Annotated in this window: 49 protein-coding genes and 1 pseudogene (1 of these 50 running past the window's edge); 40 read left to right on the plus strand and 10 right to left on the minus strand. The window is 43.5% G+C overall.

The window, feature by feature from the left end; genetic code table 11:
* Positions 1–185: hypothetical protein (locus tag MUG84_RS23720; protein ID WP_244729816.1), on the minus strand; the 185-nt coding region annotated here is incomplete at its 3' end.
* A 97-nt stretch (positions 186–282) separates the two neighbouring features.
* Here MUG84_RS23720 and MUG84_RS23725 point away from each other — a divergent pair.
* From MUG84_RS23725 to MUG84_RS23750, 6 genes are all read left to right on the plus strand, one after another.
* Positions 283–990, plus strand: a complete 708-nt coding sequence (locus MUG84_RS23725; RefSeq protein ID WP_244729827.1) for an HAD family hydrolase — start codon at positions 283–285, stop codon at positions 988–990.
* On the plus strand, positions 956–1,438 hold the full coding sequence (locus tag MUG84_RS23730) for an NUDIX hydrolase (protein WP_244729831.1): 483 nt from the start codon (positions 956–958) through the stop codon (positions 1,436–1,438). The genes MUG84_RS23725 and MUG84_RS23730 overlap by 35 nt, the downstream gene beginning before the upstream one ends.
* 314 nt (positions 1,439–1,752) lie before the next feature.
* On the plus strand, positions 1,753–2,223 hold the full coding sequence (locus MUG84_RS23735; RefSeq protein WP_244729833.1) for a DinB family protein: 471 nt from the start codon (positions 1,753–1,755) through the stop codon (positions 2,221–2,223).
* Positions 2,224–2,508: 285 nt separating this feature from the next.
* On the plus strand, positions 2,509–2,715 hold the full coding sequence (locus MUG84_RS23740; RefSeq protein ID WP_244729835.1) for an HAD family hydrolase: 207 nt from the start codon (positions 2,509–2,511) through the stop codon (positions 2,713–2,715).
* Between the two features lie 208 nt (positions 2,716–2,923).
* Entirely contained in the window at positions 2,924–5,317 is a 2,394-nt protein-coding gene (locus MUG84_RS23745) for an excinuclease ABC subunit UvrA (RefSeq protein WP_244729837.1), read from the plus strand.
* Positions 5,314–6,276 carry a serine hydrolase domain-containing protein gene (locus tag MUG84_RS23750; protein WP_244729840.1) on the plus strand — a complete coding sequence of 321 codons (963 nt, stop codon included), beginning with the start codon at positions 5,314–5,316 and terminating at the stop codon, positions 6,274–6,276. The genes MUG84_RS23745 and MUG84_RS23750 overlap by 4 nt, the downstream gene beginning before the upstream one ends.
* A gap of 154 nt (positions 6,277–6,430) precedes the next feature.
* Here the strand turns inward: MUG84_RS23750 and MUG84_RS23755 are convergent, their stop codons facing one another.
* Positions 6,431–7,105, minus strand: coding sequence for a stalk domain-containing protein (locus MUG84_RS23755; RefSeq protein WP_244729843.1), 675 nt, complete (start codon positions 7,103–7,105; stop codon positions 6,431–6,433).
* Positions 7,106–8,127: 1,022 nt separating this feature from the next.
* Here MUG84_RS23755 and MUG84_RS23760 point away from each other — a divergent pair.
* A complete protein-coding gene (locus tag MUG84_RS23760) occupies positions 8,128–8,883 on the plus strand; it encodes an alpha/beta fold hydrolase (RefSeq protein ID WP_244729845.1) in 756 nt (251 codons plus the stop codon).
* Positions 8,884–8,890: 7 nt separating this feature from the next.
* Positions 8,891–9,475 carry a TetR/AcrR family transcriptional regulator gene (locus MUG84_RS23765; protein WP_244729848.1) on the plus strand — a complete coding sequence of 195 codons (585 nt, stop codon included), beginning with the start codon at positions 8,891–8,893 and terminating at the stop codon, positions 9,473–9,475.
* A 597-nt stretch (positions 9,476–10,072) separates the two neighbouring features.
* On the opposite strand, the gene MUG84_RS23770 is transcribed toward MUG84_RS23765, so the two are convergent.
* Positions 10,073–10,969 carry a VOC family protein gene (locus MUG84_RS23770; protein ID WP_018759834.1) on the minus strand — a complete coding sequence of 299 codons (897 nt, stop codon included), beginning with the start codon at positions 10,967–10,969 and terminating at the stop codon, positions 10,073–10,075.
* A gap of 274 nt (positions 10,970–11,243) precedes the next feature.
* Here MUG84_RS23770 and MUG84_RS23775 point away from each other — a divergent pair, with 274 nt between their 5' ends.
* The 14 genes from MUG84_RS23775 to MUG84_RS23840 all read left to right on the plus strand — a co-directional run bounded on the left by MUG84_RS23775 (position 11,244) and on the right by MUG84_RS23840 (position 23,353).
* Positions 11,244–11,729, plus strand: a complete 486-nt coding sequence (locus MUG84_RS23775) for a GyrI-like domain-containing protein (protein WP_244729860.1) — start codon at positions 11,244–11,246, stop codon at positions 11,727–11,729.
* 247 nt (positions 11,730–11,976) lie between these two features.
* A complete protein-coding gene (locus MUG84_RS23780) occupies positions 11,977–12,471 on the plus strand; it encodes an NUDIX hydrolase (protein ID WP_280521481.1) in 495 nt (164 codons plus the stop codon).
* Between the two features lie 192 nt (positions 12,472–12,663).
* Positions 12,664–13,209, plus strand: coding sequence for a M23 family metallopeptidase (locus MUG84_RS23785; protein WP_244729862.1), 546 nt, complete (start codon positions 12,664–12,666; stop codon positions 13,207–13,209).
* Positions 13,210–13,541: 332 nt separating this feature from the next.
* Entirely contained in the window at positions 13,542–14,057 is a 516-nt protein-coding gene (locus tag MUG84_RS23790; RefSeq protein ID WP_244729864.1) for a DinB family protein, read from the plus strand.
* A gap of 206 nt (positions 14,058–14,263) precedes the next feature.
* Complete coding sequence (locus tag MUG84_RS23795) at positions 14,264–14,563, plus strand: hypothetical protein (protein ID WP_244729879.1); 300 nt, start codon at positions 14,264–14,266, stop codon at positions 14,561–14,563.
* A 457-nt stretch (positions 14,564–15,020) separates the two neighbouring features.
* A complete protein-coding gene (locus MUG84_RS27540; RefSeq protein WP_342346142.1) occupies positions 15,021–16,352 on the plus strand; it encodes a GNAT family N-acetyltransferase in 1,332 nt (443 codons plus the stop codon).
* A complete protein-coding gene (locus MUG84_RS27545) occupies positions 16,343–16,756 on the plus strand; it encodes a hypothetical protein (protein WP_342346143.1) in 414 nt (137 codons plus the stop codon). The genes MUG84_RS27540 and MUG84_RS27545 overlap by 10 nt, the downstream gene beginning before the upstream one ends.
* 128 nt (positions 16,757–16,884) lie before the next feature.
* Positions 16,885–17,589, plus strand: coding sequence for a hypothetical protein (locus MUG84_RS23810; protein WP_244729881.1), 705 nt, complete (start codon positions 16,885–16,887; stop codon positions 17,587–17,589).
* An 11-nt stretch (positions 17,590–17,600) separates the two neighbouring features.
* Positions 17,601–18,299 carry a CD3324 family protein gene (locus MUG84_RS27550; protein ID WP_342346144.1) on the plus strand — a complete coding sequence of 233 codons (699 nt, stop codon included), beginning with the start codon at positions 17,601–17,603 and terminating at the stop codon, positions 18,297–18,299.
* Positions 18,300–18,563: 264 nt separating this feature from the next.
* Positions 18,564–19,013 (plus strand): Imm6 family immunity protein, encoded by a 450-nt coding sequence (locus MUG84_RS23820; protein ID WP_244729883.1) that lies wholly within the window; start codon positions 18,564–18,566, stop codon positions 19,011–19,013.
* Positions 19,014–19,296: 283 nt separating this feature from the next.
* On the plus strand, positions 19,297–19,803 hold the full coding sequence (locus MUG84_RS23825; protein WP_244729888.1) for a DinB family protein: 507 nt from the start codon (positions 19,297–19,299) through the stop codon (positions 19,801–19,803).
* 96 nt (positions 19,804–19,899) lie between these two features.
* Positions 19,900–20,565, plus strand: coding sequence for a methyltransferase family protein (locus MUG84_RS23830; protein ID WP_244729891.1), 666 nt, complete (start codon positions 19,900–19,902; stop codon positions 20,563–20,565).
* 73 nt (positions 20,566–20,638) lie between these two features.
* The gene (locus MUG84_RS23835; protein ID WP_244729894.1) at positions 20,639–22,273 is read left to right on the plus strand and encodes a S8 family serine peptidase; all 1,635 of its coding nucleotides are present in this window, start codon (positions 20,639–20,641) and stop codon (positions 22,271–22,273) included.
* A 99-nt stretch (positions 22,274–22,372) separates the two neighbouring features.
* On the plus strand, positions 22,373–23,353 hold the full coding sequence (locus MUG84_RS23840) for an aldo/keto reductase (RefSeq protein ID WP_244729896.1): 981 nt from the start codon (positions 22,373–22,375) through the stop codon (positions 23,351–23,353).
* 85 nt (positions 23,354–23,438) lie between these two features.
* Here the strand turns inward: MUG84_RS23840 and MUG84_RS27555 are convergent, their stop codons facing one another.
* Complete coding sequence (locus tag MUG84_RS27555; protein ID WP_342346146.1) at positions 23,439–23,579, minus strand: IS3 family transposase; 141 nt, start codon at positions 23,577–23,579, stop codon at positions 23,439–23,441.
* A 461-nt stretch (positions 23,580–24,040) separates the two neighbouring features.
* Between MUG84_RS27555 and MUG84_RS23850 the strand changes: the two genes are divergently transcribed.
* The 3 genes from MUG84_RS23850 (at position 24,041) to MUG84_RS23860 (ending at position 27,444) form a co-directional block, all read left to right on the plus strand.
* Entirely contained in the window at positions 24,041–25,450 is a 1,410-nt protein-coding gene (locus tag MUG84_RS23850) for a sensor histidine kinase (RefSeq protein ID WP_244729899.1), read from the plus strand.
* A 46-nt stretch (positions 25,451–25,496) separates the two neighbouring features.
* Positions 25,497–26,156, plus strand: a complete 660-nt coding sequence (locus MUG84_RS23855; RefSeq protein ID WP_244729901.1) for a response regulator — start codon at positions 25,497–25,499, stop codon at positions 26,154–26,156.
* A 376-nt stretch (positions 26,157–26,532) separates the two neighbouring features.
* A complete protein-coding gene (locus MUG84_RS23860; protein WP_244730154.1) occupies positions 26,533–27,444 on the plus strand; it encodes a hypothetical protein in 912 nt (303 codons plus the stop codon).
* A gap of 259 nt (positions 27,445–27,703) precedes the next feature.
* On the opposite strand, the gene MUG84_RS23865 is transcribed toward MUG84_RS23860, so the two are convergent.
* Positions 27,704–29,254: a COG4705 family protein gene (locus tag MUG84_RS23865; protein ID WP_244729903.1), complete on the minus strand. Its 1,551-nt coding sequence runs from the start codon at positions 29,252–29,254 to the stop codon at positions 27,704–27,706.
* Between the two features lie 222 nt (positions 29,255–29,476).
* Positions 29,477–30,376 (minus strand): AraC family transcriptional regulator, encoded by a 900-nt coding sequence (locus MUG84_RS23870; protein ID WP_244729905.1) that lies wholly within the window; start codon positions 30,374–30,376, stop codon positions 29,477–29,479.
* A 123-nt stretch (positions 30,377–30,499) separates the two neighbouring features.
* Here MUG84_RS23870 and MUG84_RS23875 point away from each other — a divergent pair, with 123 nt between their 5' ends.
* From MUG84_RS23875 to MUG84_RS23890, 4 genes are all read left to right on the plus strand, one after another.
* Positions 30,500–31,396: a sugar phosphate isomerase/epimerase family protein gene (locus tag MUG84_RS23875; protein WP_244729907.1), complete on the plus strand. Its 897-nt coding sequence runs from the start codon at positions 30,500–30,502 to the stop codon at positions 31,394–31,396.
* Positions 31,397–31,413: 17 nt separating this feature from the next.
* Complete coding sequence (locus tag MUG84_RS23880; RefSeq protein WP_244729914.1) at positions 31,414–32,439, plus strand: Gfo/Idh/MocA family protein; 1,026 nt, start codon at positions 31,414–31,416, stop codon at positions 32,437–32,439.
* A gap of 253 nt (positions 32,440–32,692) precedes the next feature.
* Positions 32,693–35,119 carry an RNA polymerase recycling motor HelD gene (gene helD, locus MUG84_RS23885; RefSeq protein ID WP_244729916.1) on the plus strand — a complete coding sequence of 809 codons (2,427 nt, stop codon included), beginning with the start codon at positions 32,693–32,695 and terminating at the stop codon, positions 35,117–35,119.
* A 193-nt stretch (positions 35,120–35,312) separates the two neighbouring features.
* Entirely contained in the window at positions 35,313–35,867 is a 555-nt protein-coding gene (locus MUG84_RS23890) for a GNAT family N-acetyltransferase (protein WP_244729927.1), read from the plus strand.
* A gap of 206 nt (positions 35,868–36,073) precedes the next feature.
* On the opposite strand, the gene galU is transcribed toward MUG84_RS23890, so the two are convergent.
* From galU to MUG84_RS23905, 3 genes are read right to left on the minus strand one after another with little or no spacing between them, the layout of a single operon-like run.
* A complete protein-coding gene (gene galU / locus MUG84_RS23895; protein ID WP_244729929.1) occupies positions 36,074–36,961 on the minus strand; it encodes a UTP--glucose-1-phosphate uridylyltransferase GalU in 888 nt (295 codons plus the stop codon).
* Between the two features lie 4 nt (positions 36,962–36,965).
* Entirely contained in the window at positions 36,966–37,367 is a 402-nt protein-coding gene (locus MUG84_RS23900; protein WP_244729932.1) for a GtrA family protein, read from the minus strand.
* Positions 37,364–38,254: a glycosyltransferase family 2 protein gene (locus MUG84_RS23905; RefSeq protein ID WP_244730155.1), complete on the minus strand. Its 891-nt coding sequence runs from the start codon at positions 38,252–38,254 to the stop codon at positions 37,364–37,366. The genes MUG84_RS23900 and MUG84_RS23905 overlap by 4 nt, the downstream gene beginning before the upstream one ends.
* Positions 38,255–38,659: 405 nt before the next feature.
* Between MUG84_RS23905 and MUG84_RS23910 the strand changes: the two genes are divergently transcribed.
* The 3 genes from MUG84_RS23910 to MUG84_RS23920 are packed head-to-tail and all read left to right on the plus strand — an operon-like array spanning position 38,660 to position 48,530.
* The gene (locus MUG84_RS23910; protein WP_244729934.1) at positions 38,660–42,118 is read left to right on the plus strand and encodes an Ig-like domain-containing protein; all 3,459 of its coding nucleotides are present in this window, start codon (positions 38,660–38,662) and stop codon (positions 42,116–42,118) included.
* A 23-nt stretch (positions 42,119–42,141) separates the two neighbouring features.
* Complete coding sequence (locus tag MUG84_RS23915; protein WP_244729936.1) at positions 42,142–46,860, plus strand: TIM-barrel domain-containing protein; 4,719 nt, start codon at positions 42,142–42,144, stop codon at positions 46,858–46,860.
* A 32-nt stretch (positions 46,861–46,892) separates the two neighbouring features.
* Positions 46,893–48,530: an S-layer homology domain-containing protein gene (locus MUG84_RS23920; RefSeq protein ID WP_244729938.1), complete on the plus strand. Its 1,638-nt coding sequence runs from the start codon at positions 46,893–46,895 to the stop codon at positions 48,528–48,530.
* A gap of 69 nt (positions 48,531–48,599) precedes the next feature.
* Here MUG84_RS23920 and MUG84_RS23925 read toward each other — a convergent pair whose 3' ends face one another.
* Positions 48,600–49,205, minus strand: a complete 606-nt coding sequence (locus MUG84_RS23925) for a TetR/AcrR family transcriptional regulator (RefSeq protein ID WP_244729941.1) — start codon at positions 49,203–49,205, stop codon at positions 48,600–48,602.
* A gap of 240 nt (positions 49,206–49,445) precedes the next feature.
* On the opposite strand from MUG84_RS23925, the gene MUG84_RS23930 reads away from it, so the two are divergent.
* The 8 genes and pseudogenes from MUG84_RS23930 to MUG84_RS23965 all read left to right on the plus strand — a co-directional run.
* On the plus strand, positions 49,446–49,916 hold the full coding sequence (locus tag MUG84_RS23930; RefSeq protein ID WP_244729945.1) for a DUF3574 domain-containing protein: 471 nt from the start codon (positions 49,446–49,448) through the stop codon (positions 49,914–49,916).
* Between the two features lie 106 nt (positions 49,917–50,022).
* Positions 50,023–51,399, plus strand: a complete 1,377-nt coding sequence (locus tag MUG84_RS23935; RefSeq protein ID WP_244729948.1) for a TcaA 3rd/4th domain-containing protein — start codon at positions 50,023–50,025, stop codon at positions 51,397–51,399.
* Between the two features lie 289 nt (positions 51,400–51,688).
* The gene (locus tag MUG84_RS23940) at positions 51,689–51,970 is read left to right on the plus strand and encodes an AraC family ligand binding domain-containing protein (protein WP_244729952.1); all 282 of its coding nucleotides are present in this window, start codon (positions 51,689–51,691) and stop codon (positions 51,968–51,970) included.
* Between the two features lie 128 nt (positions 51,971–52,098).
* Positions 52,099–52,416, plus strand: a pseudogene (locus MUG84_RS23945) (phytanoyl-CoA dioxygenase family protein); the annotation flags it as partial.
* 261 nt (positions 52,417–52,677) lie between these two features.
* On the plus strand, positions 52,678–54,987 hold the full coding sequence (locus MUG84_RS23950; protein WP_244729957.1) for a helix-turn-helix domain-containing protein: 2,310 nt from the start codon (positions 52,678–52,680) through the stop codon (positions 54,985–54,987).
* Positions 54,988–55,338: 351 nt separating this feature from the next.
* Positions 55,339–56,295, plus strand: coding sequence for an ABC transporter permease (locus tag MUG84_RS23955; protein ID WP_244729960.1), 957 nt, complete (start codon positions 55,339–55,341; stop codon positions 56,293–56,295).
* 70 nt (positions 56,296–56,365) lie between these two features.
* Complete coding sequence (locus MUG84_RS23960; protein WP_244729962.1) at positions 56,366–57,259, plus strand: carbohydrate ABC transporter permease; 894 nt, start codon at positions 56,366–56,368, stop codon at positions 57,257–57,259.
* A gap of 51 nt (positions 57,260–57,310) precedes the next feature.
* Positions 57,311–57,671: the 5' end (the start) of an ABC transporter substrate-binding protein gene (locus tag MUG84_RS23965; RefSeq protein WP_244729973.1), read on the plus strand. It continues 1,313 nt past the right edge of the window; the window shows 361 of its 1,674 coding nt (coding positions 1–361); its start codon is at positions 57,311–57,313; the stop codon falls past the right edge of the window.

Here is a 57,671-nt window from a genome sequence, read left to right on the forward strand (position 1 = left end):
CAGAATAGCTCTCGGGATCCAAGTCCCACGGGCAGAAACGTTCGATCCCCGGCTACCGCTATCTTACGACCACACAAAAATGAGGTCCACCAGAAAGATCTGGTGACCTCATAATACGAACGGGCAGGATAGTGGAATAAACAAAGGAATTTATTCAAGATCCGTAGAATTACTTGTAACTCCATTTTTTATTGCTCCACTTGTTTTGATAACATTGTTAAAAATAGGCATGGTTTGACTAACTGTGGAGGGGCATTCGACCCTTTCAATGGGGGAAACGATTTGAGAAAATATAGTTTACTATTATTTGACTTGGACGATACGATCCTAGATAATTCCTCATGGTTTAACGTTGGACTCATTAAAACTCTTGAGATGCATTCTGTAACTAGAACACTTGACGCATCTGCGTTCCTAGAACAAATGTTGCATCCACCGAAAATGATTATGGAGCCATTTAAAAGACGCGAGCTTTCTCCAGAGGCATTCAAGAAAGCTCGATGGAGTCATGCTTTGTCCTATTTCAATGTCAGATCTGATGCAATACTCATTGATGAAATTGATATGCTTTTCATCAAGACAAGTATGGATTACGTCTGCGCAAACGAATCAATTTTCGCTTTACTCAAGGATTTAAAACATTACTATGAAGTTGGAATTGTTACCAATGGATTATACGATCCTCGATTAAAAATTCAGAAAATGGGATTGGCAGAAGTGTTCAGTGATGAAACCATATTTCACGCAGAAGAATTAGGCTATCGCAAACCAGATCCACAAATTTATGCTGTTGCATTAGGGCAGTTTGGCAAAAAGCCCGATGAGACGCTCTTTATTGGTGATTCTTGGACTCACGATGTAGTTGGTCCAATGGAAGCTGGGATAGACGCTATCTGGGTTAACCCAAAGGGATTCCCTCAAACTACAAATCATAGTCCAGTAGCAATTGTACCTGATGTTACAGAGATACGGCGCTTATTACTCAATTAATCGAGAATTACGCTCATTAGTTGGAACAAGACCTTTAATTTTAGCTGGTTCGGTAGTAATCATTCAAAATGATAACTATCAAATTTTATTACAACATCGAAAAGACGGGAATTGGGGATTACCAGGCGGTCTTATGGAGCCGGGGGAGTCATTAGAGGAAACAGCAGCTAGGGAAGCATACGAGGAAACTGGGTTAACCTTAAATTGTTTAACCTTTTTGGAGCTGTTTTCTGGTCCAGAACTTTATCTAAAACTCAAAAATGGAGATGAACTTTATTCAGTAACAGCAATGTATTTTTGCAATGATTACAGAGGAGAATTGGTAAGCGATCCAACTGAATCACACGAGATACGCTTTTTTGATATTCACGATCTTCCGAGCTTGAATCCTACAAATACTATATACCTTTCGAAGTATTTAGAATCAGAGCTACTTCGAAAAAGGTAAACTCACCTGTTCAACTAACGAGACACGATAGCACAATACACACCTATGACGAAGCTGCCGACACGACCGGTGGCTTCATTACGTTAACGGGCAGTATAGTTCGATTATAATAAAATATTCTCAGGTTACTTTTTGATTATTTTGATACTATTGAAGGAATAGGGGAAACCGGAGATGTCATTGAACTTTTTCCTTTATGGGTTCCCAGATCATATTGCCACAAGGAGGCGTTGTGTAATGAAAACAGCTTTCAATCCTGGATAATATTATCGAATTCTCCCTGTCACACGAATAATGATGAAGGAGAGGGTCGAATGAAAAAAATGATTGAGCAGTACAGCCGAGACTATGCGCTGCTGCGAGAAGCCGTCGAAGGATTATCTGAGGAAGAGCTACGTTTTCAACCAACACCGGGCAAGTGGAGCATCCATCAGATTGTGATCCATGTGACGGATAGCGAAATCCTGGCGACACATCGGATGAAAAAAGTCTTGGCGGAGGAAGAACCGCTTCTGCTATCTTTTGATCAAGAAGCCTGGGCGGATAACCTGGGATATGAACGGTTGGACCGCGAGCAGCATCTGCTCCTGTTCCAAATGCTTCGGGCCAGCATGCTGCCGCTTCTGGAAAATCTGAATCCCGAGCAGCTTGAGCGGGTCGGGGAATATCCCGATGGAGCGCGGTACACGTTCAAAGAACTGCTGGAATTCCGCGTCCAGCATGTCCGTGACCACCTCGCCCAGATCGGGCGGGTAAGGCAGGCATATCGGGAGAATAGGGTATAACACTATATGCTAGTTGTGATTAAACTAATGGGACACGATAGCTAAATAAAGACAGTTGAAGGCAGTCGGCTTTTTGATCGGCTGCCTTTTCTCAACTAACGGGCAGATTACGTTAAAGATGTGGTTATTGTAAATGGGTAAGTTATTAACAATTTATGGTAATATTGAGGTAGGTAAAAAGCGATAGCTCCAGGTGGAAATTTTATAATAATCTAATCGACGAGGATCGCTCAGCAGTTCGATATACTCACTAGTAGTTTTGCGCACTTTAGGGGGAATGCACTTATGAGAGTGTGGAAAATGCCAAAGAAGAACGAAATAATGAAAAAGTACATACTCTTCGATCATGATGGTGTTCTGGTTGATACTGAATTCTGGTATTACAAAGCGGGAGAACGCGCTCTGGCTGACATTGGATTTACCTTGGATAAAGATCAATACCTCCGCGACATGACCCAGCGGCCCTGGATTTACAATACAAGGATTACGTGACGTGGCAGACCGGTTCGATCGAATTGCCGATATCTATCGGAGAATGTAGCTGGAAGTGTTGGAATTGGGATGGAGCTAAATATCTAAGGAAACAAATCGCAACGGAACAAGCAAGCGGAATTATTCCCTATCCTCATCAGGCGAAATCTCTGGAAATGGAGTCGGTACGAATCATTAAAGAAGCCTGCCTCCCAAGGTAGGTTTTAAGATGAAATATTATGAAAGGCAGCATACTATGAACGAATTTATCGAAATTAAGGGTGCACGGGTCCATAATTTGAAAAATATCGATCTTCGAATTCCACGGGGTAAATTGACCGTGATAACCGGAGTATCCGGCAGTGGGAAATCCAGTCTCGCATTCGACACATTGTATGAGGAGGGCAAATGCCGTTACCTCATGTTTTCCGGTACGCAGTTCATGGTGGATGCCGCACCGACCTTTGATCAAATCACAGGTCTAGCCCCTACCGTCGCAGTGGAACAGAGAATTATTCGCCAATCCAATCCACGTAGTACGGTTGGAACACGGTCAAAGATTGGCAATATGCTCGCCGTTTTATTTGCTACATATGGCAAGAGAGATCCCAATTACGACGATGGGCTTTCCCTAAGCATAGACATGTTCCTGAGGAACTCACCGAAAGGAATGTGCGTAAAGTGCTTAGGAAATGGAAACGTGTATTCCATTGATGAAGATAAGATATTCTCAGATGGAAGAACACAGTTAAAAGATCTATTAGTCGAACGGTTACTATATCGGGGAGGGGCCAGAAAGAGGTTGGACGAATTTTGTTCTTATCATGGGCTGACTGTAACGCAACCGATTCATACATTGAGCAATGAACAACTGTTAGCTTTAAAATATGGAGACCATGGAAAGACAAGTTTTCAGGGTGTCATTCCATGGCTGTTGAATGGATTTAAATATGGTGAAATTAGCGGTAGGCAAAATGGCATTTTATCTGAAGCGTACGGTAAGAAGGAACCGTGCAACAAATGTGGAGGAGCTGGCTTGGGTGAACAGGCAATGCATACAACAATAGCCGGAAAAACCATAACAGATCTGGAGAATATGTATATTAAAGATTTGAATGATTTTTTGACAAAGGAAAAATCCGAGTTATTCGGTATGACACTTATCAACGAGATTATTCTTAAGCTGGATTGTATGATTGATGTGGGCCTTCACCATCTTTCATTGTCGCGACCTGTCCCAACATTATCGGGAGGTGAAATACAACGCTTGTTTCTCGCTTCCTCTATCATAGCTCAGATGGATTCGATCATCTTTATATTCGATGAGCCGACCATTGGTTTGCATGAAATTGAGAAAGCAAAGCTCATTCAAATCATTCAAAATCTGGTTAATCGGGGGAATACGGTAATCGCTGTTGAGCACGATGAAAATTTTATGCGCGCTGCAGATTATATCATTGATCTAGGACCTGATGCTGGGATTTACGGAGGTCACCGTATCTTTCAAGGCAGCTTCGACGATTTTACGACCTGTGAATTATCGAGAACCGCACCATATCTAGCCGATCAAAGAAAGCTGCAAGTAAAGACGACATATTCTAAGATAAACCAGGAAAAAATGCTGACGATTGAAAATGCATGCCTACATAATCTTCGTCACTTAACTGTACAAATCCCCCTCGGTGTAATGGTAGGGATCGCAGGAGTATCGGGCAGTGGAAAATCGAGTTTTATCTCAGGGACCTTGGTGCCTAAATTAAAAGAGTTTCTTACAATTACAGATGAAGACGAAGAAACGGTATTTTTGTCCGATGTAAGGGTAAGTGGAATCGAACATATCAAGAAATGCTTCGTCATTGATCAAAAACCCATAGGAAGAAGCAGTACCTCTTGTCCGGCTACCTACACGGGGATATTCGATCGGATCCGAAAGATGTTTGCAAGCACGTCTGATTCGATAGAGAGAGGATATGGAGTAGGTTTATTTTCACTGAACTCCGAAGGTGGATGCCGTCAATGCAAAGGTGATAGAGTGATTCGATATCATGTGGGTTTTGGGAACTATATCGAACAAAATTGTGACGCTTGCGGAGGAACAGGCTTTATAGAAGGAGCCATGGAAATAACGATTGAAGGCAAGAATATACGGCAAATCCTCGAAATGAGCGTATCGGAAGCGATAGATTTTTTCGGAAATGAGGAAAGTGCCGCATATGATAAGAATATCTGTCATATACTCCTTACTCTTGAACGAGTAGGACTAGGGTATATTAAGCTTGGGCAGCAAACACCGACCATTTCCGGCGGGGAGTCTCAAAGGATTAAGCTCGCTAAAGAACTTGGCAAGCAATCCGGTAAGGATCGTTTGTATATCCTCGATGAGCCTACAACCGGCTTATCATTTTCAGATAGTGAAAAACTAATCAAGCTGATGCTGGAATTAACTGAGAACGGGAATTCGGTAATTGTGACTGAGCATGACCCCGCAGTGTTAAGCAATTGCGATTATATTATAGAGTTGGGCCCAGGAGGCGGCAGTGATGGCGGGTTTATTATTGCGATCGGATCTCCAGAGCAGTTGAAAAGAAACGAAAAATCGATTATCGGCAGGTATTTGAGATGAATTTAGAGTGGCAATATTCCACGCCCCAGGCGGAAGGCATGGATGCGGAGATGTTAGACGGCCTTGATTATTTTCTTAAAAAAAAGAGATATCGGCTTGTCAACAGCGTCCTTGTTGTAAAAAACGGAAAAATTGTATTTGAAAGATATTACAACAAATATAATGAAAATAGCAGAAATAATATTAAATCGATATGGAAAAGCATTCTTTCTTTACTAACGGGGATTTGTCTTGATAAAGGCATGATTCGAAGCCTGGACGAGCCAATCGGCGATTACTTGCCCGCGTTTCAAACGGGTGTCCATCCTTATCATAAGGCAATAACGATTCGACATCTTCTTACCATGTCATCAGGAATTTTCTGGAACGGCGGCGTTCATTATCATTGTCCAATGGTAGAGCAAATGAAGCGGACGAGGGATTGGATCGCACATGTTGCAGATGTTGCGATGAAGGACTATCCTGGAAGCAGCTACGTATATAAAGAATGGGATGTGCTATTGCTATCTGCTGTTATTGGAAATGCTTTCGGAAATACATCTTATGAACTGTGTGAGGAGCTTTTATATAAGCCTTTAGGAATAACGAGTGGAAGATGGGCTGAAAGCCCTTGTGGTGTTTCGTATACCGTAATGAAAGGAGAGGAACATTCTGATTTATCTGCCAGAGATCTTGCGAAGATAGGATTTCTAGTTCTAAACAACGGCATTGTAGAAGGCGAACGGATTGTTTCTGAACATTACATTAAGGAAATGCTAAGGCCAAACGATAACAACAGCTCATATGGATATTTGTGGTGGATACTGGAAAATGGCTATGCATGCAGGGGATTCGGCGGTCAAGAGATAAATATTCTGCCTAAACAAAACATGATAACAGTTATCCAGGCTACCCCAACTCCATCAAGCAAAATTTATGGAGATATTCATAAGGAGATTCTTGAGAAATCTGTTGTTTGATCTAGCATAAATGGCATTATCGATCAAAAACCCATAGAAATAGGCAACATTGAGTGCATTGGGCTCTATAGAGGAGACCAAGATTATATTCCTCTGATGTCAACAATCTGAGCCCCATAAATGGGGCTTTTTTCTATGCTAAAATGGACTAGCGTTAGCGTCCCTCAAGGGTTAATCCTGGAAAGACAGTATAGGAATTCATTACTTCTTTCCCTTTTACCCAAATGCCATCGATTAGATACACACCTTTCTTATCAAAAACATCAATATCTAATTGAAGCTTCTCAATATGATTCGGAATTACCTCCATATTGGAGAACTTTACGACTTCCACACGGAATTTATACCTGTAGGGATCTTCTAGTGTGCCGATATATTTCGCATCGACAATGCGGTAATCAATGATCTTGTCTTGGATCTTCGATATGATGGTTTTCGGGTCTACAAAATCACTTTTGAACGTTGGCGTTACCAAATCAGCGTAACCTGTTTCTTTAGTGTCATAGTAGTTAAAGTACGAATGAAATAAATTACGAATATCGATGATATGAGTATTGATAAAATTTAAGTCATCGTTCCAAATATCTGGTTTCGAATTAATGATAACAGACTGAGCTTTAGCATTCCATTGGACACCCGATCCCAGTGCCTTCGAAATCGTACTGATGGGGACGAGGACACGCCCTTTTTCATTTTTGGGTGCAACATCAGTTGCAACCTCTTTACCGTCGACGATAATTTTAATTTTACCAGTCGCCGCAAAAACAGTGCCGCACAATAAGATTGAAATCATAAGAACGGTAAGCCCAATAAGAAATTTATTCTTCAAAATGAAATCCCTCCATTTTTTCTTATTCTTTTAAACGTCATACTACCTGAAAATGTTATGAAATACACATAATTTTGTTGTAAGACTACAAGATCCCAACATCGCCGAAATGAATCTGAATTGTTATGGCTGCGACCATCATATGGCAGCGGTAGGTTATTATACATGGGTGCATGAACGGTTCTATGAGCAGGAGAAGCGTTCAACGGACTGCAGCTCTGCGAGACATGTGTCGTCGATGCTGTGAAGCTTTCAATTCAGGAAATGAAGAGAAGCATAAGTTGTTTGTGAACATCAGCTTTTTTTATAATTTGTAGTTGGGGTGTAAGACGACAAGAACATACATCGTTTGCCGAAAAAGACAAGAACATGTATGGTTAGCCGTAATTGATATGGAGCGTTAGCCCGAGAACATATATAGTTAACCGATGCACTATTGAGAATTGATTTAGGCAGTAAAAAATATTGCGATGTAATACATAATATTTTTTGTATATACGTGGCTTTTTGGCTCCCTCTGGTCTAATTAATTGTAAATCAAGAGGAGGTTTTCACCATGTCAGGAGGGCAAAAGTGAATAATGTAAAGATGGTCAATAAATCGTTTCAAACGTGGATATAAGTATATTCCCTAGCTCTATTCGGTACGATTGATTTCTTATTCAGATGATGGGGCTTAACTAGGATTACATACTTGTTCTTTAGGCTAACGGACACTATAGCTTAATAAACAAAAAGAAAGGGCTGCCGTAAGTTATGATCGGTAGCCTTTTCAACTAATGGGACAGGATAGTTCAATGAAAACTATGGGTGATTAGTGGTTAAAATGTTGGTCCTAATCCTTTGTCTGCATATATCACCATTTTTTATTGACTGTATGTTCAGTCGTAAATTATACTTGCTATAGCAGCTCTGGAAGAAAGTTGTAGTAAAACGGGTGGTCCCATACATAAATGAAACTCTTGCTTACTTTAAACAAGGAGTTGCAGACCGGTTTCATATAACCAAGAAGGAGGAAGAAGCATGGAATTACATTATAACGTACAAGGATCTGGCGATCCGATTGTTCTCCTACACAGCCCCGGAGTGGATATGAGGGTATGGAAGTTCGTCGTACCGCAGTTAGCGCATACGAAAAAAGTTATCACCTTTGACGGCCGGGGAACGGGTCAATCGCCGTCGCCTACGAAACCGCTTGATCTTGTACATGATTTGCTCATGCTGCTCGATCATTTGGGAATAGAGAAAACCGTTCTCGTCGGTCACTCGATGGGTGGGCAGATCTCCACAGATTTTAGCCTGCTGTATCCGTCCAGAGTGGAGAAACTTATCTTAATCGCTCCATCACTGACAGGCTTTCAATACTCCTCTGAATTTACATCCTGGATGGCACAGGTGAACGCGGCTGCTCCTGATGTCGAGAAGTTGACGAATCTTTCGTTGCAAGGGCCTATTTACAGCGTCACGATGTCCGGTCCGCACTGCGATTTTTTATATGAATTGACTCATCATTACATGAAGAAAGTATTCACTGAATGGAAGAACTTCGAAGTGATATGGCCGCAACCACCTGCGATCGAAAGGCTGCATGACATTTCAGCAGATACGTTGTTTATCAGAGGGACGGTGGAGTGGGCTGACATCGACCGGGTCGGAGAACTGTTTAAACAGGTGCCTTCAATCCGCTTCGTTACAATCGATGATGCGGATCATATGGTGCCCTTGACCCATCCTGATGAGCTTTCGCGACAAATTCAAAAATTTATTGAAAACGAGTGATTACACCATGCCACGAACCCCGGAGGCGAACGATAAGATCCGGCGGGCTGCTAGTGAGAAAATATTAAAGGCGGCCATGCAATTATTTATGAAGAAAGGCTACCATGCCACCTCTATTGATGATGTAGCTAAAGAAGCGAACATCTCAAAGGGTCTTCTATACAATTACTATGAAGGAAAGGAAGGATTATTGGCTGCGATGGTTGACCTTCGCATTGAGGAGTTGATGACCGTTATGAATGCAGCCATATCCAAAGTCAGTCCCGCAGCGCAAATCCAGCATCTCATAGAGGGTGCGATGGATAATGTTCAACAACAACCTGACGTATTCCGGTTCTATCTCCATCTGTTTACCCAGCCCATGCAAGACAAGGTGCTCGCTAAATATACGGGGAAACTGATGGCCGCGTACGATAGCCAATTCCACGTACAATGCAAGATGTTCGAAAATCTGGGTGTTCCCGAGCCGCGCAAGAGATCCGTGCATTTGTCGTCGACGCTTCAAGGCATCATGCTGATGTACTCCACTTATCCGAACGGATATCCTCTAGAGGAAGTCAAAGTACAAGTGATTGCGGATTATTGCCAATAACCAGGTTTTCGTTTTAAATCTATTAATGTTGCTAACATTAGAAGAATACTTGAATGCTAAGTGATTACGCTAACGGGACACGTTAGTTGAATAGCACATATTATTGAGCAGGCTGCCGAAGCCTGCTTTTTTTTGTTAAGCTAACGGGCAGTTTAGTTGAAGATCATACTCGGTGAACCGTACCCTAAATAAGGGCAAGTTTTTTTAATTGAATTGCTTGGTTTAGATGGGTTTTGTTATCTTTGGGCTTATCGTGGAGAGAAAAGTGTCAAATCTGTCAGTGCTGTCAGCTCGGTGGAACAGACGCAACTGTTGCAATTTTCGGTTTTCTCGTCACAGAACATGTGAAACAAACCCCAAGTGTCATATTGGTATATAAGCACTCCTAATATAGCTTAATGGAGTCGTCACGTATGTCATACTGGATATAATCCCACACGTGGATATATACCAAAAATTGCTTGAAGCGGTTTTAAGCTAACGTGAAGTTTAATGCAGATTAGTTGCAAAAATCAAGAAGATCGCCACACCATATCGGGCAGCGATCTTCCAACGTTTTACTTGCAACAAACTAATCAAGATGTAATGCAACATTACTTATGAGTTATTACTACTTCTCATTCCTCCAAGAATAATGCTATACCCATCTGGATCTAAAATTTGAGCATTTACAAAGTCCCAGCCACCCCCTGAACTTTCAATTGGTTCCATTCCAATCGTGCCGCCTTTTCCTCGTACCTCATCAACGATAAGAGCCACATCTTCCCATGGCGTATGAACGAAAGTATCCCAGGGTTCATCCGGACCTTCCCACGTATCGGGAATACCTATAATTTTTGCGGAGAGGGCATTGGGTCGTACATCATGCGGTGATACTGCCTGCTGTAAAATCACTTCCATTTCGCCGCGTCTTGCGTACCCCCAGTTGTTCACCTCATCGCATCCTAATACGTTGCTGTACCATTCCATTGACTTCTTCAAATCGGAGACAAGGCGTACTTGATACGTCTTTTTAAATATAAATTGTTTATCGTGATTAATTTGTTCTTCTGTCTGAGGACGCCTCGCGCTTAAAACCAAGTTGTATCCGTCCAGGTCAGACAAATGAGCTTTCTTGTAAGTATGACCTCCATGCGAGTGCTCAAAAGGTTCAATCGCAATGTTACCACCGTTGCTGCGAACTTCCTCGACAATGTAATCTAGATTTTCCCACTCCACGTAAATCAACGAATCCCAACCATAATCCGGGCCATCCCATTCTGTAGGGTAATCGGTGTGCTTCTTCGGAACAGAGTTTGGACGAATATCCTCCGGTGAAGCAGCCTGTAATAAAATCATTCCCATGCCTTCCCTTGTTGCATGGCCATATCCGCTAATGTCGTTACATTTCAACACATCGCGAAACCATTCCTGAGACTTTTTAACATCAGATACTAGACGTACTGGGAACGTTAATTCAAATTTCCCTTTTCTGGCCGCATCTTTAAAATCCAAAATTCACAGCTCCTTTAGCTTGAATTTATTACCATTGTACCTATTCGTTATATTTGTATAATTTCCTCTAGAACGATAGTTGAACAAGCGAGATCAAAGAAATGGTCATCCTGCACAAGGATGGCCTTAAAAATTGCCGTTACAGACAGCGTGGTGAACCGTACCACAAGTAACGCAAGTTTTTTGGAGAATCAAATGTGCTTTAGCAGGGAAAATGTGGATATTAATCGAAATGTTATTTTTATACGATTCAGAAACCGAAAGGAGAAACGAAATGAGCGAACTAGGTGTTAAAGATAACACGTGTAGAGTGGTCAAAAGAGGATTCTTAGCAGTTGGAACAAGGCATGAAGCGAAGTATTCAGAATACCCAACCGTAATTCCGCAATCATTTGACTCTTTAATAAGTCGTATGGAGGAAATCCAAAATCGAACTGGTGAAAAATTGGCTCTATACAAACCAGGTAATTATGCACCCGATAACCTTGGAACCTACTATACAACCGCTCAAGTCACAGAGATTGGTTCTATTCCACAAGGAATGGTAAGCCAGACCACTCCTGTGTGCACTTATGCTGTCTATACGCACAAAGGTGAGATTTGGAAAATAGGTGATGCTTATGGTTCTCTTAACCGTTGGATTGATGAAAATGGCTACAAACATAGTAAAGGTTGGGTAGTGGAGTTGATGGACGAAAGATTTAATCCGACTTCACCTGAAAGTGAGCTAGAGATTTATACGCCAATCGAAGAGAAATAGTCGACGAAAGAGGAGTGACCCTGCAAACCATCGTTTGTGGGTCTTTCTACGTTCTGGCATGAATCAATACCTTTGTTTATTCAACTAACGGGACACGATAGCTTAAAAATTACCGGCATAGATCGACAGCCACGTTGCGCTAACGGGCAGTATAATGTCGCGATACCCAATATATGGTATTATAAAAAATGAAATCAATTTCATGTTATATGGGGATTGGAGATGCTTGTGAAATGGGGGGATTTCTTTGGTAGATGCATATTTGCCGCCAAAACATCAGATTTCAGTGTCGGCACTCATTGAGAATAATGAAGGTGAAGTTCTGTTAGTAAAGACCCATTGGCGCTCAGATACGTGGGAATTCCCTGGTGGAAATGTAGAAGAAGGTGAATCACTTGATGATGCAATTACTCGTGAAGTCCTTGAAGAGACTGGAATTCTGATACGTCCCATTGGTGTAACGGGAGTTTATTACAATGAAACAAGTAATCTTTTATCGGTGGTATTTAGAGCAGATTTCATTGATGGCCAATTAAAAATTCAGCCAGAAGAGATAATGGAAGCTATGTTTGTAAGGTTGACAGTGAGCAACATAGAACAGTACATTACTCGACCTCATATGAAATCACGATCATTAGATGCAATTCGGAGCAAGGGGTTCGTACCATATGAATTTTGGAAGACAAAGCCGTTTCAACGGATTTCCCGCTTAGACCCTCACGGTGTACAACCTGAAGTGTAGCACCCAACTCCTTTAAGCTAACGGGACACGATAGCTCAATAAAGACATTTGAAGGCAGCTGGCTTTTGATCTGTTGCCTTTTCTTAACTAACGGGCAGTTTGACGCAACCATTGCTCTGAATTTAAAGGGGAATGGAGTTAATTGGAGAATAATTTGAAAAGAAGCGGCCGATAAAGGATGGGAAATATATTATGGTCACAGCAGTTATAGAGGTAGTTACAATTCATCCAATTCACAAGCATGCCTTCACTGTATCTGAACACCCAGAGGGACAATTACATCATATTGGAGACGCATTAGGTTGCGATTGTGTAATTGAGAAATTTGAAGACGGATGGATGAGAAAGTATAAAAATGACGGAAAGAATAATGAAGACTGGTACGGGTGGAACGCTGAAGTTCTTGCCCCATTTGATAGTATAGTAGAAGCAATATATATTAACCCCAACACTAATAACCCAGGGAGCTATATTGAATCTAGAGCAAGTAGTATAAGGTTTTTAAGGAATGATGGTGTGAGGGTAATGTATGCCCATATTAAGGATATAAATGTGTCGGAAGGTGAATCTATAAAGGCAGGGGATATAGTCGCTAGAGTGGGGAACAACGGCTATTCTAGACATCCTCACATTCATATAGGAGCCTGGAAAGGCAATACACCTCTTCAAATAAGATTTGATTTAAGGGAAATGGGGAATCACCTTAAAGAACTAACTGATGAGGGGTATTATCTTTAGAATTGAAGCAGTGAACAAATCCACCCAAGATTATCCATTCAGCGTCCATTTGATCTCGCAGACATGACCGACCCATCCTGTGGCAATAGTACCGTCCTGCAGCATGATATCAGTAAAGTACACCTCTCCGGCGGATCCTCCTAGAATGTATCCTGGAATATACTCTAATCTGCCGCTTTTAAATGGAAATAAGGTGTAAACCTCAGATTTGTCACAAGAAGCTTGCTACGAAACCTACCTGGGCTATAAATTAACCGTACAGGCACAGTTGGGACTTCGCCTACATAGAATGAACAAACCGCACTTGTGAACATGAGGTCACCCGGAGGAAGATGCGACGCTCTAGTCATTCAGCAGGAGGTGTCATCATTTCCTGGATTTTTCAATCGCGCTCGCGAATTGTACGAGTTGGTGCGCTGCTGCGAGAAGCCGTCGAAGGATTGTCTGAGGAAGAGCTACGTTTCCAACCTGCACCGGACAAATGGAGCATCCATCAGATTGTGATCCATGTGACGGATGACGAAATCCTGTCGACACATCGGATGAGAAAAGTCTTGGCGGAGGAAGAACCGCTTCTGCTATCATTTGATCAGGAAGCCTGGGCGGATAACCTGGGATATGAACGGTTGGACCGCGAGCAGCATCTGCACCTGTTCCAAATGCTTCGGGCCAGCATGCTGCCGCTTCTGGAAAATCTGACCCCCGAGCAGCTTGAGCGGGTTGGGAAATATCCCGATGGAGTGCGGTACACGTTCAAAGAGCTGCTGGAATTGCGTGTCCAGCATGTCCGTGACCACCTAGCCCAGATCGAGCGGGTAAGGCAGGCATATCGGGAGGATAGGGTATAACACTCTATGCTAGTTGTGATAAAACTAACGGGGAACGAAAGTTGAGGAGCTTGCTTGGTAGCAGCTCCTTTTTACTTGTTGAAGTAACGGGCAGTTTAGTGCAACAATAACAATCTAATTACGTCATATATTGGGAGGATAAATAGACAAGAAACTCACTTAAACATGTCTGTTCATCTTCAAGAACAAATGGAAGGGGAAATGTTATGAGCAAAAAGTTTGCTTTATTTTTGCTTGTATTAATAACAATTTTAAGTGGATGTCAACGCCCTCCAAAAGCTGAAATTGTTCAAATATCAGAAGAACAAGCCAAGCTCATAGTTGAGCAATATCATAAGAAAAATAGCAATTATAACATATTTGGCGCAATAAAAATCACTTCGATAAAACACTTTAATAATGAATACGAAGTAAAATGGGAAAGAAAAAGTAATTGTGAGAACGGGACAGATTATGTAAACGACAAAGATGGGACTATGGGAAACAGTGTAGTCTCTATCTGCTAAAAGCAGTATATTCGATTGAACGGGACACATTAGTGTAAGGTAGAGTATGAAAATGGAGGGGAAATGTGATGATGTGGGCGTCTGTCCTCATATTCCTGATGGTAACGACATTTTGTTTCATTGCTATGTACAAGATTATTGGAATAATTCCAAAGATCAATAAGATAGCTGCAAGTATGTTAGCCTTAATATTTACGGGTGTTATCGCTTATGAATGGATAAATAATATAGCAAGAAATCTGTTTACTCCTATGCCCTAATTCTTATATATCAAATATGAGATTCAAACAATCAAACATATCTTATGTTGTTAAACTAACAGGACACGATAACTCAATAGAAGGCAGCCGAAAAATGGACGAACTATTGTTGAGTCGTTGGTATATTATGACAATTGGCTCCTGACATTAACTAAGAATTGTTCCATTGAAGTGTTAGTTACATGGAGGTAATAATAATGAAACTTGGCCGTGATTTGGTAATTCGACTACATAATAGGTCAGATACAGAAAGAATAGTAATGATGATTAATCGGGATCCATTTCATATGTTGAACGGATTAACGGCTGGAATGTTTGAGCAGGATTTAGATGAACCCGGGGAAAGAATTCGTGATAACACGTTCGTTGTAGAGCTTGGACAGACAATCGTCGGTTATTTTTCGTTGTGTTTCGTTGAACAGGATTCACAGATCAAAGTCTATTGTTACGGAACAGTGGATGTCGATTGGCGCAGGCGCGGGATTGGTACTGCCATGTTTAAGTACATTTTCACTCGGCTCGAAGGCATCACAAGTCAGGAGTCAAAGCCGATTCAATTTATTCATCGGGCACTTACAAGTATTCCTGGAGAAACCACCATTGGCTTGAATTTTGGAATGCAGGAGCAGAATAGCTTAGAGATTTTGTGCTTGAAAGACTTGAATGACTTGAAAATATCGAATCTACCATCCGAATTTCAATTTCGTTCACCAAGGCTTGATGATGCTGAAAGTTGGGCTGATATATACAATGATGCATTCGGTGGGAATAAAAGTATTGAGAGTGTCATTCACGAGTTTCAAGGGGCAGAATTTTCTCCAAATCTATATATGATATGTATCCACGAGACGGGGATTCCTGTTGGTCTTATTTGTTCGACTATTAGAGGAACTCATGCTCGAATACCGACTATTGCCGTTAAGCGTGAATGGCAAAGGCGTGGTCTAGGTGAAGCCATGTTATCCGAAATATTACAGCGACTGAAAGATTCAGGTGCTTTCGATGTTCGATTAAGTGTAGAAAGTCAGAACGGCTCGGCTAAGTTGCTGTATGCCAAATTTGGTTTTCAACAGGAATATCAAAGAATTCATTATGTTGCTTTGATTGAAAAAGAAGAAGTGCTGGAAGGCGGGAATGTCAGCAAGGTTGTACGAGTAGGTGATACTATACGCCGAAGTGATAATCACAATCCATATGTGAATGATCTTTTGATTTATTTGAAAAACATCGGGTTTGATAAAGCCCCACATTTTCTTGGTATGGATCAACAGGGTCGCGAAATACTTACTTTTATCCCGGGTGAGGTCCCCGGAAATGACTATCCTGATTTAACGCCTTACATGTGGTCGGATGCTTCACTCATAGAAATAGCGAAATTACTGCGGCAATATCACGATGCAACAAGAGGTTTTGCTTCTGAGGCGAGGCCCCAAAATGCTTATCCAGATCCAGCGATCAATGAAGTCGTTTGTCATAACGACGCCGCACCATACAATATCGTCATAGAGACCAGCATCCTGTGGCGTTGATCGATTTTGATATGGCGAGCCCGGGCCCTCGAATTTGGGATATCGCGTATACACTCTACACATCCGTTCCGCTCGCCAGCTTCGAGCCAACTCTATTCGATGCAACGACGGTTCTTTATAGTCCTGATCTTCATGCTGGAAATCGGAGCCGGCGAATTGCTTTGTTTTTTGAAAATTATGGCATGGAAATCCCGGATAATCTGAAACAGTGGGTTATTAAGCGCCTTCAAGCTTTGTGTACTACCCTCTCGCAAGGCGCTGCCGATGGGGTGGAGGCTTTTGTGAAAATGGTTGATGATGGTCACTTATCACATTATGAGGATGAAATTAAGTTTTTGACTTTACATTTCGACGATTGGTCAATGGGTCATACAGCAGCAGAGCATCATTCTGACTGTGAATAGCTAAAATAAGTGTATAGTTGATTAAACTTATTCATTGCCTATATCCGATACATTGCGCGTGATATCATTACCACATATCAGGTGCGCAACTGATGATTAACATTTGTAAATGTAAAGGAGATATAAATATGAGTAAAGACAATATCATAAAATCCATGCTTTCTGATCAGGTAAGTATGACACCAAATGGATTTCTCGCAGATGAATTAAGCCCAGTTCAATTTGCAGAATGCTTCGAGTTGTTTTTTGACAAGATTTTAGAAATAAGTAGATCGGATATAGCGGGAGTAGAGGGTTATGGTGAGTTTAATGAGGATTGTAAAGCAGAGTATAGCACCTGCAAGGAATTTCTAATTGACACATTTGCAGAAGACAAAGAGGGGTATTGGTTTAATTGGAGGGAAATGTTCGAAACGACGGTTTTAGAACGTGAATTCTTCGAGAAATACTTTAAGGAAATGGAGGGCAGAATTCGTTATTGTGAAGGAAAACGTTATTTGGTTAATAATAATACCTTTTTCGAGATTATGATTACCGATGGGAAAACAATGGTCGGTTTCCCAGACTGGAGCAGATCCGGTATATGCGATTTCCTTTTAGATTTTGCCATTTTGGACTTAAATAAGCCTTACTTGAAGATACCGGAACTGTTAGCTGAGTATTGCAGTAAAAGGGATATCGTCATACCGGATTTTAAAGAAAGATTCTTATGTATGGCTTATTATAAGGGAATCGATACCTTGCGTTGGCATGCATCGATTGATGACACGGAATCCTGCATGTCCATCATGAAATCCATCAGTCAACTGAAGGATCGAATAAACGCCTTATAAAGGGTGATCGTATGAAATATGATAATGCCAGTGATATATTACCTGAGGAGCTATTGAAAGAAATCCAGAAATACGCGGCCGGGAAACTTCTTTATATTCCAAAGGGAGAGGAAAAAAAGGCTTGGGGTGAGACCTCCGGTTACCGAGATCAACTGCAGAAGCGCAACCTCATGATTCGCAATAAGTATGCACATGGAGTTACGGTTTCGGAACTTGCGGACGAATACTTTTTATCCTTGGATTCCGTTAAAAAAATCATTTATTCGAAGAAGAACGATAGACATTTAACATATGCTCCGACTTTGGAGTCAGCTGTAGATTATGCGAATGGCGGGATGCTTGAAGAATGGATCCAATGCTATTTGCTCCTTACCCGAAAAGTTGCTCCAAGTTTACATGATTTTATGAAAGAAGAGCATCTATATTTTGGCGTCGTTAAGTTTCCCTTGCGTCTCATCCAACCTGATGGAATATCACTAGGGGAAGACTGTGCAGATGAAGCAGTTGACCACACAGCTACTTTTCCACCGCTCCTTATTCAGTACAAAGAAGGCAAATTTTACTGCATCGAACAGAAGGAAGTATTAGCTGCACTAAAACATCGCAAAGTAAATGCTTATCCAACTGTAATTGTCTTAAAGGATACTACGGATTATAAAAGGTTCATGAAACACTATGGAAACGTATTATTTTTTATTAAGGATGCATGATTTGCTCGAAAGGGCATTTTTCTCCGCTATTTTTCGGAGCTTGCCTCAGCCAGATTGAAGCTAAAAAACGAAGGCAGCCAGTGGCTGCCTTTTCCGCACTAACTGGAAGTATAGTTGGATCTTATAAAAGGAATATTCATCTGCTTCGCGAATTCTTCAATATCAAGTGGTTACTTGTGAAGTACGTAACTCCGGTTTAAATCTGTTTATTTAGAAACAGGGATCGGAAACTTATCCATTTTATTTAGAAAAGGAAATAAAAAAATGAATCTGACAGAACAATATACTAAGTTATTAATTAATGCAGAATTTCTACTTATGGCCTATCAGGAGAAAGTGAAAAATAATGAGTCTTATAAAGAGGGACAACGGGTTATTGATATATGTAAAGAATGGATAACAAATAAAGAGATATCCGCTGATGATATATACGAAACTATTGATTCCGAGGATGGATACGATATCGTAGAATTTAGTTATTTGGAAGGGATATCTCAAGAAGAATCATATATGTGGGCTTTATTAACTGATATTGTATGTGCACTGTGTAGTTTGGCTTATCAAATGGAATATCAAAAATATGTACCACAGGTCATAGAAGGTATTAAAGTTGAAAAAATCGAGGATTTCGTTATATTCCTTAATGGAAATATGAAGGTATATGAAAACATAAAGGAGTGCGCAGAGTATTTTGCTGAAAATGTTTGTTATTGAAACGAGAATTTAGTATATGAACGGTATTGTTTATAATGGAGCAATACGAGATGGCCCGCAGCATCGGATAACACCATATCTATGCTGCGGGCGTTGCCCTTGGTTCGCAGCCTTATTTTGCAACCTCATATCTTCATTACCTAGTGAGCTTGAAGCAGAGATTAAGTCCGCGGGGTTTGGGTCAATTCTAAGCCCACATTTGTTAGGGATAGGGAAGAAGATTTGATTGGAATTCGAGAATATTTAAACTTCACCTCAATAAATTAAAGAAAGGATGTTTCCGATGGAACTTCAAGAAATCAATCGGAAATTAAAAGAAACAAGAGACGAATTACTAAGAATTCTCAATGGATTGAGTGGAGATCAATTAAACAAACGGAAAGACCTACACGGTTGGAGTATTGGCCAGGTATGTCAACACTTAAGTAAAACAGAAGAATTATATGTCTTAGCAATAAAGAGAGGGTTAAAGAGCAATGAAGATTCATTTATAGAGAATAAACCATTAGATTTTCTACTTGATAGAAGTAAAAAGTTAAAAGCTCCTGACATTGTTACACCAACGGATGAAATTTTAGAACATCAAGAAATCATTGGAAAACTAAACAATTCAAGAGCGAAGTTATATGAAATATTAAACACGATCGAAGACCCAGCAGTGCTGAGTAGAAGACAATTTACGCACCCAGTCTTTAAAGAGATGTTATTAATTGAATGGATTAAATCACTGTACTTGCATGAACAAAGACACATTAAACAAATAAATGAAATTAGAAATGAATCTATGTAAGGCGTTACATAATTGATAAAGGCAGATACATTAAAAAGGGGAACAAGGGGAAATGTCCAATTGCATATTTGATCAACATTATGGGAGGTGTATTTTTTGTTAAAGACAAAAGTCTATTTTAGTACGCTCCTGTTATTAATCGTTTTCTTTACTTTTCTCTTTTTGCCTGCAGGTTCACTTCACTTTTGGGAGGCGTGGATTTATTTAGTAATCTTCTTTGGTTCAACGTTCTTTATCACTGGATATTTTTTGAAAAGGGACCCTGAACTCATAGAGAGAAGAAGCAATGCTAAAGAAAAAGAAAAGGAACAAAAGATTTTCCAATCCATATCTGGTGTCACTTTTTTTGTTGGATTGTTAGTTCTTCCTGGTTTGGACGAACGATTTGGTTGGTCAAATATTCCTTTATTTATTGTATTGATAGCAGATGTCGCCATCTTGCTTGGTTTCTGGATTGTCTTCTTAGTTTTTAAAGAGAATACATACACGTCTGCCATCATCGAAGTGAGTGAGAACCAAAAAGTTATTTCTACTGGTCCGTACGCGGTGGTTCGGCATCCAATGTATACAGGGGCTATTTTTATTATACTTTTCACTCCCCTTGCATTAGGTTCAATTTGGGCATTGATTCCCTCGTTTTTAATAATCATATTTATCGTTCTTAGGCTGCTAAATGAAGAAAGGATATTGTTAAAAGAGTTAAAAGGATATGAGGAATATTGTAAGAAAACACGTTATCATTTAATTCCTCTTATTTGGTAAGAAAAGAGTTCTTGGTGTTCGTACCGGGGACTTTTTTATGTTTGTGAACATAGATGAATAGGAGTGGAATAAAATGAATTGGACATCAATCAGAGATTTTCTTGATATTCCGAAGAACATAACTGGAAAAGAGGTTAAAATTGCCATTATTGATGGAGGCTTTTATTCTCACCCAGACATTTTATCGAATCATAATAGAAGTACTTTCTTAGTAAAAACTCATACAAATAATCCTGTGCCAATGAAAATGACCAATGAAACCCAATTAAATCATGGTCTCCACGGATTATGGACAGCTTCTGCTGCTGGAGGTTCTGGCTTGTTATCGAGTGGCATGTATTCCGGGGCTGCTCCTGAAGCGGATATGTACTTCATTGAAACAGGGCCTCTTCAAACGGCAGAGGATGTCGAAAAAAATGTAGGGAATGCCTTACTTTGGGTCAAACAAAATGCTGAAGAATATGGGATAAGAGGGATTGTTTTAACCGTTGTTGGTCAAAGGGATACAGGTCTTCTTCCTTGGCAAGCTGATCCCCTTCGTATTTTATGTGAAGAGTTAGTTCATAAAGGTATATTGGTTGTAGTGGCATCTGGAAACAATAGTGAGCTTACTAGTAGTTCTGTCATTTCACCCTCCGTTTTATCTGTGGGCGGTGTTGCTATACCTGAAAGTGGTAAGAAGGAATATGCTACTTCGTTTCCAGGTAGTAAGGGATTGACATTTGATGGAAAATGGAATCCTGATATTTTGGCTCCAGCAATGAATGTCGTTTTGCCATTTCCATTTGAGTCAGAAGAAGAACGATTAAATCATTATACTGTGACGCACGACAATCTTCCTCCTAATTATGCCAGACAATGGGGGACCTCATATGCTGCTCCGATCGTGTTAGGATTGGCGGCATGCTTATGGCAAATACAACCCGGTTTGACAGCTGATAAAGTCAAGAAAGCACTAGTTTCTAGTTCTGAATGTCATAGCAAATGGGTAGCACTAAAGGCGGGGCTCGTATCCCCTAATGCCTTCTCGTTAGATTTTCATCAGATTGCTGACACTGACATTCGAAGCTCTATGTATTCACGGTGGAAACATTGGAAAGAACGCTCTTTGTCAGAGAAAATAGAAAAAATCAGCTCCGATAACCACGATGGTATTGATGTTCTTTTATCTTTTTTACCTGAAAAAGTACCTCATGAAGCAATAAGCAGTGTGCAACACTTGTTATATCACCATTCACATAAAGTAAGAGCAGCTGCAATAACTGTACTTTCGACTCAACCATCATTCATAAGCTCCTTAGAACTATTACACTGTCTTACCGATGAATCTCCAAATGTTAAAATGGGGGGACTGTATGCACTTAGCTTATGTCCAAACCTTTGGAAGGAATTGATACCGACTCTTTGCACTTTGATAAACGATGAGAATACTGATATTCGTTATAATGCTTGTAAGTTAGCCGCAACAATAAAAAGCAAACAGTTCATTAAGCCTTTGATGGATGGATTAAATGAAGATGCACGAAATAAGAGAATTGGCACTTTTGGAAAAAGACATTTTGCTTTGGAGATGATCACGGGCATTGAGATCCCACGAGAACCTGAATGGCAGGAAGGAGAAGATCCATATTCAAGCAGGAGTATTCATGCTTTATTGGACATTGCAACAAAATGGAAGTCCTTTTTCAACTTGATGTCTGATAACTAAACGCGGACTGAGTACTCCAAACGCTTGACTTGGAGTTAACTCCAAAGAGTAAACTATATATAAAGAAAACAATATCTTTTGAAAGTGAGGAATCATCAAATGGAATATGTGAAACTTGGAAATACAGGTTTGGATGTATCTCGACTTTGTCTTGGTTGCATGGGCTTTGGTGTGGCAGAACGGTGGATACACCCTTGGGTACTCGATGAAGAGCACAGTCGTCCTATAATTAAAAAAGCTCTGGAACTCGGTATCAATTTTTTTGATACAGCGAATGTGTATTCAGACGGAACAAGCGAGGAAATTGTTGGGCGTGCTTTAAAAGATTATGCCAATCGTGATGAAATTGTCCTCGCTACAAAGGTTCATTTTCGTATGCATCAAGGTCCAAATGGTGCTGGTCTTTCCCGAAAGGCAATCATGAGTGAAATTGATAAGAGTCTTAAGCGATTGGGAACCGATTATGTAGACCTTTATCAAATCCATCGCTTTGATTACAATACTCCCATTGAAGAAACGATGGAAGCCTTGCATGATGTGGTGAAGGCTGGGAAGGCAAGATACATTGGTGCTTCTGCCATGTACGCATGGCAGTTCCTAAAGGCATTACATGTAGCTGAAAAAAATGGATGGACTCGGTTTGTATCCATGCAAAATCATTTAAACCTCTTGTACCGTGAAGAAGAGCGGGAGATGCTGCCTCTTTGTAAGGAAGAAAAAATCGGAGTGATTCCATATAGCCCGCTCGCATCGGGAAGATTGACTCGTGATTGGGCGGAAAAAACGCATCGTTCCGAAACCGATCATGTTCAGAAATCTAAATACGATGCGACTGCAAATAGTGATCGACTGGTTGTGGAGCGGGTTGCAGCAATAGCAGAAAATCGTGGCGTTCCCCGTGTACAAATCGCACTTGCTTGGTTATTGCAGAAAGAACAAGTAACAGCTCCCATTATTGGTGCTACGAAAATGTCTCATCTCGATGATGCAGTAGCTGCTCTTTCGATTACGTTAACACCTGAAGAAATGACGTCGCTGGAAGAGCCGTATGTTCCTCATCCAGTTATTGGTGCGGTTTGATATAAGAAACGACAAGAACATCCTATCCATTTTGAAGGGCGCTCTTAATTAGAAGTCAAGTAGACATTGGAATAAAATAAAATGATTAAGCTGCCTTAGCTCGAGTTTCCATCGGGCTAAGGCTGTTTAATTTCTTCTGCAATCGCTCGTAGTTATAAAAATGGAAATAATCATCTATATCCTTCTTTAAAGCATCAAAGGTCTGGTATTTGTGGAGGTAGTATATTGAAAACCTCGGTCACTATGTAACATCGGTGATACTCCAGTTGCAGCTTTCAAGGCCAAGTCCAGCGTTGTGAATACGGTAAAAAATGTATGAATATTTAATTTGATGTCCGGAACGAGTTTTTTCGATTTGGAAGACGAGCGGCTCGCAATTGGTGTAGAATGGTAATAATTATGCTGCTGTCAGTTCCCATCACAAATGCGGAACGAAGCTTGCAAATGCTATGTGGTTTCACTACATGAAAGTGCGATTGGATGCCCTTGTCACCAAATGAATATGCAAGAACTCAAGGCTTATTTAATAGGAGATCTCATAGTTCGTGTCAATGTTCGTGGAGGGATTTGTCCCCCTGGCTGATAAATTAAACAGATAGGATAGTTCGAGTTCTGCTGAACCGATACTCTAGCGGAAGGAATGGGGACATGGGGGTACTTTACAAGTATTCTAGGCGGTTCCATCGGTTGCAATGGAAATTAACCCTATATTATATTCTCACAACGATTGTTGTCATGCTTCTGCTTGAAATGATAGTTGTCCTGGGTTACTACCTTTTCGTCAATTATAACACCGATCGAATACTTGCCTTTCAGGTAGGTTCGGTCGCACAAAATGCCGCCATTCATTTTAGTGGACCTTTCGTCAACAAAGATAACCTCAATCAAACATTAAAAGACTGGCCTTCGGAGATGGGAACTGAATTTCAGGGGTATTCTGCGGCCTTCGATCTAGGCGGTCGACCGATTGTAATTACAAGAGAACCGTTTTTTGAAGATAACACAGAGCTGGAAATGCCTGCCGAAGTGAAACAGCATGTACAGACCGCATTGTCAATGGAACCCTCTATGGTGAAACCGATTACGACATATGTATATAAGGAAAAGAGCGCTGTGTACATTGTGGCTTCGATTGCCAATAAAACTGCGGTTAGGGGGGCGTTAGTGGTTAAAGCGGAGCAGGTACGTCTCTCTTCACAAAATTTAAGGAATTTTATGCCCAATGTGTTTTCTTTTTTTGGTATCAGTCTTATAGGTTTCATTATTGGGGCGGCGATTGTCGGCCTCACTTTTGGAATTGTTACTTCGCGAAGTCTGGTGCGCCGGATTCAAAGAATATTGACCTCCACGAATCGATGGAGCCACGGGGATTTCACCGTATCCATAAACGATCCGTCCGGCGATGAATTGGGGCAGTTGGTTCATAGGCTTAACCAAATGGCAAAGCAACTAAAGCAATTACTCTGGACACGGCACGATTTGGCGACAATGGAAGAGCGTAATCGCCTGGCCCGGGAACTTCACGATAGCATCAAGCAGCAGATGTTTGCGGTCTCTATCTGGGTCAATACCGGAAAGTCCTTGATCGGACAGGATGAGGAGGCAGCAAGGTCGAATTTGACAGAGGTAGAGCATTTGATTAGTCAAATGCAGAGAGAGCTGAACGCGCTTATACTGGAATTACGCCCTATAGCTTTGGAAGGGAAGCATCTGTCTCGTGCACTAGAAGATTATGTGCGTGCCTGGCAGGGGCAGACCGGAATTTTCGTAAATTTAGAAGCAAGAGGAGACCAGTTGGTGTCTCCCGTCATTGAAGAAGCCTTCTTTCGAATTGCGCAGGAGGCATTGTCAAATGCTGCCCGGCACAGCCGGGCAGATACAGTCAAACTTCGTCTGGAATGCGGCGATCCTGTGACGCTAACGATTAGCGATAATGGTAGCGGTTTTGATGTTAAGGACGCAGGTCATGGCGTCGGACTCTCCTCTATGCGCGAGCGTGTACTCACGTTGGGCGGACAGCTCGATATCTGGAGTGAGAAGGGAAAAGGCACGACAGTAACGGCCCGCTGTTTCCAGAAAGAGTCAAGAGAGAAATAGGTTGAAATGAACAAAAGTTAGTAGTCTTTGTAAAGGAGTGGACAGGATGGTAAAGATGGAGCCGATCACGATTTTGATTGTCGATGATCATGCGATTGTAAGACATGGCTTGTGTGCGTTATTCAAAATTCAACCGGATTGTCTGGTGATCGGCGAAGCCGATTCGGGAGAGACTGCTGTGCGATTGGCTGCGGAGCTTGTGCCCGATGTTGTGCTTATGGATTTGTTGATGCCCGGTATCGATGGTGTAGAGACAACGAAGCGCGTGAAACAAGTCAGTCCGCGATCGCAAGTGATCGTGCTGACTTCGTTTCATGAGGATCAGCACATCTTTCCGGCTATGCGTGCCGGAGCGCTTTCCTATGTGCTCAAAGATATCGACCCCGGCCAATTGGTTGAGACGGTGCGCAGGGCCGTACATGGTGAATCAATGATTCATCCGCGTGTAGCTGCGCGCGTTGTCCAGGAGATTCGAGTCACGAAACGGGCGGATTTCAACCCGTTCGCCGAGTTGAGCGAACGCGAACTCGAAGTGCTGCGTCTTATTGCTGGCGGACTTTCGAATGCCGAGATTGCCGCGCAATTAATCATCAGCGAAAAGACAGTTAAAGGCCACGTTAGCAATATACTAAGCAAGCTGCATATGCTGGACCGTACCAAAGCGGCCGTTTTTGCTTGGGAAAAGGGGCTTATGCGGCCGGATTAATTAAAAAACGACCGTCCTTTTCCTGTCTTCATAATCCTCAATTGCTCCCTATGGTTTTGTCCAAAGTTCTGTTACAAACTAATAGCCCCCTTTCATATATACGGTATAACATGCATTCTGCACCCTCTAATATCTCTAACTTCGCATTTGTCATATTCGTTCCTGCACATAAACAGTTCTCTGGATGTAGGTTTGAACAGACCAGCAGTCGCGTTGCAAACCAATTGTTCTGTTGTAACATCAAGAAGACGACATGGTGAACCATTTCTTGAGGAAACGAGGAAGATAAATGCAAAGATTAAACCAGTTTCAACTATTAAAACGCAATAAAGATAACCGAACGGAAGCTGAGAGGTCGGCCTCACGATTGATGAAGATGCGTATAGTCTGCGGTTATGGCGCCGCCATAGCGGTTACGCCGTATCTACTCATCAAAATTGCTTGGTCTTTTGGTCTCTTCATTCCGACCGAGCAAATGGGCGACACCAGCTGGCGCATGATCAACGCGTCAACCGCGGTTCTCGCTGCGGTCGGCATCCTGCTGGCGATGGCGTTCTGCAGGCCGTGGGGTGAGCGGCTGCCCGCGTGGCTGGTGTCCCTGCCCGTGTGGGTGGGCACCGGTCTGCTCGTTCCAATGCTGTTGCTGGCGCCGGTGCTCGGCCCGGCCGCCATGACCCTGGACAAGGAGGCAGGTGCCGCCGAATTCTGGGCATACGAGCAGATCTTCGTCATGGTCTCACTGGTCGGGATCGGCATCTGTCTGCCGCTCGCCCTCGCAGGGTACGCCAAGGCGCGGTGGCCGGAGGCGCTTGGCGGTCCGACCGACTACGAGGAGCTGCCTGGACATACCCGGCAGCTGCAGAACACTCTGGCTAGAATCGTCGCGGCCGGCTGCATCCTGCTTGGCATCATCAAGGTGTTCTGGGCGGCGGGCGGCACCTTCGGCATCGTCCCGGACATGCTGAATGACCGCGATGTGTGGTGGCACCTGCTGACGTTGAGTACCGGCGTTTGGGCATTCGTGGGGGCGTGGGGCCTGCTGGTGCTGACCTCCCGCCGCGGGTCTCGGAGGTTCCTACCCCCCATGGCGGCGGCCTGGATCTCGTCGGGAATGCTGTTCTCCTATAACCTCTTTTCCGCTATTCGCCCCGATTCGCAGTACTCCCCGGAGTTCCCGCTTGCACGAGTCTTGACCACAGAGGTCGGCATTGTCTTGGGCGTGATGATGGGGATGATCATCTTGCTGGTGCTACATGACCGCCGGCGAGCCCTGCGCGGCGAATCCTGAGAATCAGCTATGACCTGACGGGCTTGTACAAGTGGCACACTCAATGTGCTAACGGTACCGATAGCTCAATATAAACGAGGGCAGCCATTGGCTACCTTTTCTGTACTAACGGGCAGATTAGTTTAAACTCATCATTTTGGATTAACTTCGGAAGTTCCTAACGAATTCGAGGGGTAATGTAGATAGACAAGCGGGGACTAGTCAGAAATTTGACATAATCAAAAGAAACGGTCGACTTTTCAGTCGACCGTTTTACCTCTTATTTATTTGCTCCGTTTAAGACACTAAGCGAATCATTAAGTGCAGTTTTGCACTTGCTGGCATCAGGGCTTCCCGAACGAACGGCTGATAATACCACGTCAATTGTTCCGTCAATTTGGACCCATGTTTTGCTATCCATTTTCCGAAGCTTAGGCTCAGATGTGTCCCATTGATGTTCCAAATTGTCAGCGCCTTTTTTGGCTGAAGCAAAGTCATTTGAATTTACATTGTTTAGCATGTCATTTTCAATGTTAACGAAATCTGTTAATTGTCCAGCCAGTTTATTTTGTGAAGCATTCCCACCGGATGTAGTAGTTTGAGATGAATCACTTTGCGATGCTGATTTATTTGCTCCATTTAAGGTGCTAAGCGAGTCGTTAAGTGCAGTTTTGCATTGGTTAGCATCAGGGCTTCCTGAACGAACTGCTGATAATACAACGTCAATCGTTCCATCAATTTGGACCCATGTTGTGCTATCAATTTTCCGAAGCTTAGGCTCAGCTGTATCCCACTGATGTTCTAAATTGTCAGCGCCTTTTTTAGCTGTAGCAAAGTCTTTTGAGTTTACAGCGTTTAGCATATCATTTTCAATATTAATGAAATCTGTTAATTGTCCAGATAATGTAGCAGCTTGAGTAGAACCGGCTTGCGATGCAATATTATTGCTTAACCCAACATAACCGCCTATCACAACAGCTAAGAAAATACACAGTACCACAATGGTTTGTGTCAAAACATTTTTCTTGCTTCTATTTGATTGGTTTGTTTCTACTGGTTCACTTTTTGGATTTGTATCAATTTTTGTAATAGCGAGGAAAACGATGATCGCTAATATAGCGATAAGGAAAATTACACTCGTAACTGTTGTCCCCAATCCTAACCCGCCATTAGCATTTGGTTGAGATAGAAAATCTCCTAATGATGCTCCAAGTGGACGAGTAAGAATATACGCAATCCAAAATGCTAATACCCCATCAAGGTTCAGGAATTTATACGCCAAGTATACACAAGCTATGATAATAATGACTGTTATTCCTGTGCGAAGATAACCAAGACCGAGTTGTTCGGAAAATAAATCGCCGACTGCTGTTCCAAGTGCAAATGTGAAAAGAATGGTCAGCCAATAGAAAACTTCTCTTTTTCTTGTATAAATCGAGTGGATCGAGAGTGTTCTTTCACTGAGATACCAAAAAAGAAAAGTTAATCCTAACAGCACGGAGAAAAATATTGTACTCGTCTCAAGAGGTACTCCGATATTGTCTGTCAAATTATCCGTTACGAGCGTACCAAATACGCTAATAAGCACAACCGTTAGCCAATAAATACTTGGCACATATTTAGTTGCTCTGAATTGAAAAAACAATACAATGAAAAACGCTATTCCCATGATTACTGTCGTGGCCGTTAAACCTAATCCGAGATTGAAATTGATGAAGTCGGCAAATGTTTCACCGACAGTGGTGCATAAAATCTTAATGATCCAGAAGAAAATCGTAACTTCAGGTACTTTGCTAAGTATTATTTTCAATTTATTTTCGTTCACTTCCATACTTAACTTCCTCTCTTTGCAGTAGTTTCCCACAACTTTATTTTTGTTTTTCCCTCAATCTATAAAAGATATCCATTTCTTCAAAACACGTTATAGCGGGAATAAATTAAAAATAATATAGTAAGATTAAAAACACATGAGAAGGATAAAAATTACATAAAAAACCTCGAGCCATAGCAGAGTGATATTTTTCAATATCGCTGCGCTAAACTCGAGGTGTTTTTAGTTGGAGCTGAATTCTTTTCTCCATTGCGAAGGAGAGACGCCATTGTACTGTTTGAACAGCTTGGTGAAGTAATTTGGATTGCCCAGTCCGATCTGTTCGGCAATTTCAGTAATGCTGTGATCGCTCTCTTTTAGAAGTCGTTCGGCTGCGTGAATACGGTTGAGATTTATATATTCGATAAGCGTCGATCCGGTCGTTTTTTTGAAAATTTTGCAGAAATGATATGGATTTAGATTGACGATGGAAGCGGCCTGGGATACGGTAATGGTTTCAGTGTAATGATCATCGATGTAGAGCAGCAGCTTTTTGAAACGCTCGGCATTACGCGCATGGCCTCGGGAAGTTTTCTCCGTCTGTTGTTTGGGCATAAATTTCCTTGACAGGAGTGTAAGCAAAATGTACATCTGGCTTCTGACGATAAGCTCATATCCTTGATGCCTAGAAGTAAATTCGTTAATAATTTGTCTTAAGATAGAACGGAAATGGCCATTAGCTGAATCATCATGGCTTATTTTGAACGGAAAACGCAAGGTTCCGTCTAAATAGGGTGCAATATATAGCGAATGAATAGGATCAGAGGCTATATGTTTAAATAACGAGGCGTTGAACACGATCGCGATATAGTCTAGTGATTCTGCACAGGCGCTGTATCCAACATGCAGTGCGCCGGGCGGAATCATAATGATATCCCCTGGCTCTGCTTCGTAAGGCATGCTATCGATATGAAAAACGGCTTGTCCTTGGGTCATAAATATAATTTCTAAGTGTTCGTGCCAGTGCATATGCAGCGCTGGTGCCCCGTGATATGGCGTATTCACATGGTTATGAAAAATGTTCATTGGATAAGTGGGATCGTTAAAATAAGTCCTCTCTCTAAGTTCCGGGGGATAGGTCATTATGCCAACTCCTTATCACAAGATACAACCCAAAAAGCCCAAGATTGTATAGAGATTTTCTAATATAACAGCGATAAAATAGGCTTGTGCTACATAATATACTCAATTTAGGAGTGATTTACAATGAAAGGTAGCGATCACTTTTTACGAATAGGAACCTTGGTCGCAGGACAGGATGCAGTGCGTATCCTTCCACAAATTTTACCTCACGGTTTTGAATCTATTACTCTGACTTTTTGGCAAACGACAGGGGGAATTGAACTTAAGGAACTGGCTAAACAGGTTCGGGAAATCGTCGATGAGCATGGGGTCGTGATATCAGCGCTGAGCGTATTCGGTAACCCGTTAACGGGAGAAGGCAACAATGCGGACACACTGGCCAGTTGGGAACGCGCCATTAATCATGCTCATTTATTTGGAGCTGATATTGTAAGCGGTTTTACGGGGCGGTTGACGGATCAGCCTATAGATGAATCTTTGCCGCGTTTCAAGGAAGTGTTCGGAGAATTAAGCAAACGCGCTGCAGATCGCGGTGTACGCATCGCTTTTGAGAACTGCGATATGGGCGGCAATTGGTGGAAGGGAGACTGGAATATTGCGCATAACCCAAGGGCGTGGGAGATGATGTTCAACACCATCCCGGCTGACAATATCGGGCTGGAGTGGGAGCCTTGCCATCAGATGGTCAGTCTGATTGACCCAATTCCGCAGCTTCGCAAATGGGTGAGCAAAGTATTTCATGTACATGGAAAGGATGCGACGATCGCCTGGGATATTATCAAAGAGCATGGGATTCACGGCCCTAAGGAATTTGTGTGGCACCGTACACCTGGATTCGGAGATACCAATTGGACTGACGTCATTTCGATTCTGCGTCAGGCAGGTTATCAGGGAACAATAGATATCGAAGGCTGGCATGATCCAGTGTATCGCGATGAGCTTGAAATGACGGGACAGGTGCATGCCCTTACATTTTTGAAACAATGCCGCGGCGGTTCATTTGTGCCGAATCCGGTATAGAAGGAGGAGTTCATAGCATGACGGAACAAAAGCATCGGATTATCGTCGCCGGCTGTGGAGCAATGTCGCATATATGGATTCAAACGGTGTTGAAACGGGAGGATACTGACATTGTTGCTCTGGTCGACGTGTATCCAGAGAACGCACGAAAAATTAAGAATGAGTATTCCCTGCAATGTGAGATATACACGGAACTAGAACCGGCTATTATGGACACGAATGCCAGTCTAGTAATTGATGTTACGATTCCGGATAGTCATTTTGATATTAGCACCACTGCGATGAGGAATGGCTGTAATGTATTTGGCGAGAAGCCAATGGCAGCCAATTTGGAGCAAGCTAAGGAGATCATCCAAGTGTCCGAAGTAACGGGCAAAACGTTATCTGTTATGCAGAATCGGCGCTATGATGCCAATATTCGCGCGTTAATGGAGATGATCCAATCCGGAATCATCGGTAAGCCGGGTATGGTTAACGCTGATTTCTTTCTGGGGCCCCATTTCGGCGGGTTCAGGGATATGATGGACAGCCCGTTAATTCTTGATATGGCGATTCACACCTTCGATCAGGCCAGGTTTATTCTGAGAGCTGATCCGGTATCGGTATACTGCCATGAGTTTAATCCCCCAGGATCTTGGTATCATGGGAATGCTGCCGCAATTTGCATCTACGAAATGTCGGATGGATCCGTCTTCTGCTATCGGGGCTCCTGGTGCGCCGAAGGTGCGTCCACCTCATGGGAGTCGGACTGGCGGATTACGGGAGAGAAAGGGACGGCGATTTGGGATGGCGTGGGAGCACCTTATGCGGAGATTGTTGGTCCCAAGGAGAATGCGGGTGAATTTCAGCGTGAGATTGTCCGAATCGAAACCCCATTAACGTGGACGGGACAGCTTGGGCATCCAGGCTGCATAGATGAGATGTTCCTGGCTCTAGCTCAAGGGCGGCCTGCGGAAACGGATTGCCGTGATAACATCCATAGCATGGAAATGGTGATGGGTGCGATTGATAGTGCACGAAGCGGGAAGAAAGTATTTTTCTAATTTGAATAGAAAATCAGCTGCAGGAACAAAAAGAAGAACCGGCATTAACTGCCGGTTCTTACTTATATATGTATATAATTGCAATTGCATGCAAAGAAGGACTGTGATAAAATTAAAGAACTATTGTCAATATATTTTAAAACGTAATTATCCTATCTTACCTACATTATTATCTTATCACATGGGTTTACCGTTTGTCAAATGTTATTTTGGTTTCCCTTACTCAATAACTAAAAGGAGAGTGTTCCGAACGATGATAGACGCGAACGATTGGAATCAAGAACAGGAGCGGCTGGATTTGGTTACGGAAAGTCTACAATCGAGAATCGCTGAGTTGGAGCCAGAGGTGTCAGGGCTGCGTGGTCAGGTAGTGGACATTCGCAAGCGATTTTGGGAGGAAGTTACGGTCAACACGAGCACGTTCGATGATTTTGAGGAGACCTTTTACAGCATAAAGCAGCAAGAAGCAGTGTTATCCGAACGAGAGCGCAGTCATCGACAACGGATGCTGCGATGGAAAAACATGAAGCGGCTGCTCCCGTCTCCCTACTTCGGGCGCATCGATTTTCAAGAAGATGGTCTGAGCTTCAGTGAGCAAATTTACATCGGCGTGTCATCCTTCGTTGATGAAGACGGTATGAATTTTCTGGTGTACGACTGGAGAACGCCAATTGCAAGCATGTATTACGACTATTCCCCGGGTGCAGCTGAATACGAAACACCGGGCGGACAAATCATGGGGACGATGCTTCTGAAGCGGCAATACCAGATTCGCGACGGTCAGCTCCGGAATGTGTTCGACACAAGCTTAACGATCGGCGACGAACTGCTTCAGCAGGTGCTTGGCAAGGGCGCGGATGCACAAATGAAAAGCATCGTGGCGACCATCCAAAAGGAGCAAAACGCCATCATCCGTAACGATAAGAGCCCTATGCTCATTGTGCAGGGAGCGGCCGGTAGCGGAAAGACGTCCGCGGCGTTACAACGGGTTGCGTACTTATTATATAAACACCGTGATAGGCTCAAGGCAGATCAGATTATTCTTTTCTCGCCTAATCCGATGTTTAACAGCTATGTATCCACGGTCCTCCCTGAACTTGGTGAAGAGAACATGCAGCAGACGACCTTTCAGGAATATCTCGCATATTGGCTCGGGTCAACGCTGCGTCTTGAGGATCCTTTCGATCAGATCGAATATGTACTGACAACAAAACCAACGCAAGGCTATGAAGCCCGGCTGAACGGAATCAAATATAAAGGATCAGAAGCTTTCCTGCGATCTCTCCAAAGCTATGCACAGTGGCTAGGTAAAGAAGGCATGCTATTCCGAGGTATCCATTTCCAGGACCGCGAGTTGATTACCGCGGAGCAGATGAAATTGCAATTTTACAGCTACGACAATTCCATCCGTCTGGCGAATCGCGTTGTTCTGCTGAAGGAGTGGCTTTTGCGAGAGCTGGCTTCGTTGGAACGTAAAGAGCAGGAGGAGCTCTGGGTTCAAGATGAACTCGATTACCTCGACAACGAGCAATATGCCGAAGTCTACAACCTACTTCTGAAGAAGTACCAGCGAGAAGAAGCGGTCTTCGATTTTACCAATCAGTATGTCGAAGACTATGGCGATTTTCGCGAGCAAGAGCAGGGGGAAGAGAATGTCTTTGATTTTACCGGTCAGGAAGAAGCTCTTCTTCGCCAGATGATTGTGAAGGAACGCTTCAAACCACTAAGGCGGGACGTAAAAAGGTTAATGTTCGTAGATGTGATCGGGCTGTATGATCAGTTGTTCAGTGATGAAACCGATTATCGTATGATGACGAACGAGACCGAAATACCCGGACAATGGGCAGAAATCTGCATGCAAACGAAGGAGAAACTGATCCAGCTTGAACTCTTTTATGAGGATGCGACCCCGTTTCTTTATTTAAAAGAACTCATTGAAGGCACGCGGATGAACACGGAGGTTAGGCATATTTTCGTCGATGAAGGCCAGGATTATTCACCGTTCCAATACTCGTTTCTCAAAAGGTTGTTCCCCCGTGCCCGCATGACGGTTCTAGGCGATTTCGGTCAAGCGATATTCGCTCAAGCAACGAATCTGCATGAGGAGGATTCGCCGTTGGTCCGGCTATACGGTAAGGACGAAACGAGCCTGATTAACCTCGTTCGCAGTTATCGTTCGACCCAAGAGATTGTGACGTTTACGAAGTCGCTGTTGCCTTGGGGAGAGGAAATCGTACCCTTCGAAAGGAGTGGAGGAAAGCCTCTTTTGAAGAAGACTGACAGCAGTGAAGAACGGGCAAAACGCATTAGTGAAGACCTGGCAGTGCTTAAGGCTGAAGGCTTCGACTCTATCGCTGTTATTACGAAGACCTCAGATGAAAGCCGCGAAGCCTATGAAGCGTTGACGTCACAGAGTGGCGAGGCTCTGAGGCTCATTACGAAGGAAACGCTCACCTTTGAGAAGGGAGTCGTGGTTATTCCTGCCTATCTCGCTAAAGGAGTCGAGTTTGATGCTGTACTGATCTACGATGCTTCTTCTCAAGTATACAATCGGGAAAGCGAACGCAAGCTCTTTTATACAGCATGTACGCGAGCAATGCATCGACTTTTGCTTTACACGATAGGGGAATGTACGCCTTTTATTCAAGAAACAAGTACGAACTTGTATGAGGTAGAATAAAGCATTACAAGATAGCTCAATAAAACAGTGGCAGTCTAGGACTTTAATTTACAATCCAAGGCTGCCGCTGTTTCTTTTATTCGGGATAGTATTCTTTTTGATTAAACGACAGGCAGGATAGCTTGGTGGTTATCTTGAATTGTTTAAATGTATTGTGAATTTTTAGATGAAAATAACAAAGGGGAGATTACATATGAAAAAAATGCCGACAATTCAATTAGAAAGACTCATATTACGACCTTTCAGTTTAGATGATGCACAAGTAGTTCAAGAATTAGCAGGTGATAAATATGTTGCTGAAATGACATTAAATATCCCACATCCATATGAGGATGGGATGGCAAAAGCATGGATAGAAACACATATTGATCATTTTAATGAAGATCGATCACTTTCATTAGCTGTTGTACATAAAGAAGAAAAATATTTAATCGGCGCGATAAGTATAGGATTTAATAAGAAGTTTGATCATGGGGAACTTGGATATTGGATTGGCAGAAAGTATAAGAATAATGGATATTGTACTGAAGCAGCAAAAGGAATAGTAAAATATGCATTTGAAGAAATGAATTTAAACCGTATATATGCCCGCCATCTAGGAAAAAATCCTGCATCGGGAAAAGTTATGGAGAAAATAGGCATGAAATATGAAGGATTATTAAGACAGCATGTTAAAAAATGGGGTGAATACGAAGACCTTGTGCATTATGGTCTTTTAAAGGATGAAAATAATTCAGAGAATTACTAAATAAAAATTCATCTAAAGCATATACGCATAAAAAGTCGCCGAATTGGCGGCTTTTTTGGCTTGGTGTGGTTAATCCAAAAATCAGTCCCGAGACGGAGAACACATCAGATGCAGATCCTAACCAGTAGAGATAATGGATGTTTAAGGACAGAGCCAGGGAAGGTTTAATAACCTTGCCCTGGCTCTTTTGGTTCCAGATGCGCCATCTATATCATCTTGCACATTTCCGATTGCGAAATTAATTGTTTCAAGTATGGTATGAGTACGCCGGACAGTTCTTCACGCCCCAGACCGATCTCCAGAATGGCCTTCATGTAGCCCAGTTTGTCCCCGATATCGTACCGTTTACCGGCAAGCTCCAACGCCAGAAGCCCTTCCTTGGCGCATATGAGATGCAAGGCGTCGGTTAATTGCAGTTCGCCTCCGGCGCCTTTCTCGAGCTTTTCCAAAACAGGGAAGATCGATGGCTGCAAAATATACCTGCCCATAATCGCCAAATTCGAAGGCGCATCCTTCTGCACGGTTTTTTCCACAAGTCCGGCCACATCGTAAAGGCCAGCCTTTAAATTGGTTGAGGCAATGATGCCGTATTCGGATACCTCAGGCAAGGGCACGGGCTTTACGCCGACGACTTGCTTACCTGTCCGTTCGTAAACGGATATGAGCTGCTTTAATGCAGGAGGGTCGGAAACCATGATATCGTCACCCAGCAGCACGGCAAAAGGTTCATCGCCGATAAATTGGCGGGCGCATAACACCGCATGTCCCAGCCCAAGCGGCTCCTTCTGCCGGATGAAATGGATGCCTGCCATATCGCTGATAGCCCTTACTTCCAGAAGCAGCTGATGTTCTCCTTTTTCGGTTAACGTTCGCTCAAGCTCCAACGAGCGGTCAAAATGGTCCTCGATCGATTTTTTGTTGCGCCCGGTGACGATGATGATACTTTCGATCCCGGAGCGGACAGCCTCCTCCACGATGTATTGAATGGCCGGCTTGTCGACAATCGGCAGCATTTCTTTCGGTTGTGCCTTCGTAGCGGGCAAAAATCTAGTGCCTAACCCGGCAGCAGGGATGACGGCTTTTTTTATTTTCATTGTTTCATTCACTCTCCGATCTTTCGGGCAAACCGAAAACCCAATATCGGCTTCCCATGAAGTTGATCAAAAATCCGGCGGACGTGGCAATCAGTTTGCATATGGTGATCGGCCAGGCAAATCGCTCTGCCAAAAGCTGTAATAGCAGTGAAGTGACGATCAGCGCGGCTACATTTATGGCCAGGAAGCGGGTGATTTCGCTATAGCCGCGTTTCTTCGCATGGCGGAACGTCCAGTTCCGGTTCCAAACATAACTGTTGAGAACTCCGCATCCGTATGATAACCATTGTGCCGGCATGACGGGCGTTCCGCCTGCGATAAGCAGGGCAAACACGGCGAAATCGACAACCGTATTCATACCGCCGACGGCGCAAAACTTGAATAAGTGGGCGAGCCGTTTGCTCATAACCGCTCACTCGTTTGCTTGGCGTCCATTCGCCGCATTTCAATATTGCAGCATTCGCGTACGATGTAGAGCGGCCGCCCTTTCGTTTCGTCATAGATGCGGCCGACATATTCGCCCAATATCCCGAGCATGATCAAGACGAAACCGTTAAAAATAAACATAATTCCGATGAGCGAAGGCCAACCTTTGGTCGTTCCTTCCGTAAAAATCGCAAGATACAAAACGTAGAGCAGATACAGGAAACCGACGCCGGACAGAAGGGATCCCAAATAACCGGACAGCTTTAACGGTTTGTAAGAAAATGAAGTGATTCCGTCCAGCGAAAGCTTGATCATCCGTTTGAGCGGATATTTCGTTTCCCCCGCAAAACGCTCCTGACGTTCGTATTCGATCGCGGTTTGGCGATATCCAACCCAGCTGACCAAACCGCGGACAAAACGGTTGTTTTCGGGAAGTCGTTTCATTTCTTCTGTGACTTTCCGATCCATCAAGCGAAAGTCGCCCGTATCGACGGGAATCGGAATTTCGGTGGACGCCCGGAGCAGCCGGTAAAACAGGCTTGCCGTCCATTTTTTGAACCGCGTCTCGCCGTTGCGTTTGATCCGCTTGGCATAAACCACCTCGTAACCATTTCTCCATTTTTCGATCATTTGCAAAATCAACTCGGGCGGGTCCTGTAGGTCTGCATCGATCACGATGACCGCATCGCCCGCCGCGTAATCCATGCCAGCCGTAATGGCGATTTGATGCCCGAAGTTGCGGGAGAAGTCGATCAGCTTGACGGAGGGATCCCATATGCTGAGATCCCGAACGATATCGGCGCTCCTGTCCTTGCTTCCATCGTTGGAAAGCCTCTGCTGATTAACAAGGGCGGGATCATCTATCAGATCGGCGTTAAAGTCAGGCTTGATTGTCACAATGTCCTTAATGTTATGTTTGGAGCGGTTACAGCGGAATATCTCCCCTCGAGTTTCGAAAACAAAGTTCCTTTCGTTGAATAGCCCATTGTGCACAAAGATATATTCGCATCGACAATGATTACCATTTTGATTTTGATGGTAGTTTCAATCCAATTATTTGCAAAAAATAGGTTTTGAGGGTGTAAAAGTAAAAATCCTCGGAATCATGTAAAGATCTTCTGTTTTAACTGGAATCGCCCTTCCTTATGATGGAACTAAGCCGAGAAAGGTCGGCGAACCATAGGAAAGGGGGAAACAGATGATTAATTGAGATAAATATGAAAGCGCTTAATATTAGTTTATTTGTCTTATTCAAAGTGAAGGAGGCAATGAATGGTGGCTCATGCAGTCAATTCAAAAGTTAGCGCGATGATTGTGCTTCTGCTGCTGATCGGTTATCTTACACCCGTCGGCGCGCCGCTGAAAGCACAAGCTGCTCCGGGGTATCAGCAATACCCTGATATGAACGGCGTATTCGGGTGGGATGGCGACAAGGACGCTCCCATCGCTTATATTGACGGTAGTTTCAAAATCAGGGACGGGAAAAATATAACCGTTACGTTTGGCATTCACGACGGGGAGCCCGTCAAGTGGTATAACGATGAGAGTTACCTCCCTAATCTGGTCAGCGAATTCGAGAAAAACGACTTGTCCGTGAAAATTATGAATTTTGGCGACAAAGTTACACTGAACGGTAAAGACTATGTTATTGCTTATTCCAGAGTATCTATCACGAATCCTACCTCAGAAAATAAAGAGCTTTCCCCTACTCCTTCGCCTCAACTGATAACGTTAAATTCACCGAATAAACAAGTTAAACCAAAAGAAACAGTGCATTACGACTACGCGATTGCCGTAGATCGGTTTGGACACAAATACGATTGGCCTTCGAATGAAGATATTAAAAACGCCGGCAGCTGGGACGATCACTACGCCCATATGAAAGATTATTGGGAGAAAAGGGTATCCGCTATCGCTCAAATAGAATCGCTGCCGGATCCAAGACTCATTGACGCATACAAAGCAGGCTTTATTTACACGCATATCATCAAGGACGGATATGAACTTCACGTCGGCGAAAATGGCTATGACGAAATGTGGGACCACGATACGATCGGGATTTTGTCCACCCTGTTTACGATTGGGGATTTTACAGATGCACAACAGTTCCTTTCCACTCTACCCGCCCAGCTTCAATACGATGACGCAAAATGGAAATATAGCTGGCCATGGGCGCTGTACCTCGTTCGTACAGGTGATAAAGAATTTGTGAAGAAAAATTTTTCCGAGATCAAAAAAAATACACACTTTATCGAAAGCGACCGAACAGGCCCGGACGGCATTATGAAAGAAACGATGGCGATCGACAGCCGCGGTTATTGGACCATCGACAACTGGGCCGGATTGATGGGATTGCTCTCGTATAAGTACATTTGCGAGCAGCTAGGGGAAAAGGCTGAAGAAAAATGGGCAGAAGATTTATATGATGATTTTCTCGATACGGTGAACAAAAAGTTATCGGAAACGATCGTCAAATACGACCTCGACTACATTCCGATTTCTATGGTGGAACCCAATGATGCCAACCGGGCCCGCGAACCGCGAGACGGCAACTGGGCATCGATGTTTCTGTTCGGCCGTTGGGCATGGGACGGTTATTTATTCGGCGGCAAACAAGAAGGCATTATGCTGGATTGGATCGATAAGACGTATGACTATGGTTTCAGCAGGTTAAAAGGGCTGCTTCCTCCGCATAACTTCGGCGGTTATCCGCACGGCATATTTAGTTCCTCGTATAATGCGGGTTACGGCAGCGCAGGATTGCGAGGCGAAAAATACCGTTCGGAAGGGATCAAAGCGTATCAGTTTATGATCGACCAGACGATGAGTGCGCCTTACTCCTGGTGGGAGGGCATTTCTTATCCGGACCCGAATCAAATTTGGGACATTCCGCATACGCCAGGTGGTGGAGGTTCGAGTCCACATATGTGGGGCCAATCGACCGCGACAAAAGTGTTGTTCGATTCTCTGATTGCAGAAAAAATTGACGGCAACGTCATTATCGGACGCGGCGTGCCCGAAGAATGGCTGGTTCATTCGGCTGCACCGATTGAAATCAGCAATTATCCGATCAGCGACAAGCGGAGAATGGGGTATAAGATCGAGTCAACCGGCAAGGAAGTCACCTTGACGCTGACGGGCGATTCCCCATCCGGAGAGGTATGGTTTAACCTGCCGTTCTTCAAGAACAATATTGAATCAGCTAATGCCGGCACAGTAGACAATGACGCAGGCTTGATCACTCTTCCTTCAGGAACAACAAGCGTGACAGTTAAACTGAAGAAAGCGGCACAATCTATTCAAGCACCGAAATTAACGAAAGCAGAAGCTAGTGCCAACACAGCTAATCTAGAGTGGACGTCTGTAGACCAAGCGGACGGCTATACAGTGAAATACGGCACGAGACCAGGAGAATATCCTCACGAAATAGATGCCAAAACGGCAACAACCATTACAGTGGATGGTTTAGAGCCGATGCAGGACTATTATTTTATCGTAACTGCAAGGAAAGCCGGGAAGGAAAGTGAATATTCCAATTTTCTCGGCATTCGGACAGACTTGCCATTACCGGTAGAGGGTGGATTACTGGATGGCAGTCAACAAAGTCCGAGCGGCCAGCTATCCGTTAATTTAACGGAGGAGGGAAAGTTGGACTGGATCCATGCCGGAGGCATTGGAATCAATAATGAGATTCGCTTTAACCGGAAATCGAATGGTAACGAACAGATTAAGTACAGTGTAAAAGGTTCCTCTTCGGCAAGCGCCTTCGGTGACAGTCGGGTGGTGACTTCGTGGACCGATGGAGTTCCCGGAGAAAAGGCGGTTAATAACACGACGGGACTGTTTTATTCAGGGATCGGCAATGGTTGGCAGTTAGTTGTGCCTGCGGGGACAACGGAGAAAACGTTGAAGATTTATACAAGCGTATGGAATTCTAAAGCGAAGCTGGAGGCCTATCTGAGTGATAACAGTGCAGTTCTTTATTCGGATGTAAACGAAAGAGCAGGCGATTCCTCTTATAAGGTGTATACGCTCAAGTTCAAAGCCAAGTCGGAAGGGCAAACATTAACCGTTAAAAATATTTCGCAAAGCGCAAATGGAAATGTCACGTTTATCGCGGCCACCTTATCTGGCGCTTCGGACCAAGAAGTGAAGGTAACGGGAATTCGTTTATCTGATCAAGAGGTAACTTTGAAGAAAGGCGAATCGTACCAAGTGCAAGCCTACGTTCAACCAGCAGAGGCTACGAATAAAGAAGTAACGTGGCAATCAGATAACCCGCAGGTTGTCACCGTCACTAACGGTGTTCTGGAAGGGAAAACATCGGGTTCGGCACTCGTGACAGCCACAACAAAGGACGGAGGCTTTAGCGAAAGAGTCCGCGTTACCGTAACGGATGAAGAGCAACAGGAAGGTTTAACGATCCACACCTCCTTTAACATGGATGCATTGGAGGGTGGCAAGCTACTTGCAGCAGAAGTGAAGATTAAGAACGGGCTGCAGCATCCTGAGCAGGTGCTTGTGATAGCAGCACTATATGACGGCAATGGCAAAATGGTATCCATATCCTATGTATCGAGAAACATCGCCGCAGGAGAAACGGATACACTGATCCCTGGCATAAAGCTGCCGCAGCAGATTAATAACCATAAAGTCAAGGTTATGGTGTGGGACGGCAAAAACATGAACGCGACCAAAATGCAGCCATTAGCGGATGTAGCAATTAAATAATGAGAATCGGGAGGAAACGTATAATGCGTTTGAACAGGGATGGTATCATCTCGCGGGTCTTGATCATCTTGATGCTCTCATATACGCTTTTTGGCAGCCTACCGGTGACGGGTTATGCTGAGGAACCCGTTCCGATTGATCCGCCCGCTGCGGCCCAGACCGACACGGAGCAGCAGGAACCGGCTGATCCAGCGATGCCAGTTGCGGAGGAAAATAGTGAGCCGCCAGCATCGGTGCCAGAGAGCATCAGTCAGACGGTACCGACGCTAGATTTGCAGGCACAGGATTTAACCGACTCCATATCGGTTGACCTTTCGCAGGAAGGGAGTATCGATTGGGTCAGCTTCGGCGGCAGCGGCGACATCGGTGTCCGGACCAGAAAAAATATCGGTGCTCCGGTGATCCGCTTTAGCAAGGTTATACCTGGGTCTAATGCTTACGATTTTAACGATTTTATCGCCGGATTCAATTGGAGTGACGGCAAACCCATTGAGACCGGATCCAATGAACATAAAGGATCTTCTTTCAATGAGATGAACGGAGGATGGCAGTTGACCGTCCCAGCCTCTACCCATGAAATGACCTTGAAAGTGTATGGGCTCGGCTGGTCTTCCAAAGGCAAGATAGAAGCTTACCTAAACGACAACAGCGTACCTGTATCTGTAGACGAATATGACACGGAAGGTGAGCGGCATAAACCGAAGGTTTACACAATTAAGTTCAAGGGGAATGGTGGAAATCAGTCACTGATCGTCAAAGGTACGGTAACAGGGAAATACAACGATTGGGGCAACGTAGCCATAGCGGCAGCCACTTTGACGGCTACGGTCAGTCAAAATGCCCCGAAATGGCCTGATGGCAGCACCTTAACAGCTGCCGACGTTACGGGAAGCAGCGCCGTTTTGTCATGGACTCCAGTTTCCGAAAATATAAAGCACTATATTATTTATCAAGATAACGTTGAAATTGACAGGGTAGATAGCACGATTAACTCTTACGAAGTATCCGGGCTTGAGGCCGGAAAAACATACGGCTTCAAGGTGGAAGCCGAAAACGAGGATGGAGAAATTAGCGTAACAGGGCCGTCCGTCTCTGTTCAAACGACTCGTTTTACCTACATTGGCAAAGTCACCGGTTACGAGATGAGAGATGATCGAAAAACGATTATTTTTGACGCGGCGCCTGCAAAAGTGATGATCAATGCAGTTTCGCCGGAGATTGTCAAAGTATGGGCCGAACCGACAGGGACGTTCGATCGTAAATACGAATCTATGGCAATTGTGAACGACGACCTTGGCAAAGTGAACTTATCTTTGGGTGATAAAGGCGATTATTACGAAATTAGCACGGGCAAATTACTCATCAAATTATTTAAAGATTCTTTCCGCCTGGAATACTACGACCTACAAGGCAACCTCCTCTTGAAAGGCAAGGAAGGGAAAAGCATGGGCTGGAATGCGGTTAAGGAAGTTGGCGTGTGGAATGAACTGCAGGAAGGCGAGCATTTTTGGGGGTTGGGCGAAAAAACGGAGTCTTTTGACCGAAAAGGCAATAAAATTTACCAGTGGGGAGTCGATATGTGGGGAGCGGACCAAATGGCCCCAAACATCGGGGAAGGCAGATGGTATGGCGCCAATCCTCACTTTATTAGCTCGAAAGGTTATTCAATCTATTTCGATAACACGAGCCGTACTTGCTTTGATATGGGTAAAAGCGAACCGGGAACGTATTCGTTCAATTCACTCGAACCGGCGGCGGGAGGCGAGCTCTTATATTACTTTATTTATGGTCCAACGCCGAAAGAGATGGTTAAAAACTTTACCGATATCACGGGTAAACCGTTCATGCCTCCGATGTGGGCATTCGGAAATATGCAGAGCCACTATGGATATACTCAAACGGATATTGAAAGAGTGGCTGAGATGTACAGGGAGAAACAGATCCCTCTGGATGTCATGTTCTCGGATATTGAATGGTATGAGAAATTTTGTTCGCCAGACAAATGGAATACCCGCAATTTCCCGGATCCTCAGGCGATGATGAACAAATTGAATGTACTAGACGTTAGGCTGGCGCTGATTGATGATCCGAACATTACGATTTCCGCCGATACGTATCCCGTTGGGGACAAAGAAGGATATTTTATCAAAGATATGATGGGTAAAACGAAAACAGTTTCCTGGCCTTGGGGCGACGAATCCGGCATTCTCGACTTCTTCAACCCGGGTGCTCGTCAGTGGTGGGGGCCGCTGCACAACCATTTAGCCGATCTTGGCGTGCAGGCATTCTGGACCGATATGAACGAACCTGCAAGATACAGCACGGATTGGCGCTTCTGGAACGAAAACGGCAAGGAGCAAGGCGATATCGAAGAGCTGCATAACGCCTATGCATTCCTGCACCATAAGACGTTGTACGATTGGTACAAGGAATATACGAAGAAGAGACCGTTTATATTAACTCGCTCGTTCTTTACAGGGTCGCAGCGCTTTGCTTCGCCTTGGTCGGGCGATATCAACTCCGATTGGAATAGCATGAGCGAGCAAATTAGGCTTGGAACCGGGCTTTCGTTGTCCGGCTTCAACATGTGGGGTTTCGATATCGGTGGATTCGAAGGCAATCCGACTTCGGATCAATTCAAGCGCTGGATAGAATTAGCCGCCTTTACGCCAACGCACCGCTTCCATTATGCGACATGGGGCAAACCGCAAGAGGCATGGGAGCATGGTGCTGAAGAAGTGTCGAAAAAATACATTTCGCAGCGGCAGCGATTGATCCCATATTTTTATTCGTATACGGCCGATAGCGTCATTGGAACGGGAATGGAAGCAGCGCCGGGCAGTGATGGCTCGGGCATTCCGTTGATGCGGGCGATGGTGCTGGAGTATCCAGACGATAGCAACACGTTTAACATGGACACTCAATTTATGAACGGACAAAGCTTCTTGGTGGCTCCTGTAACGAATAACAGCACGAGGAAAAACGTCTATTTCCCCAAAGGTGACTGGTATGACTATTCCGACGGGAAAACATTGTATCAAGGCGGTCAAAGCATTACGTATGATGCGCCTATAGATAAGCTTCCTGTATTTGTGAAAGCCGGTGCGATTATTCCAATGACTCCACCGATGCAATATGTCGGGGAGAAGCCCGTTGACATGATGACGATGGACATCTACCCTCTGCGAAATAACGGAGTTTCATCGTTTGTACTATATGAGGACGACGGCGAAAGCTTTGGATTCGAGAACGGCCAATACAGCACGACAAAGTTCGAGAATAAGGTCGAGTCGGCTGCCGAAGGGACGAAAAATACGTTCGTCATTCATGCAAGAGAGCAGGGAACAAAAGGATTTACACCTGATCCAAGAAGCTATATGCTGCAGTTCCATAATACGGCATTACAGACTACAGCTGTACGTCAAGATGGCGCGGAACTTCAAAGATACGGATCACTGGCCGATCTGGAAAAAGCAGAGTCGGGCTGGTTTGCCGATCCTCAATCGTTGAATACGTATGTGAAACTTCCGGATAACGGTAAGGAAACGAAGGTTGAACTGTTGGGTAAGGCAGGTAGTAGCACGGTCGTTAGCTATTTGCCGGTTTATGTGACAACGAAAATCGGCGTTTTGCCTTCACTGCCTTCGATGGTTACAGCTGTTAACGACAATGGTTTGCAGCAAGCGGTTAAGGTAAAGTGGGCCTCCGTTAATAAAGACAAATATAACCAAGTCGGCAGTTTTACCGTCGAAGGAACGGTGGAGGGCATCGACTTGAAGGTAACCGCATATGTCGATGTCTACCAGACGATTGCTCATGTGGAAGCGGAAAGCTATGCCGATAAAAAAGGATCTTTTACCAAAGAGGTTTCTTCGGAGGGCGGTTTTAATCTGACGGCCATTTCCAACGGTGATTATGCCGTTTACAAAAATGTGGACTTGAAAAAAGGCGCAACGAAATTCGAAGCTAGAATTGCGGCGAAAAACCGGGGTGGTAATATCGAAGTCCGTTTGGATCGTCTGGATGGCCCTCTTGTCGCCACTTTGAATGTACCTTCAACTGGAGGCTGGCAGAACTGGGAAACTCTTAGCACGAATCTTTCCGGGGCTTCGGGTGTGCATGATGTATACCTCGTGTTCACGGCAGGATATAACTTGAATTGGTTCCGTTTTGTCGATTACCCGCTCACCGTTCAGTCGATTCCGCCGATTGACGTCATTACGATAACAGGTGTCGCCCCGCAGCTGCCTGAGCAAGTCACAGTTGTATACAGAGACGGCAGTACAGCGGAGCTTACAGTAACCTGGGATAAGGTAGATCCTTCTTCCTATGAAAATCCGGGAAAATTCAAGGTCGAAGGAACGGTTCAGGGTGCTGATCTGAAAGCCGTAGCCAATATCACGGTAGGGGATTCACACAATCAGTTTATCGTGGCGGCTACCTTTAACCTGAACAAACTGGAAGCGGGCAAAATGCTGAATGCGGATGTAACGGTCAAGAACAATAGCAATCATTCCGACTCCATATTGATCGTAACAGCGCTGTATAACCAAAACGATGAAATCGTGAATATATCAAGTCTTCCGAAAAAAATAGGGAGAGACCAATCCGCCATGTACACCGCTGGTTTTAAACTACCTGAGTCAATCCAAGGATGTCGGGTGAAAGTATTTGTCTATGACGGCGAAAGTCTTCTGACGACATCGAAGAAGCTTTTATCCAACGAGCTTGTATTGGAATAGTACGATACTCTGGGTTAAAGTGAGATGATGAGATGAAAAAAAAGTTGCGATGGATCGTAAGTATCGTTGGTACCGTCATGTTCATGCTTGTAGGTATGAGCATGGCGCAAGCTCAGGGCCGCATTGATATCACGAAAGCGACCGTGGACAAAACAACGAAAAAGGTCATGATCGAAGGGACGAATCAAAACGGAGCGGGCAAATACGTAACGATCAAGGTTGTGGATCCGAAAGGCGAAATTGATTACGTAGACCAAACGACAAGCACGGGCGAAGGAAAATTCAGCTTTGCGTTTACTCTCGCCGGCTCCGCCAAAGGAACCTATACAGCATATTTTGGAGTGGAAGATATCGATGTTCCACAAACGGTGACGTTCGATTACAAAGATGAAACGACTGGAGGGGGAACCGGAGGCGGAGGCAGTCCGGGAACTGGCGGCACTTCGAACAGTACTGCCCCTGCAAATCCGGTTGTGTTCCAGCTCCTACCGGACGGATCCGTTAAAGCTGTGATTAAGGCGGAATTGGAGAAAGACAGTTCCACCGCGGCGGCTGTGGTCACCGATACCGATGTGAAAGGCGCGTTGTCCAAAGCGATTGCGTCCAAAGAGGGGATTAAACGAATTATTTTTGAACTCACGAATAATCAAAATCCCCACAAGTATGCGATCGGGCTACCTACTACAGTTTTGTCGGGCGATGCTAATATACTTGTCGAAGTAAGAACGGCGAAAGGAACAGTTAGTCTACCTGGAAATATGTTGAAACCGGAAGACGCGGGGAAAGGACAGATTCGCTTTGTCATTGGAGATGCAGCCCTTGATCCTGTAAAGGGAGAGACGAAAAACAGTGTCGGCGGCAGACCGGTCATTGAGCTTTATTTGGAGAAGGACGGAAAAAGAATGACCCAGGATCTTAAATTTGCACCTATTCTTGTGAAGATTCCGTATGTGCTTTCTACTAAGGAGCTCACCGAAGAGATCAAGGTTTTGTCTTTGAATACACAAGGAGATGCGGTAACGCTTCCGCAAACCACGTACGATAAAACCGAAGGAATGGTACAATTTAAGACCGATCATATGGGCCGATATACCGTTGCTTATGTGAAGAAAACGTTTGAAGATATTGGGAAATATCCTTGGGCGCAAAGGGCAATTGAAACCTTGTCTACAAAGGGTATTATACAAGGCACCTCCGCCACCAACTACAGTCCGGCAAACAAGGTAACAAGAGCGGATTATATTCTGATGCTCATTCGGGCTTTGCAATTGAATGCTCAGGTTGAGGATCAATTCGCGGATGTAAGAAAAGGAGATTATTATTATGAAGCTGTAGGCATAGCCAAAAAACTTGGCATCGTAAAAGGAGTAGAAGGTAACACTTTCCAACCGAAAGCTGAAATCACCAGACAAGAAATGATGGTGATGGCCGCAAGAGCGCTAAAAGCCGCCGGAATAATGGATGTAGAAGGAACCTCTGCAGATCTGACCCGTTACAAAGATGCGGGCAAAGTATCCAATTATGCTGTAGAAAGTGTTGCGGGGCTTAGTTCAAAAGGCATCGTGCAAGGAGACGGCAATTATATTCAGCCGCTTGCGAACGCCACCCGGGCGGAAACGGCAACATTTATGTATCGAATCTTAAACGCGGTTGAAGCTTCCGCGCAATAGTTGAATCAAAGACCGTTTGATCCTGAACACGGGAAAGAACGGTCTTTTGTTTTTTTTAAATACTCGCTGTCATGGTTGATTCGTACAGAACAATTCGGTGAGCTTTAATTGTTCATAAACATCGATATCCGGATCGACAATCGACCGAAGTTCGTAACCTTCTAATAAACTGATGAGCATATTAACCATGACAAGAATGTCTATATCAGTACGGATTTGTCCTAAATCCTGTCCTCTTGTAATAATCTTTGTTATAAAGTCTGACCAAGCGTGATACTGTTTTGACATCCATTCACGAACAATTTGATTTTTCCTTGAAAGAACTACCATTTGATAGTGGGCAGCAGTCCATAACTCCCTATCGACTCCTCCTGATCCTAAATGTACTTGATGCATCAATTGTTTTAGTATCAATTGAACATTGCATGTTTCATTTGATAATTCTTTGAAAGTCTCTTCTACAATATGATCGAGATCTCGATCTAATCGCATTTGAATAACTTCATATAGCAGATCTTCTTTATTCTTAAAATGTACATAGAATGAACCTTTTGTTTTCCCGGCCCCTTTCATGATATCGTCTATGCTCATTGCATCATACCCCTTTTCTGCAAGAAGTTGAAAAGCAGAATCTATGATTTTCATTTTTGTTTCTTCACCTGTTTTGTACTTCATGATAATTCTCCTTTTTACTAACATAGAGTTTAATAGTACGAATGGTAGTTTAATGAATGTCTCAAAGAAAGGCATGAAAATGAAATATTTAATAAATGCGCTGATAAGCATAATGTTTAAAATATGGAAAATAAAGGTTGACATGGATGAATTATTCCGATTATCATGAAAACATTATAACCGGTTAGTATGATTTTGTATACTGACCGCACAATTTTTAAAAGTAAAGGAGACATGGAAATGAAGAGAAAAAATTGGTTGATTACGGCAGCAATCGTTGTACTGTTGACCTTGGTTTTCGTACCAGCCCAGCAGTCTTACAGCGCGGAGGGAAATTCGGCAGCTGGCATTACAGGAACCACGCTCGACGGACAATTTAACCTCAGCCACGTCGTTAAAATTTATGTCCCATCCACGGTGAAGGGTAGCATTCCGATCACGGAGGAAGCACAGCAGAGATTTGTCGATCAGGCTCTTGCCAAATTCTCCGAATGGTTTGGCGGGGCAACGGCCATTGAAGGGGAGGGAGCTTGGGTTGATAAAGACAAAACATTGATCAAGGAAAACGTCACGATCGTATACGCTTTTGCCGAAAACCTGGATAAAAAATCGATTGATCAAGTGGTGGTTTACGCGAAGCAGTTGAAGAAGGATTTGGCTCAGTCTTCGGTGTCCATTGAAGTAGACGGCAAGATGTATTTTATAGAGTAAAAAACGAAAAGTAATGAATGGTTCTATGTTGGTATTGAGGTAGTAACAGAGCATATGGGGATAATAGAAAATTTTGTCCTTACTATGTCAGCCTTGGAGGGAAATCATGAACAAATCATCCAACCATGGGCCGAGTGTCCCAACGATTGGACGAAGATTCAAGAGTAAGCCCGTTATGATCATTACCGCAATTGTTGCCATTATAGTCCTCATTATTTTTCTATCGTCTGCTTCCAACGGAGATAAACAGGCATCGGAGACGATCCGGAAGTTTCAGAATGCGATTGCAGCGGAAGATACCCAAGCCTTGAAAAAGCTGCTGTCCGTCGATGACTCCCAGGTGGAGGTCACGGAGGATCGTCTTCGCCGGCTGATTCGTTATATGAAGGAAGAGCCGAATTATTATGAAGAAACGCTTCAGGTTATGGCCGGACAACAGGCTCTATTGGAGGAAGCGGAGTATTTGAATACGGGTTTGCTGGACAACATGTCCCCGGAACAACTACTAAATTTAGGAGAAATGTATTTAAAGAAAGAGTCCGGGTTCCTGTCCGATACGTTCAAGATCGGCGTTCGACCGCAATATGCAAACATTACGCTGGAAAATGATAACGGAACAATCGCGGTGGACGGGAAAGAAGTTTTGAAGGTATCCAAAGACAACCACTCCGCAAAAGTGGGACCGCTATTCCCTGGGGAGTACCAGGTTGATTTTACAACTTCGTTTGACTACGTTAAGCAAGAAATCAAGAAAAGTGAAACGGTCAGCTTGTTCGGATTGGAGCCTGAGACCGATTATTCGGATTTTGTTACGGGCGATGGGGTTAAGATTAGAAGCGATCTTGGAGAGGTACAGGTTTATGTGAACGATCAGCCTACTCCCCTTGTGCACAGAAGTAGAATGGATAACAAAGAATCGTCTGATATTTTTTATCCGGCGTTTAGCGACGGATCGCAGAAGATTCAAGGGGTGGCCAAATTTCCATGGGGAGAATCCAAAAGTGAGCCGTTAGTTATTGACGACTTATCTTCCGAGTATGATATCACGCCGAAGCTTAAAGAGGAGACGGTGCGTGAGGTGCTGAAATTTGTGAATCTATTCCTGGAGACTAGGGCAAAAGCTTTTGGATCGAATGATATGAGCGAATTAAAAAAGATGTATGTCCCTGATCCTGAAGGCGATTTAATTGAAGAGGTAGAAAACGGACTAAATGACTTGTATTACGCTGGTGGCTCAGATCGGACCTTGACTGGGGTAGAATTGCTGAAAATATGGTATGTTGGAGCTGAAGATCCTTTGGGGCATGTCAGTGTACACTACAACGTTGATTTAAGCAAGTATGTAATCTCGGTTTCAAACCTGTCGCCTTATTATAAGCTGACCTTATCGGACGGTGATACGGATGATATTGATAATTCGGAGTATTTCAGTCTACAACTGGAATACATAGATGAACAATGGAAGGTCACACATATTTATTAATCAAGGACATGGGGGATTTACAGTCGCTAAAGAAATGCAAGTTCGTGAGACAAGACATGTTTAAACACCGATAATTGAAAAGGATTCGTGGACCTCGTGGTTTGCTATAAAGAAATAGTTATTACAAAGGCTTGGCGAAATCGCCAAGCCTAACTGCTTCATGAGCTTTCTGTCCTTCTATCAGATCAGCGTTAAAGTCAGGCTCTTTATATAAATAAACGAAGTTAGATTCCGAATGATTTCGATTGTCCACCTTTTATTTATTATAATGTGGAAAGGAGGTGGCCGGATGGAGAAGCAACAATCCACCAAACACAACACACCAAAAGATGCACGTTTACTTGAATCAGACAAAGAAATTCGTTTCGATCTTCCCTACGAGACCGAATTTGAGAATCTATCTTATATCGGTGTCGTGCTGCACGAAACATGGCGTGTGTCGAATCACAATCATGAACATTTCGAATTATGCTATGTAGAAAGCGGACAAGGGTGGTTTACCATTGACGGATCTTTCTACACGGTTAGTCAGGGAGATCTTTTTATAACGAAACCAGGTGAAAGACATTAGGGGGCGGCTGCGGGAGATTTGCCTTTCCGTTTATATTATCTAGGGTTTAATCTCGAGCAGATGAGAAGTTTGGAAGTAGAGTATTATAAAATAGGTTTCAATCGGGCAGAGGCAGTGGTAAAGAAACGGCTAATGTGGGCTGGCACCAAGATTATACATATTGGCAATGCTGTAAGGAGCCATCGCTGATCACTGAATGGGTGGCGTTTACCGATGTGGATCTATCCAATGGCTGTATGCAAATGGTACCACGCAGTCATAAATGGGGGCTTCTGAATGTGAGTGATTTCTTCGAGCAAAACACGGAAAAGCAAAAGGAAATGATGGACATTCCTGAAAATGAAAGCTTTAGCCCAGTTCCGATTGTGATGAAAATGATGGCAGGTAGAGATGGAGAGCTATTCATAGGTGAAGCCTGGCCTGTACTTTATGAGGCGAAATTATAAGGTCTCGATATAAGGGATATTCGGTAGTTACGATAAACAATAAAAGTAGGGGCAGTCTAGGTCTTTCGGGTTCCTAGTCCGTCACTGCTTTTTTTTAATGATCCAGTCAAACAAATGGAAATTATTCCTGGTAGTGGAGTGAGTGGCAATCGGGTGATGTGTCTGAGGACAAAGGATTCTATAAAAGAATTATCTAGAGTATAATCTATAAAAACTCTAAGGTGAATGATGAAAAAATCAGATTGCTAAGGAGGGGCTGCATTGTTTATCAACAAATGGCGAATCCGGCGGCCGTTGTTCTGGAAACTCTCGATCTCGTATCTCCTTGTGCTGATCATGCCAATCATCATCAGCAGTTTCGTATACAACGTGGCGGTGCAGACAGTCAAGAATGATGCAATTCAGCATAATTTGCTGATGCTGGAGCAAACGAGACAGATTATGGATGCCCGTCTTCAGGAGATCGAAGGGATCGGCAAACAGATAGCGCTCGATCCTAAGATGAATTCTCTCATAAACGCCGGAATCATCGAGGAGGGATCGCCGAAGCATTATCTTATTTGGAAGGCCGTCAACTACAGTCCAAATTTCCATGCAATCAACACGTTTGTCCTTAATTACTACGTATTTTTCCACAATAATTCCGTTGTACTCTCTTCGGATACGGCATTTCCCGATATAGAATGGTTTTGGAAGAGCTTGTTTCCGGACATTGTTTCTCTGGACAAGCAAGAATTTCAACGAATGCTTTGGAATCGGTTTCATCTATCTACATTTTTGCCTGGCGGCCAAGTGACATTGGATCATAAACAACATCAAGTCCTTTATTATCTGCATTCGTTTCCCGTCGATTCTATAAATAATCCGCTCGGTGTCATTCTGGTACTGATTGATCAGACCCAAATCAATCATTTATTGACCCGACTCGATATAGGCGAAAGCGGATTGGTTTATATAAGCGATGAAGAGGGCAAAGTCGTCACATCCGTTACAGGGGAACAGACGAAGGTGGCACCGGAGGAGCTTGCAGCTAAACCAATCGAAGACGGTTTCTTCAAAACGGCAAATGGGGAAGAACTATATATTTCGCGAACAGTATCAAGTCTGAACGGCTGGAATTATGTATCTGCTGTGCCTACCTCCATGGTGCTTGCCAAAGTGCAATACATTAAAAACATCATCATCGCATCGGCGCTCTTAACGATCGTGTTAGGCATTGTCCTTGCCCTATTTCTTGGCTATCGTGACTGGAAGCCGATTAAGCAATTGCTTCAACAGTTACGTGGATGGCTCGGTAGTGTAGAGGAACGATACACAAACGAATATGACTATTTGAACGACTCCATTTCCCGATTGATTGAAAATCACCATCTACTAAATGAGAAGGTTCAAGAGCATATCCCACTGCTTCGGCAAGCGTTTTTCCGCAGGCTGCTTTATGGTGAATTTGTAGACGACAAAGAAATTAAGATATTTCAAAAGAGTGTGGGTTTGGAAATATCTGATCAAAGTTTTTTCGTGCTTCTTTTACGCGTTGATGAAGCGGGAAGAAACGAGAGCGATCCCTCTCTCGAAGAAATTCGAATGTTAAACATTATCATTAAAAATGCAATCGACCGTTCTTTGGGGCACTTGACGTATTTCATATACGATATCGACGAGAACAAATTTGCGCTTATCGTTGAATTCAACGGTGAAGACAAAGACAGGCAACTTGGGATTCAAGAAGCGAAATCGATGATCCAGAACTTGTCCCATACTCTGGAAAGCTGTAGTCAAATGCGGTTGTCTTTTGCTTTCGGCAGAGTCTATAAGGGGATACGCGATATATGCGTGTCTTTTTTCGAAGCGAAGCAAGCACTGGAGTACGCATTGAGTAAAAACCAAGGACAGAGGTATGCTCGGTATGAGGACATACCGCAAGAAAGCGATAAGTACTACTTTCCAATTGACCTCGAGTTAAGGTTGATTAACAGTATAAAATCCGGGAATCGAACGGATGTGGAACAAGTACTAACGCTGCTGTACAATGAAAATTTCCAAAGAAGGAATTTATCCGTGCCGGATGCCGAACAGCTTCTCTATTTAATGATTGGCACGGTATCTAGAGGATTGGACCAAATGAAGGATTTGGCAATTGGTGAACTGTCCATTGGAAAACTGCAGAGGAAAGAAAGCATTGAAGAGCTCTTTTGTGGGATCGGAGAAGCGTATCTTGATTGCTGCGAAGCTATTCAATTCAAAAATCAAAGCGACAAAACGGAGCTGCGTAATCAAGTAGAGATATTCATCCAGCAAAACTATGTGGAGGGCAACTTGACCTTGTCCATGGTCGCCGACGAATTTAAGACAACGGAAGCTATGATGTATCAGTTTATAAAAGATCATTTGGGAATGACATTTAGTGACTACATTGAAAGTATACGAATTAGGCGAGCGTGCGAACTGTTGGCGACTCGAGAGATACCGATCAAGGAAGTCGCGTTAATGGTCGGATATAGTAGCGATCGTACGTTTAGAAGAGCTTTTAAGCGAGTCATGGGGATTTCTCCGATGGCCTATTCCAAATAACCAAGAAAAGCCTGATTCAAATGAGATGTCCATTGCTTTGGTCGCGGAACCAAACAAGGGTCATCTTTTTTTTAGATTATAGAACTTATAAATTTCAACGAAGCTGAACCGTTCTATAATCGCAAGAAAAACTTCTGCTAAACGCGGCCCTTGCATCTGTGAAAGTACGTCGATAGACGTTTTTCTTATATAAGTCAATTTGGCATTGGTCCGCTCCTTAAAAAATGTCCTCACCCAAATTATGAAGAAACGTCCGCTCATCAAATAATGTCTGTTGTGTAACTTCAATCATCCATGATAATTTTGATGACAGTTCCAGATGTGACGAGTGAAAGGAGGTGAACGCAGATTATGAAAGCGCATACGACATTACTCCAACATAAACCACCCATAAAAGTAAGAATGGGAAAAGTCTTTAAAAAAATGCGGGTTCATTGGCCATTGTATGTCCTTCTTTTGCCACCAATCATTTACGTTGCGATCTTTAGCTATGTTCCAATGTACGGAGTACTTCTTGCTTTCAAACAATATCAACCGCTTAAAGGCATAATCGGTAGTCCTTGGGTGGGGTTTAGCCACTTTGAACAGTTTTTCAGTTCTCCTTCCAGCTGGAGAATTATAAAAAACACGGTACTTATCAGTTTATACTCACTTGTAGCCGGTTTTCCGCTGCCTATCTTACTGGCTGTAGCACTAAATGAAGTTCGGAAGCATTGGTTCAAAAAAACCGTGCAGATGGTAACATACGCGCCGTATTTCATCTCCTCCGTCGTCCTGGTCGGAATCGTCATGCAAGTGCTGGATCCCCGAATCGGTCTGGTGAATCAATTTATCCAATTTTTCGGCGGAGAACCGATTAATTTTATGGGAGAAACACAATTTTTCAGATCGATCTACGTATGGATGGGGATCTGGCAAGGGACCGGTTACGGCGCCATCATATACTTGGCTGCTCTTGCTGGGGTAAGTAAGGATTTGCAGGAGGCAAGCATTATTGACGGGGCCAGTAAGGTGAGACGGATCTGGCATGTTGACTTGCCGAGCATCAGGCCGACCATTGTTATCTTGCTCGTATTAAGCATCGGTGGCATTATGGGCGTTGGATTTGAGACGATTTATTTGATGCAGAACAATTTGAATCTTTCTGTTTCCGAAATCATAGCGACTTATGTATATAAAGTGGGGCTCATCAACTCTAACTATGGCTTTTCTACAGCGATTGGTTTATTCAACTCTATGATTAATTTAATTTTGCTCATCATCGCCAATTTTACAGCAAGAAAGCTAACAGACTCCGGGCTCTGGTAAGCACGGGACACGAAAAGGCTGTCGTTGACCGATTTGTATTTGCAGCACACGTTTGAGAAAGGGTGGCTTTATGAGCAAATTGATTAAACCAACAGTCGGGGATCGGATTTTCGATGTGATTATTCACTTGGTTTTATGTGTGGGCTTCATCGTTGTAGCATACCCGCTTTTGTATGTGGTTAGCGCATCCTTTAGCAATCCGCAAGCCGTGGTTTCTGGGAAAGTGTGGCTTTTTCCCGTGAATCCAACATTGCAAGGTTATGCTGCCGTCTTCAAAAATCCGCAAATCGTTACCGGGTTCATGAATTCATTGTTTTACATGATTGTTGGTACATTGCTGAATATCGTTATGACTGTGATTGCGGCATATCCTCTTTCTCGTAAAGAGTTGCAAGGAAGAAATGTCGTGACGCTTTTTTTCGTAATCACGATGTTTTTTTCTGGGGGGTTAATTCCCAGTTACTTGCTTGTCAAAAATTTGGGCTTGTTGGATACCCGCTGGGCTCTGATCATCCCGGCTGCGATGTCCGTATGGAATGTCATCATCACGAGGACGTTCTTCCAAGTAACCATTCCGCAGGAGCTCTATGAAGCGGCGCAAATTGACGGGGCAGGCGATTTCCGCTTCCTGGTCAGTATCGCCATCAAGCTGTCAGCCCCGATCATCGCTGTAATGGCGCTTTATTACGGCGTCGGCCATTGGAATACGTACTTTAGTGCACTCATTTATTTGAAATCGCCGGAGTTGTTTCCGCTGCAAATTATATTGAGGAGCATTCTTGTGATCAACAATATCGATCCAACAATGGTCGTAGACTTTGAAGTGCTGCAGCGCAAGCAAGGGCTCACCGATGTGCTGAAATACTCTGTCATCGTAGTGGCTAGCGTCCCGGTTCTACTCATTTACCCATTTGTGCAAAAGTATTTTGTCAAGGGGGTGATGATTGGCTCGATTAAAGGGTAGAAGCTAATGGGACAGAGTATATTTGAAACAAAATAATGGGGGAGGTTACATATGAATAAGAAGCTGCATTTGAACATTTTATTGATCATTGTTCTAGCGATGATGACCTCAGGATGCTTTTCTAAAAGTGCGGATCCGGGCGTTTCCATGGAGCGTGAAGAAGTTGCTACCGGAGAGACATTTCCGATCGTCAAAAATAAAACGAAGCTCAAATTTCTTGTTATACAAGACCCGATGATTATCGATTTCAAAACGAATGAATTTGTGAAGTGGTACGAAGAGAAGACGAACATTGAAATCGAATGGGATGTCATTCCGTCCGATTCTGCCAAGGAAAAGGTAAATTTGATATTGAACAGCGGAGAACTTCCAGATGCGTTTTTTGGCGTTCGATTTAATGAAGAACAATATG

Origin of the sequence: Paenibacillus mangrovi, from assembly GCF_022898935.1 — a bacterium.
GTDB lineage: Bacteria > Bacillota > Bacilli > Paenibacillales > Paenibacillaceae > Paenibacillus_AQ > Paenibacillus_AQ mangrovi.

Excerpts from the sequence above, each read along its gene's own strand:
- MUG84_RS23730 (WP_244729831.1), top strand. The coding sequence starts at position 956 with ATGTTACAGAGATACGGCGCTTATTACTCAATTAATCGAGAATTACGC.
- MUG84_RS23735 (WP_244729833.1), top strand. The coding sequence starts at position 1,753 with ATGAAAAAAATGATTGAGCAGTACAGCCGAGACTATGCGCTGCTGCGA.
- MUG84_RS23740 (WP_244729835.1), top strand. The coding sequence starts at position 2,509 with ATGAGAGTGTGGAAAATGCCAAAGAAGAACGAAATAATGAAAAAGTAC.
- MUG84_RS23745 (WP_244729837.1), top strand. The coding sequence starts at position 2,924 with ATGAAATATTATGAAAGGCAGCATACTATGAACGAATTTATCGAAATT.
- MUG84_RS23750 (WP_244729840.1), top strand. The coding sequence starts at position 5,314 with ATGAATTTAGAGTGGCAATATTCCACGCCCCAGGCGGAAGGCATGGAT.
- MUG84_RS23760 (WP_244729845.1), top strand. The coding sequence starts at position 8,128 with ATGGAATTACATTATAACGTACAAGGATCTGGCGATCCGATTGTTCTC.
- MUG84_RS23765 (WP_244729848.1), top strand. The coding sequence starts at position 8,891 with ATGCCACGAACCCCGGAGGCGAACGATAAGATCCGGCGGGCTGCTAGT.
- MUG84_RS23775 (WP_244729860.1), top strand. The coding sequence starts at position 11,244 with ATGAGCGAACTAGGTGTTAAAGATAACACGTGTAGAGTGGTCAAAAGA.
- MUG84_RS23785 (WP_244729862.1), top strand. The coding sequence starts at position 12,664 with ATGGTCACAGCAGTTATAGAGGTAGTTACAATTCATCCAATTCACAAG.
- MUG84_RS23790 (WP_244729864.1), top strand. The coding sequence starts at position 13,542 with ATGCGACGCTCTAGTCATTCAGCAGGAGGTGTCATCATTTCCTGGATT.
- MUG84_RS23795 (WP_244729879.1), top strand. The coding sequence starts at position 14,264 with ATGAGCAAAAAGTTTGCTTTATTTTTGCTTGTATTAATAACAATTTTA.
- MUG84_RS27540 (WP_342346142.1), top strand. The coding sequence starts at position 15,021 with ATGAAACTTGGCCGTGATTTGGTAATTCGACTACATAATAGGTCAGAT.
- MUG84_RS23810 (WP_244729881.1), top strand. The coding sequence starts at position 16,885 with ATGAGTAAAGACAATATCATAAAATCCATGCTTTCTGATCAGGTAAGT.
- MUG84_RS27550 (WP_342346144.1), top strand. The coding sequence starts at position 17,601 with ATGAAATATGATAATGCCAGTGATATATTACCTGAGGAGCTATTGAAA.
- MUG84_RS23820 (WP_244729883.1), top strand. The coding sequence starts at position 18,564 with ATGAATCTGACAGAACAATATACTAAGTTATTAATTAATGCAGAATTT.
- MUG84_RS23825 (WP_244729888.1), top strand. The coding sequence starts at position 19,297 with ATGGAACTTCAAGAAATCAATCGGAAATTAAAAGAAACAAGAGACGAA.
- MUG84_RS23835 (WP_244729894.1), top strand. The coding sequence starts at position 20,639 with ATGAATTGGACATCAATCAGAGATTTTCTTGATATTCCGAAGAACATA.
- MUG84_RS23840 (WP_244729896.1), top strand. The coding sequence starts at position 22,373 with ATGGAATATGTGAAACTTGGAAATACAGGTTTGGATGTATCTCGACTT.
- MUG84_RS23855 (WP_244729901.1), top strand. The coding sequence starts at position 25,497 with ATGGTAAAGATGGAGCCGATCACGATTTTGATTGTCGATGATCATGCG.
- MUG84_RS23860 (WP_244730154.1), top strand. The coding sequence starts at position 26,533 with ATGCGTATAGTCTGCGGTTATGGCGCCGCCATAGCGGTTACGCCGTAT.
- MUG84_RS23865 (WP_244729903.1), bottom strand. The coding sequence starts at position 29,254 with ATGGAAGTGAACGAAAATAAATTGAAAATAATACTTAGCAAAGTACCT.
- MUG84_RS23870 (WP_244729905.1), bottom strand. The coding sequence starts at position 30,376 with ATGACCTATCCCCCGGAACTTAGAGAGAGGACTTATTTTAACGATCCC.
- MUG84_RS23875 (WP_244729907.1), top strand. The coding sequence starts at position 30,500 with ATGAAAGGTAGCGATCACTTTTTACGAATAGGAACCTTGGTCGCAGGA.
- MUG84_RS23880 (WP_244729914.1), top strand. The coding sequence starts at position 31,414 with ATGACGGAACAAAAGCATCGGATTATCGTCGCCGGCTGTGGAGCAATG.
- helD (WP_244729916.1), top strand. The coding sequence starts at position 32,693 with ATGATAGACGCGAACGATTGGAATCAAGAACAGGAGCGGCTGGATTTG.
- MUG84_RS23890 (WP_244729927.1), top strand. The coding sequence starts at position 35,313 with ATGAAAAAAATGCCGACAATTCAATTAGAAAGACTCATATTACGACCT.
- galU (WP_244729929.1), bottom strand. The coding sequence starts at position 36,961 with ATGAAAATAAAAAAAGCCGTCATCCCTGCTGCCGGGTTAGGCACTAGA.
- MUG84_RS23900 (WP_244729932.1), bottom strand. The coding sequence starts at position 37,367 with ATGAGCAAACGGCTCGCCCACTTATTCAAGTTTTGCGCCGTCGGCGGT.
- MUG84_RS23910 (WP_244729934.1), top strand. The coding sequence starts at position 38,660 with ATGGTGGCTCATGCAGTCAATTCAAAAGTTAGCGCGATGATTGTGCTT.
- MUG84_RS23915 (WP_244729936.1), top strand. The coding sequence starts at position 42,142 with ATGCGTTTGAACAGGGATGGTATCATCTCGCGGGTCTTGATCATCTTG.
- MUG84_RS23920 (WP_244729938.1), top strand. The coding sequence starts at position 46,893 with ATGAAAAAAAAGTTGCGATGGATCGTAAGTATCGTTGGTACCGTCATG.
- MUG84_RS23925 (WP_244729941.1), bottom strand. The coding sequence starts at position 49,205 with ATGAAGTACAAAACAGGTGAAGAAACAAAAATGAAAATCATAGATTCT.
- MUG84_RS23930 (WP_244729945.1), top strand. The coding sequence starts at position 49,446 with ATGAAGAGAAAAAATTGGTTGATTACGGCAGCAATCGTTGTACTGTTG.
- MUG84_RS23935 (WP_244729948.1), top strand. The coding sequence starts at position 50,023 with ATGAACAAATCATCCAACCATGGGCCGAGTGTCCCAACGATTGGACGA.
- MUG84_RS23940 (WP_244729952.1), top strand. The coding sequence starts at position 51,689 with ATGGAGAAGCAACAATCCACCAAACACAACACACCAAAAGATGCACGT.
- MUG84_RS23955 (WP_244729960.1), top strand. The coding sequence starts at position 55,339 with ATGAAAGCGCATACGACATTACTCCAACATAAACCACCCATAAAAGTA.
- MUG84_RS23960 (WP_244729962.1), top strand. The coding sequence starts at position 56,366 with ATGAGCAAATTGATTAAACCAACAGTCGGGGATCGGATTTTCGATGTG.